This is a genomic window from Pantoea sp. Seng (assembly GCF_009829935.1).
In the GTDB taxonomy this organism is placed as follows: Bacteria; Pseudomonadota; Gammaproteobacteria; order Enterobacterales; family Enterobacteriaceae; genus Pantoea; species Pantoea communis.
Window position 1 is genome coordinate 1 of sequence record NZ_SZZV01000024.1, and the last position, 57671, is coordinate 57671.

50 protein-coding genes and 1 pseudogene are annotated in these 57671 nt (G+C 54.6%); 24 read left to right on the forward strand and 27 right to left on the reverse strand.

Features of this window, described 5'->3' with window-relative positions; translation table 11 throughout:
• A pseudogene (locus tag FD737_RS23980) lies at positions 1-284 on the forward strand (IS4 family transposase); the annotation flags it as partial.
• Between the two features lie 159 nt (positions 285-443).
• Here the strand turns inward: FD737_RS23980 and FD737_RS20575 are convergent.
• Together FD737_RS20575 and FD737_RS20580 are read right to left on the reverse strand one after the other, a co-directional pair.
• Entirely contained in the window at positions 444-2198 is a 1755-nt protein-coding gene (locus FD737_RS20575; RefSeq protein ID WP_160834441.1) for a sulfite reductase subunit alpha, read from the reverse strand.
• 66 nt (positions 2199-2264) lie between these two features.
• Positions 2265-7796, reverse strand: coding sequence for a glutamate synthase-related protein (locus tag FD737_RS20580; RefSeq protein WP_160834442.1), 5532 nt, complete (start codon positions 7794-7796; stop codon positions 2265-2267).
• An 885-nt stretch (positions 7797-8681) separates the two neighbouring features.
• On the opposite strand from FD737_RS20580, the gene arcB reads away from it, so the two are divergent.
• Both arcB and mtgA read left to right on the forward strand, forming a co-directional pair.
• Positions 8682-11036, forward strand: a complete 2355-nt coding sequence (gene arcB, locus FD737_RS20585; RefSeq protein ID WP_058962133.1) for an aerobic respiration two-component sensor histidine kinase ArcB — start codon at positions 8682-8684, stop codon at positions 11034-11036.
• A gap of 878 nt (positions 11037-11914) precedes the next feature.
• Positions 11915-12637 carry a monofunctional biosynthetic peptidoglycan transglycosylase gene (mtgA, locus tag FD737_RS20590; protein WP_058962132.1) on the forward strand — a complete coding sequence of 241 codons (723 nt, stop codon included), beginning with the start codon at positions 11915-11917 and terminating at the stop codon, positions 12635-12637.
• Positions 12638-12643: 6 nt separating this feature from the next.
• Here the strand turns inward: mtgA and npr are convergent, their stop codons facing one another.
• The 11 genes from npr to FD737_RS20645 all read right to left on the reverse strand — a co-directional run bounded on the left by npr (position 12644) and on the right by FD737_RS20645 (position 20642).
• Positions 12644-12916 (reverse strand): PTS phosphocarrier protein NPr, encoded by a 273-nt coding sequence (gene npr / locus FD737_RS20595; protein WP_034826632.1) that lies wholly within the window; start codon positions 12914-12916, stop codon positions 12644-12646.
• Positions 12913-13767: an RNase adapter RapZ gene (gene rapZ, locus FD737_RS20600; protein ID WP_038649498.1), complete on the reverse strand. Its 855-nt coding sequence runs from the start codon at positions 13765-13767 to the stop codon at positions 12913-12915. The genes npr and rapZ overlap by 4 nt, the downstream gene beginning before the upstream one ends.
• Positions 13768-13819: 52 nt before the next feature.
• Entirely contained in the window at positions 13820-14302 is a 483-nt protein-coding gene (gene ptsN / locus FD737_RS20605) for a PTS IIA-like nitrogen regulatory protein PtsN (protein WP_176505766.1), read from the reverse strand.
• Between the two features lie 162 nt (positions 14303-14464).
• Complete coding sequence (hpf, locus tag FD737_RS20610; protein ID WP_034826627.1) at positions 14465-14752, reverse strand: ribosome hibernation promoting factor; 288 nt, start codon at positions 14750-14752, stop codon at positions 14465-14467.
• Between the two features lie 21 nt (positions 14753-14773).
• Complete coding sequence (rpoN, locus tag FD737_RS20615) at positions 14774-16207, reverse strand: RNA polymerase factor sigma-54 (protein ID WP_034826625.1); 1434 nt, start codon at positions 16205-16207, stop codon at positions 14774-14776.
• Positions 16208-16255: 48 nt separating this feature from the next.
• On the reverse strand, positions 16256-16981 hold the full coding sequence (gene lptB / locus FD737_RS20620) for an LPS export ABC transporter ATP-binding protein (protein WP_034826621.1): 726 nt from the start codon (positions 16979-16981) through the stop codon (positions 16256-16258).
• 5 nt (positions 16982-16986) lie between these two features.
• The gene (gene lptA / locus FD737_RS20625; protein ID WP_034826619.1) at positions 16987-17541 is read right to left on the reverse strand and encodes a lipopolysaccharide ABC transporter substrate-binding protein LptA; all 555 of its coding nucleotides are present in this window, start codon (positions 17539-17541) and stop codon (positions 16987-16989) included.
• The gene (gene lptC, locus FD737_RS20630) at positions 17510-18088 is read right to left on the reverse strand and encodes an LPS export ABC transporter periplasmic protein LptC (protein WP_034826617.1); all 579 of its coding nucleotides are present in this window, start codon (positions 18086-18088) and stop codon (positions 17510-17512) included. Before lptC ends, lptA begins: the two co-directional genes overlap by 32 nt.
• Positions 18085-18651: a 3-deoxy-manno-octulosonate-8-phosphatase KdsC gene (kdsC, locus tag FD737_RS20635; RefSeq protein WP_058962130.1), complete on the reverse strand. Its 567-nt coding sequence runs from the start codon at positions 18649-18651 to the stop codon at positions 18085-18087. Before kdsC ends, lptC begins: the two co-directional genes overlap by 4 nt.
• Positions 18652-18664: 13 nt before the next feature.
• Positions 18665-19645, reverse strand: a complete 981-nt coding sequence (gene kdsD / locus FD737_RS20640; protein WP_034826612.1) for an arabinose-5-phosphate isomerase KdsD — start codon at positions 19643-19645, stop codon at positions 18665-18667.
• A gap of 13 nt (positions 19646-19658) precedes the next feature.
• Positions 19659-20642: a calcium/sodium antiporter gene (locus tag FD737_RS20645; protein ID WP_034826610.1), complete on the reverse strand. Its 984-nt coding sequence runs from the start codon at positions 20640-20642 to the stop codon at positions 19659-19661.
• A gap of 227 nt (positions 20643-20869) precedes the next feature.
• On the opposite strand from FD737_RS20645, the gene mlaF reads away from it, so the two are divergent.
• The 7 genes from mlaF to murA all read left to right on the forward strand — a co-directional run bounded on the left by mlaF (position 20870) and on the right by murA (position 25647).
• A complete protein-coding gene (mlaF, locus tag FD737_RS20650) occupies positions 20870-21685 on the forward strand; it encodes a phospholipid ABC transporter ATP-binding protein MlaF (protein ID WP_034826608.1) in 816 nt (271 codons plus the stop codon).
• Between the two features lie 4 nt (positions 21686-21689).
• Positions 21690-22472, forward strand: a complete 783-nt coding sequence (gene mlaE, locus FD737_RS20655; protein WP_034826606.1) for a lipid asymmetry maintenance ABC transporter permease subunit MlaE — start codon at positions 21690-21692, stop codon at positions 22470-22472.
• Between the two features lie 4 nt (positions 22473-22476).
• Positions 22477-23019 (forward strand): outer membrane lipid asymmetry maintenance protein MlaD, encoded by a 543-nt coding sequence (mlaD, locus tag FD737_RS20660; protein WP_034826604.1) that lies wholly within the window; start codon positions 22477-22479, stop codon positions 23017-23019.
• 14 nt (positions 23020-23033) lie between these two features.
• Positions 23034-23663 (forward strand): phospholipid-binding protein MlaC, encoded by a 630-nt coding sequence (gene mlaC, locus FD737_RS20665; protein WP_097118192.1) that lies wholly within the window; start codon positions 23034-23036, stop codon positions 23661-23663.
• 2 nt (positions 23664-23665) lie between these two features.
• Positions 23666-23971, forward strand: a complete 306-nt coding sequence (gene mlaB / locus FD737_RS20670; RefSeq protein ID WP_034826600.1) for a lipid asymmetry maintenance protein MlaB — start codon at positions 23666-23668, stop codon at positions 23969-23971.
• A gap of 114 nt (positions 23972-24085) precedes the next feature.
• A complete protein-coding gene (ibaG, locus tag FD737_RS20675) occupies positions 24086-24343 on the forward strand; it encodes a BolA family iron metabolism protein IbaG (protein WP_034826599.1) in 258 nt (85 codons plus the stop codon).
• Positions 24344-24387: 44 nt separating this feature from the next.
• Positions 24388-25647 carry a UDP-N-acetylglucosamine 1-carboxyvinyltransferase gene (murA, locus tag FD737_RS20680; protein WP_058962128.1) on the forward strand — a complete coding sequence of 420 codons (1260 nt, stop codon included), beginning with the start codon at positions 24388-24390 and terminating at the stop codon, positions 25645-25647.
• A 65-nt stretch (positions 25648-25712) separates the two neighbouring features.
• Here murA and FD737_RS20685 read toward each other — a convergent pair whose 3' ends face one another.
• Positions 25713-25994, reverse strand: a complete 282-nt coding sequence (locus FD737_RS20685) for a helix-turn-helix transcriptional regulator (protein ID WP_097118193.1) — start codon at positions 25992-25994, stop codon at positions 25713-25715.
• Between the two features lie 271 nt (positions 25995-26265).
• Complete coding sequence (gene ispB / locus FD737_RS20690) at positions 26266-27237, reverse strand: octaprenyl diphosphate synthase (RefSeq protein ID WP_160834443.1); 972 nt, start codon at positions 27235-27237, stop codon at positions 26266-26268.
• A gap of 254 nt (positions 27238-27491) precedes the next feature.
• Here ispB and rplU point away from each other — a divergent pair, with 254 nt between their 5' ends.
• The 3 genes from rplU to cgtA all read left to right on the forward strand — a co-directional run bounded on the left by rplU (position 27492) and on the right by cgtA (position 29501).
• On the forward strand, positions 27492-27803 hold the full coding sequence (gene rplU, locus FD737_RS20695) for a 50S ribosomal protein L21 (protein WP_034826596.1): 312 nt from the start codon (positions 27492-27494) through the stop codon (positions 27801-27803).
• Between the two features lie 15 nt (positions 27804-27818).
• A complete protein-coding gene (rpmA, locus tag FD737_RS20700; RefSeq protein ID WP_003851093.1) occupies positions 27819-28076 on the forward strand; it encodes a 50S ribosomal protein L27 in 258 nt (85 codons plus the stop codon).
• A 249-nt stretch (positions 28077-28325) separates the two neighbouring features.
• The gene (gene cgtA, locus FD737_RS20705; protein ID WP_160834444.1) at positions 28326-29501 is read left to right on the forward strand and encodes an Obg family GTPase CgtA; all 1176 of its coding nucleotides are present in this window, start codon (positions 28326-28328) and stop codon (positions 29499-29501) included.
• A 146-nt stretch (positions 29502-29647) separates the two neighbouring features.
• On the opposite strand, the gene FD737_RS20710 is transcribed toward cgtA, so the two are convergent.
• From FD737_RS20710 to FD737_RS20730, 5 genes are read right to left on the reverse strand one after another with little or no spacing between them, the layout of a single operon-like run.
• A complete protein-coding gene (locus tag FD737_RS20710) occupies positions 29648-30064 on the reverse strand; it encodes a hotdog fold thioesterase (protein WP_058962126.1) in 417 nt (138 codons plus the stop codon).
• Position 30065: 1 nt separating this feature from the next.
• Positions 30066-30824, reverse strand: coding sequence for a 2,3-dihydro-2,3-dihydroxybenzoate dehydrogenase (dhbA, locus tag FD737_RS20715; RefSeq protein WP_160834445.1), 759 nt, complete (start codon positions 30822-30824; stop codon positions 30066-30068).
• Complete coding sequence (locus tag FD737_RS20720) at positions 30821-31675, reverse strand: isochorismatase family protein (protein ID WP_097118195.1); 855 nt, start codon at positions 31673-31675, stop codon at positions 30821-30823. Before FD737_RS20720 ends, dhbA begins: the two co-directional genes overlap by 4 nt.
• A 19-nt stretch (positions 31676-31694) precedes the next feature.
• The gene (locus FD737_RS20725; RefSeq protein WP_160834446.1) at positions 31695-33311 is read right to left on the reverse strand and encodes a (2,3-dihydroxybenzoyl)adenylate synthase; all 1617 of its coding nucleotides are present in this window, start codon (positions 33309-33311) and stop codon (positions 31695-31697) included.
• 10 nt (positions 33312-33321) lie between these two features.
• A complete protein-coding gene (locus FD737_RS20730) occupies positions 33322-34503 on the reverse strand; it encodes an isochorismate synthase (protein ID WP_045833015.1) in 1182 nt (393 codons plus the stop codon).
• A gap of 176 nt (positions 34504-34679) precedes the next feature.
• On the opposite strand from FD737_RS20730, the gene fepB reads away from it, so the two are divergent.
• Entirely contained in the window at positions 34680-35645 is a 966-nt protein-coding gene (gene fepB, locus FD737_RS20735) for a Fe2+-enterobactin ABC transporter substrate-binding protein (RefSeq protein ID WP_160834447.1), read from the forward strand.
• Here fepB and entS read toward each other — a convergent pair.
• Positions 35640-36890 carry an enterobactin transporter EntS gene (gene entS / locus FD737_RS20740; protein WP_160834448.1) on the reverse strand — a complete coding sequence of 417 codons (1251 nt, stop codon included), beginning with the start codon at positions 36888-36890 and terminating at the stop codon, positions 35640-35642. The two genes, fepB and entS, sit on opposite strands and share 6 nt — an antisense overlap.
• A gap of 139 nt (positions 36891-37029) precedes the next feature.
• Here entS and fepD point away from each other — a divergent pair, with 139 nt between their 5' ends.
• From fepD to FD737_RS20755, 3 genes are read left to right on the forward strand one after another with little or no spacing between them, the layout of a single operon-like run.
• Complete coding sequence (gene fepD / locus FD737_RS20745; RefSeq protein ID WP_160834449.1) at positions 37030-38019, forward strand: Fe(3+)-siderophore ABC transporter permease; 990 nt, start codon at positions 37030-37032, stop codon at positions 38017-38019.
• A complete protein-coding gene (gene fepG, locus FD737_RS20750) occupies positions 38016-38999 on the forward strand; it encodes an iron-enterobactin ABC transporter permease (protein ID WP_160834450.1) in 984 nt (327 codons plus the stop codon). The genes fepD and fepG overlap by 4 nt, the downstream gene beginning before the upstream one ends.
• Positions 38996-39793 (forward strand): ATP-binding cassette domain-containing protein, encoded by a 798-nt coding sequence (locus tag FD737_RS20755; RefSeq protein ID WP_058959455.1) that lies wholly within the window; start codon positions 38996-38998, stop codon positions 39791-39793. The genes fepG and FD737_RS20755 overlap by 4 nt, the downstream gene beginning before the upstream one ends.
• Before the next feature lie 206 nt (positions 39794-39999).
• Here FD737_RS20755 and FD737_RS20760 read toward each other — a convergent pair whose 3' ends face one another.
• Positions 40000-43914, reverse strand: a complete 3915-nt coding sequence (locus FD737_RS20760; protein WP_160834451.1) for an enterobactin synthase subunit F — start codon at positions 43912-43914, stop codon at positions 40000-40002.
• Positions 43915-43946: 32 nt separating this feature from the next.
• Positions 43947-45158 (reverse strand): enterochelin esterase, encoded by a 1212-nt coding sequence (fes, locus tag FD737_RS20765; protein ID WP_160834452.1) that lies wholly within the window; start codon positions 45156-45158, stop codon positions 43947-43949.
• Positions 45159-45419: 261 nt separating this feature from the next.
• Between fes and FD737_RS20770 the strand changes: the two genes are divergently transcribed.
• Positions 45420-47693 carry a TonB-dependent siderophore receptor gene (locus FD737_RS20770; protein ID WP_160834453.1) on the forward strand — a complete coding sequence of 758 codons (2274 nt, stop codon included), beginning with the start codon at positions 45420-45422 and terminating at the stop codon, positions 47691-47693.
• Here FD737_RS20770 and pmrB read toward each other — a convergent pair.
• From pmrB to dacB, 3 genes are read right to left on the reverse strand one after another with little or no spacing between them, the layout of a single operon-like run.
• Positions 47690-48748: a two-component system sensor histidine kinase PmrB gene (gene pmrB / locus FD737_RS20775; RefSeq protein WP_160834454.1), complete on the reverse strand. Its 1059-nt coding sequence runs from the start codon at positions 48746-48748 to the stop codon at positions 47690-47692. The two genes, FD737_RS20770 and pmrB, sit on opposite strands and share 4 nt — an antisense overlap.
• Positions 48745-49407, reverse strand: coding sequence for a two-component system response regulator PmrA (gene pmrA, locus FD737_RS20780; protein WP_034826547.1), 663 nt, complete (start codon positions 49405-49407; stop codon positions 48745-48747). Before pmrA ends, pmrB begins: the two co-directional genes overlap by 4 nt.
• On the reverse strand, positions 49407-50840 hold the full coding sequence (gene dacB / locus FD737_RS20785) for a serine-type D-Ala-D-Ala carboxypeptidase (RefSeq protein ID WP_160834455.1): 1434 nt from the start codon (positions 50838-50840) through the stop codon (positions 49407-49409). The genes pmrA and dacB overlap by 1 nt, the downstream gene beginning before the upstream one ends.
• Before the next feature lie 246 nt (positions 50841-51086).
• Here dacB and greA point away from each other — a divergent pair, with 246 nt between their 5' ends.
• On the forward strand, positions 51087-51563 hold the full coding sequence (gene greA, locus FD737_RS20790) for a transcription elongation factor GreA (RefSeq protein ID WP_160834456.1): 477 nt from the start codon (positions 51087-51089) through the stop codon (positions 51561-51563).
• Positions 51564-51690: 127 nt separating this feature from the next.
• Here the strand turns inward: greA and yhbY are convergent, their stop codons facing one another.
• Positions 51691-51984: a ribosome assembly RNA-binding protein YhbY gene (gene yhbY / locus FD737_RS20795; protein WP_034826542.1), complete on the reverse strand. Its 294-nt coding sequence runs from the start codon at positions 51982-51984 to the stop codon at positions 51691-51693.
• 126 nt (positions 51985-52110) lie between these two features.
• Between yhbY and rlmE the strand changes: the two genes are divergently transcribed.
• The 5 genes from rlmE (at position 52111) to secG (ending at position 57655) form a co-directional block, all read left to right on the forward strand.
• The gene (gene rlmE / locus FD737_RS20800; RefSeq protein ID WP_034826540.1) at positions 52111-52740 is read left to right on the forward strand and encodes a 23S rRNA (uridine(2552)-2'-O)-methyltransferase RlmE; all 630 of its coding nucleotides are present in this window, start codon (positions 52111-52113) and stop codon (positions 52738-52740) included.
• Between the two features lie 173 nt (positions 52741-52913).
• Entirely contained in the window at positions 52914-54845 is a 1932-nt protein-coding gene (gene ftsH, locus FD737_RS20805) for an ATP-dependent zinc metalloprotease FtsH (protein WP_160834457.1), read from the forward strand.
• An 85-nt stretch (positions 54846-54930) separates the two neighbouring features.
• Positions 54931-55764 carry a dihydropteroate synthase gene (gene folP / locus FD737_RS20810; RefSeq protein WP_160834458.1) on the forward strand — a complete coding sequence of 278 codons (834 nt, stop codon included), beginning with the start codon at positions 54931-54933 and terminating at the stop codon, positions 55762-55764.
• Positions 55765-55767: 3 nt separating this feature from the next.
• Complete coding sequence (gene glmM / locus FD737_RS20815; protein ID WP_160834459.1) at positions 55768-57102, forward strand: phosphoglucosamine mutase; 1335 nt, start codon at positions 55768-55770, stop codon at positions 57100-57102.
• Positions 57103-57319: 217 nt separating this feature from the next.
• On the forward strand, positions 57320-57655 hold the full coding sequence (gene secG, locus FD737_RS20820; RefSeq protein WP_034826531.1) for a preprotein translocase subunit SecG: 336 nt from the start codon (positions 57320-57322) through the stop codon (positions 57653-57655).
• Positions 57656-57671: the final 16 nt, after the last annotated feature.

A 57671-nucleotide genomic window follows, 5' to 3' on the forward strand; every position in this document is an offset into this window, starting at 1 on the left:
CCTACAATCTGGTGAGATATCAGATGATAAGAATGGCCTCAACGCTGAAGGGATACTGGCCTAACCAGCTCAGCTTCAGGGAATCGACAGCGTGGGTGATGAAACTGCTCTGGACACTTGAAGGCGCTTCGCCTGGGCGTATCCCGGAACTGGTAAAGGACGTAAGTTCGATAGCAGAGATGGTCAGACTACCGGGACGACGGGAGCGCTCGTTCCCAAGGGTGGTGAAAGAGAGACCCTATAAATATCCGACAGCCAGAAGAAAAAATGCCAGTCAGGCTTAACTGATCGGCATTAGGCCAATTGGCCCGTTTTTTTATGGAAGCATTTCTCAATAACGGCGCGATTGATCGCGCATCTGAACCGCGTTTACATGGTGCGATTCATCGTGCCGCGACAGCAGATGTAAAAAAGGAAGCTCATTAGCTTCCTTTTTTTGGGCCTTAGTAGACGTCACGCAGATAGCGCTTATCTTTCTTCAACTGGTCAATGTAAGCCGCTGCACGTTCGCTAGAGAGTCCACCAAACTGGCGCACCACTTCATACAGCGCTGCATCCACATCTTTCGCCATGCGCGAAGCATCGCCACAAACATAGAAGTACGCGCCATCCTGCAGCCAGGCATACAGCTCAGCGCCTTTTTCAAGCATACGATTCTGCACGTAGATCTTCTCTTCCTGATCGCGTGAGAATGCCAGGTCGAGATGTGTTAACAGACCGCTTTGCTGCCAGCCATTAAGCTCATCTTCATAAATGTAGTCGTGTTCCTGATGCTGATCGCCGAAAAACAGCCAGTTCTTACCTTCAGCGCCGGTTGACTGGCGTTCCTGCAGGAAGGCACGGAACGGGGCAATACCGGTGCCAGGGCCAACCATAATCAGCGGAGCATTGCCGTTAGCCGGCACGCGGAACGCTTTGTTTGGCGAAATAAAGATCGCTGGCTTCTCGCCACGGCGCACGCGCTCAGCCAGGTAGGTTGAACATACGCCTTTACGCTCACGGCCACCGCTGTGATAGCGCACGGAAGCAATCGTCAGGTGCACCTGATTCGGATGCGTTTTGGAGCTGGAAGAGATGGAGTACGCACGGTGCTGCAACGGACGCAGCATCGCCACGAACTCTGGTACAGACAGAGTGCGCTTCAGCTCAAGCTGCAGCAGATCCAGTGTGTCTTTGCCCCACAGCCAGTTAGCCAGAGTGTCTTTATCGTCGTGCTGCAATACGTGCAGCAGTTCCTGGTTGGCAGTGTGCTGGCCTACCCACTCAATCAGCTTGCGCGATGGCTCGGAGATCTCAAACTGATAGGTCAGCAGATCGCCGAGGTTACGATCAAAGCTTGGCACCGGAGTTTCATAGTCCGCTTTCAGTTCGCTCAACAGCAGGCTAACCAACTCAGCATCGTTCACTGGGATAACACCCAGCGCATCACCGGCTTCATACTTCAGACCGCTGTCGGTCAAATCGAATTCGAAGTGACGAATATCTTTCGCCGAAGATTCACCTGACAGACGTTTATTGGTTGCCAACGCCGCTGCGTAAGGGTTTTGCTTGTTGCTGCCAGGGATGACAGGGGCTTCTGGCGCGCTCTCTAATACCGTGCCACTGCTGCCCGCACTGGCGGCAAATTGTGGCATTGCATCGCCAATCCATGCACTCGACGGCTCTTCGAAGTCGATATCGCAGTCGATGCGGTCAAAGACGCGTTTTGCACCCAGCTGTTCCAGACGCATATCGAAGAATTTACCTGCTTGGCAGAAGCCATCGTAACCGGTATCACCAATCGCCAGGATGGCAAAGTGCATCTGCTCCAGGCGTGGCGCGGTGCTGGCAGAGAGTGCCTGCCAGAACAGCTGTGCGTTGTCCGGCATTTCGCCTTCACCGTAGGTGGAGGTGACAATCAGCACATGGCGCATGGTGGCGAACACATCCAGGTCCACTTCGCCCAATGCCTGCACCACCGGCACCAGACCTTTGGCACGCGCGGCTTTTGCGGCAGTTTGCGCCAGCGCTTCAGCATTGCCGGTCTGTGAACCGAACAGAATGTGCAGCTGAGTATTGGTGGCGCCACCGGCCGCAGGTGCCGTCTGCTTATCTTCTAATACCAACAGACGCGAGTGGAGACCGGCGAGAAAACCCGCCAGCCAGTATTTCTGTTCGCCGTTAAACGGCGCATCTTCAGGAATGTAAGGAATCTTCATGGATATCTGTACTCAAACCCGTCTCGTGATGTTCAGTCAATATACACACATTCATTGGTGCTGCTATCAGGAAAGTTTCCCGACAGCAGCGGCGATTTCTGGCAGCGCGGCGCGTGCAAACAGCTCTTCGAAATCAGGCAGATGGCCAAGCACCTCACGGTTGCGGGCATCCTGATAAATTATCCAGCCATAAGTCGCCAGGCTGTCCATGGAGCGAATGTTGCGTTGCGTTAATGCTGCTTTGTAATCGGACATACGTTTTGCTGCAATCAGACTCGCCAATTCGTCATCGCTGTAGCTTTCAATCGCTGAACGAGCATGACGTTGCAGTTTGCTCACCAGCGCGAAGTCTTCCGTCATCAGCAAATTGCGTACCGCTTTTTCAACCGCAGGGTCTTCAACGGCGGTGCCTTTTGGCAGTTTGCCGAGTGCAAGTTGCTGCGCAAAGCTCAGTACGGTGTAGTTGTTGAGCAACACGAACATTTCCGCTGTATCCGTCGCACCGTAAGCCGGTACGGCGCCATCCGCAATGGTTTTACCCGTGCGCCAGGCCGCTTTGAATTTGGCAACCTGATGTGCAGCCAGTGAGGTTGACAGCTCTTCCAACAGATCCTTACGTGATTTCGCTTTTAGGATCTCGCCACCATCTTGATACAGCAGCAGTGAACGCGGCATCACGTAGACAAAGTGGTGGCACTCGGTTTCCCAATTCTCCAGCAGCCAGGCTGCGCGCGGCGAGTTAGTGGCTTCCAGGTGCCAGTTCAGCATGGTCAGCACGGCTTGCTTGTGAACCTGCGCCAATTCATCTTCGTCAGCGATTGAACCGAAAAGCACGGAATCACCCGCTGCGTGTCCTGCCAGTGCGCCGTATGGATCGTACTGGTAAGCAAAGCCACCGCTCATGCCGTTGCCGAAACCTTTACCAAAGGTGCCGAGGTTCAGAATTGCGCCATTGGTCATGTATTCGCAGCAGAAATCGCCGACACCTTCGACGACTGCGGTTGCACCGGAGTTACGAACCGCGAAACGGTCGCCCGCCTGGCCTTGTACGAACAAACGGCCGCCGGTCGCACCAAACAGCGCGAAGTTACCGATCAGCACGTTGCCGTCGCTGTCTTGAGCGCCGCCACCCGGTGACATCACCACCAGCTCGCCACCGCACTGACCTTTACCTACGCCATCGTTACAGGTGCCGTAGTGCTTCATCTGCATACCATCGTTGCAGAAGGCACCGAATGACTGACCGGCAGAACCGCTGGTGTGGATATTCACCGTGCGCGGTGCCAGATAATGACGGCCGCGATCGTCTTTGAACACCGCTGGCAGTGCAGCACGTTGTTCAGCAGACAGTTCGTGGTTGAGCATGCGCTCGATGTCGATGGCCAACTGGCCGCCCACGCTCTTGTTACGGTTGTTCAGGGTAATGCCTGCGCCGAGCGCGATATCGCGGCTCGCCTGGTCGATCAGCTGTGTTTTCAGCTCTTCAACCCAGCCATCATCCAGCTCAAAATCTTTTTCCAGATAGACCGGCTTCGCGATTTTCTGCTCTGGCACCACGGTCAACATCGCACGCAGATCCAGCTTGCCGACTTCCAGTGGATGATCCATCAGGTGCAGCAGGTCAGAACGGCCACGTGCTTCGCGCAGTGAACGCAGGCCGAGGCGTGCGAGAAATTCACGCACTTCTTGCGCTACATTAACGAAGTACTGTGCCAGTTGACGCGGATCGCCATCAAAGGCTTCGGCGTTGGTGGTTAAACCGGCCGGGCATTTAACGTTACAGTTTTTCGCCATTACGCATTTCAGCATCATCAGCGCAGTGGTGCCGAACTCGAAGCTGTCGCCACCGAGCAGGGCAGATTTGATCACATCGCTACCGGTTTGTTGTGCACCGGAGCAACGCAGCTGCACTTTGTCACGCAGGCCATTCGCGCACAGCGCCTGATGCACTTCCGCGATACCGATTTCGGCAACGCGTCCAGTGTATTTCAGGCTGGTGACCGAGGCCGCACCAGTACCACCGGTGTTACCTGCCACGTTAATGACGTCTGCGCCAGCTTTTGCCACGCCCACAGCGATAGTACCGATGCCTTCTGAAGACACCAGTTTTACGATAACGCGCACGCGCGCTGCCTTACAGTCGTGGATCAGCTGCGCCAAATCCTCGATGGAGTAGGTATCGTGGTGCGGTGGGGGTGAAACCAACTCAACACCCGGCGTACCGCCACGCGCGGCGGCGATCTCCACGGTCACTTTCGGTGCAGGCAGCTGTCCGCCTTCACCTGGTTTCGCGCCCTGACCGATTTTGATCTCCAGCTCTTCCAGCATCGGATCGGCCAGATAAGCCGCCCACACGCCGAATCTGCCTGACGCCAGCTGCTTAATGCGTGACGCGCGGATGGTGCCGTGACGGGAATAGTGCTCGCCACCTTCACCACAGTTACTCATGCCGCCGACCATGTTAGTGCCGTGCGCTACCGCTTCATGTGCAGGTGCCACCAACGCACCGTGGCTCATCGCACCTGAGGCGAAAGTACGGGTAATTTCGTGTGCCGGTTGAATCTCTTCCAGCGGCAGCGAAGGCAGTGCGGTAAAGATCAGTGACAGATAATCTGCCGCTTTACCGTAAGCGGTGATGTGCAATACACCGCCGGCCACGCTGCTGCTTTCGATGTCGTCGCTAAAGCGGGTTTTCAGTGCACGTGCCAGCGCTTCCAGACGTTCATCTTCTGGCTTCAGGCCCGCGATGGAATCAATCAGGCGCAGCTCGAACTGGTTCAGGCTGCCTTCCACCGCTTCACACTTCAATCCACGGGTAGCAAAACCGTTGTTGACCAGTGAGTAACGGCCGAGTTTACGACCAAACTCCGCTTCGCTATCAACGTGGGTCAAATCACACGGCAGCGCGAGGATGTCACGCAGCGCAGCAGGACGACGTTTACGCTCGGCGTGCATCAGGCTAGAGAATTGACGGTAATCCGGCGTGATCGCCAGTGAGTCAATGACCTCGTTCGGGATGCGTTCGAAGCTACTGTCTTTGAATGCGTCAGCTTTAATGCTGAAGGCATTGTCCAGTTTGGCCAGCGTCATCAGACGGATGAAATTGTCCTCTTCGCGTGCTTTGTCCGCGAAGCGAATCGGCTGTTCCGTCATATCAATAAAGGTACGCACGGCGATGGTGCCGTAAGAGTGACCTGCACCTTCCGCACGCTCTTTGAACAAGCCGAGCAGTGGCACTTCTGCCTCGCCCTGGATTTTCAGCGCACTCTGATGCCAGTCAACCGCCATCTGAGCGATTGCCGGGAAGCCCGCGCCACCCACAGGGGTTTTGATATTCGGGAAGTACTTCTTCAGAACCGGATCGTCGGTATTCAGGAAGTTAGGTTCAAAGAATTCACCACAGCTGTAGCTCTCAACGGTACAGAGACCCACTTTACCCATGGTCTTCATCAAGGCTTTTTCGGCGGCTTTGGCATAGCGTTTGAAGGCTTTGTTACCTTCTTCGCCTTCGCCATATTTCTCTTCCGCGCGCATCTGTACGCCCAGCGGGTAAACCGCTGACGCACCAAAGCCTAAAGTGGCTGCAATGTGGTGAGAGGAGATACTCTGGCCGCTTTCTACCACCAGAGAAACATCCAGACGCAGACCTTCCTGCACCAAACGCTGGTTGATGGCAGAGACCATCAGCAGCATAGGAATCGCCGCGTGAGTTGAAGAGATGTGGCGGTCGGTGATTACCGCAATGCCGCCCTGCTGGCGTGCGAAATCCACGACCTGCTGTGCAAGATTATCAATGGCGTTTTCCAGCGCTTTGGCGTTGGCGGCACGGCTGACGATATCTTTGCCGATGACCGGCTCATACAGCATCTCGAAACGCGCATAAGGTGCGACGGTTTGCTCACGCAGACGCAGCATATCGAGGTGTGTCAGGATCGGCGTTGGCACGATAACCTGCTGACCTTTGCTGCGGCCAAGGTGCGGTTTTGCACCCAGTGCCACGCGCAGCGTCATGCCGTCCGCTTCGCGGATAGAATCCAGCGGCGGGTTGGTGACCTGAGCAAAGCGTTGTGAGAAGTAGTGCGCCATGCCGCCTTCGTGGTCGGACAGGCCATTGATGGCGTTGCCGTAACCCATCGCCGAGATCTTCTCAGCGCCGGTTTGCAGCATCGGGTCCATCATGAATTTGAAGCTTTCCTGGTTGTAGTAGTACGCCACAAAACGCTGATAGGTTTTGAGGTCGCCACGATAGCGAAGCGGTGAGCCCAGCTGCTCTGCCTGAATCTCCGGCAGATCGTGCAGGTCCACGCGAGCCGCGCTCAGCAGTGAAAGGTAATCTTTCTCTGCTGCCAGTTTTTCCAGCGCTTCCACCGTGGTGTAAGAGCGTTTTTCTTTGTGATCGTAATAGAGCATGCCGCCCGCTTCGATACGGCCACGACGCAGTACGCTTTCCGGTGGGAAGGCAATCTGACCCGCTTCTGACATCGCACCGATGTATTCAGCGGTTTCGACAGAACGCAATGGGCGCAGACCCAGGCGGTCAAGGCGTGCCCCGATCACTTCGCCATTACCGAAGATCAACGCTGCCGGGCCATCGTTCTTCTCTTCATACAGAGAGAAGTACTCCAGCATGGCGCGCACTTCATTTGACAGTGAGGTGTCGTTTTCCCACGCTGGTGGCATCATTGAGACGACGGCGTTGATCAGGTCGAGGTTATCTTCCATCAAACGGCTATGAATGCTTTGGTCCAGACGCGAGCTGTCGGACTGGCCTTTCGGACGCACGATTTTCTTACCGCGCGCCAGCATCAGCGCCGCTTCAGCGATACGGTTCTTACGGTCGGTGTTCAATTCACCATTGTGCGCCATCAGACGGAACGGCTGTGCCATGGTGGTGTGCGGATCGGTGTTGGTCGAGAAGCGGGTATGGAAGAACAGCCCGCGCACCTGATGATCGGCATCGGTCAAATCTTTGAAGTACGGAATCACTTCATTAGAGTTCAGGCGTGCTTTAAATACCTGAGTGCGTGAAGAGAGCGACAGCGGATAGAGACCGCCGAATTCGCTTTCAGTAAAGGCACGCGCTTCGATGTCCAGCAGCGCACGATAGATGTGGCGCTCGAACTCGAGTTGTTCGGTGACTTCCTGCGGAGCCGCAAAGATCCACTGCACAATCGGCAGCTGGAATTGCAGAGCGGCTGGACGCGTCACGCTGCCGTCCAGCGGCATATCACGCTTCATCAGCACAGGGAAGTTATGGGCAGCGAGGGTTTCTTCCACCAGACGCTCAGCGTTCGCGCGAAGCTCGGCATCTTTTGGCACGAAGAAGTTACCGACGCCAAAGCGACCGGCTTCCAGCGGTTGGCCGGTGACTTTACGGAAGAAGTTCAGAGAAAGGTCGACGTTGACACCTGCGCCATCGCCCACGCCCTCAGCAGACATGCCGCCACGGTGCGGTACCGTGCACAGTGCGCTATGGGCCATCTGCAGGATCTCATGGGTCTGCTCGCCGTCCTTACGGGTAATAAACCCAACACCACAGCTATCACTACCGGCTGAGGGATCATACAAACCATAGGGATGAGGTTTTTGAGTGGACATTGAGGGTCTCCTTAAACTGCTTTTGACATTACCTGCATTATTTCAAGCACAGAGCACCGCTGCGTGCTGTATCAAATTCGTTTTCGCCGCTTAAACGCGGACGTCGCAATACCGAGCAAAGGCTCTCAAGAGAGTATGGTCTCGTCCTTGATGAGCTGCTCTTACTTCCGGTCTCTTACGGGAGATAACTTGCATCCAGAGGGAGTTTCTTGCTGCATAGATATGCCGAGACACAGTCCCGACTGGAAAGCATCCAGCGGAATTCCAACTTATCGGGAAAGCGAACTCAGGTCAAATAGCCAGCTTTGTTGCGGTTAATCGGCTGTTTTACCAATTAACACTATGATTATGAACAATTTATTACGTAAATAACTGTCAATCTGACGATTCTGATTCCCCTATGAAGTGTGAGCCGTCTCACTGTGAGGTACGCCTCAGATATCTAATCAATGCTGAATAACTGCATTCCATCAGCATAAAATTCTGTTGGGGCGGTTTCACGCACAGCATGTATCTGTTTTTCTTATGGCGTCATATTTGAATCAAAATAGGGCTGTCATTAGTAAAATTAATCAAGCTGATTGTGAGTAAAATGGCGCTAAAGTTGAATGAATATGCAATAACAAGACGCAACCATCAGATGAAATGGCTGCCGGGAGGCGGAATAGCACGGGATGTGACAAAAGGGTCGCAAAAGCGCGGCCCTCCAGATTATTCAGTTGGCAGATTTAGTCAAGCGCTTTACGCATAACGACGCGAACATCGGCGAAAAGGCGCTGCGATGCACCATAATGAGGCAAAGTCAGCAGGCAATGACACGCTGAGTCGGCGCAGTGCCGCGATAATTACGCTATCATGAGCCAGATTTCGTTCAGGGAGCTCGTGATGAAACAGATTCGTCTTTTAGCGCAGTACTACGTTGATTTGATGGTCAAGCTTGGGCTGGTGCGTTTCTCACTACTGTTAGCTTCAGCACTGGTGGTGCTGGCGATGGTGGTGCAGATGGCGGTCACCATGGTACTGCGTGGCCATGTTGAGAGTATCGATGTGGTGCGATCGGTATTCTTTGGTCTCTTAATCACGCCCTGGGCCGTCTATTTTCTCTCGGTGGTGGTTGATCAGCTGGAAGAGTCTCGCCAGCGCCTGACAAAGCTGGTCGATAAGCTGGAAGAGATGCGCACACGCGATCTTGAACTTAATCAGCAAATGAAAGAGACCATCGCTCAGCTGAATCAGGAAATTAACGATCGTATCAAAGCGGAGCAGGCCCGCGAGCAGGTGATGGATAAACTGCGCGAAGAGATGGCGCGTCGTGAACAGGCGCAAATCGAGCTGGAACAGCAATCCTCTTTCTTACGCTCCTTCCTCGATGCCTCACCGGACTTGGTATTCTATCGCAACATCGACAAGCAGTTCTCGGGCTGTAACCGTGCGATGGAGTTGCTAACCGGCATGAGCGAGAAGCAACTGATTGGCCTGACGCCGCGCGACATTTACGATGAAGATGCCGCCTCCAAGGTGCTGGAGACGGATGAAAAGGTATTCCGCCATAACGTCTCCCTGACGTACGAACAGTGGCTGCAATATCCTGATGGGCGCAAAGCCTGCTTCGAAATCCGCAAAGTGCCGTATTACGATCGCGTCGGTAAACGCAGCGGCCTGATGGGCTTTGGTCGCGATATTACTGAGCGTAAGCGTTATCAGGACGCGCTGGAGAATGCCAGCCGTGAGAAGACCACCTTTATTTCAACCATCAGCCATGAACTGCGTACGCCGCTGAATGGCATTGTCGGCTTGAGCCGCATTCTGCTGGACACCGATCTCAATCAGGAACAACTGAAGTACCTGAAAACCATCCATGTCTCGGCCATCACGCTTGGCAACATCTTTAATGACGTGATTGAAGTGGACAAAATTGAGCGCCGCAAAGTGCAGCTGGATAATCAGCCACTCGACTTCACCGGTTTCCTGGCCGATCTGGAAAACCTCTCCGGGTTACTGGCGCAGCCGAAAGGACTGAAGTTCGTGATGGCGCCAGAGCTGCCATTGCCGCACATCATCTCTGCTGACGGCACGCGCCTGCGTCAAATTTTATGGAACCTGATCGGTAACGCGGTGAAATTCACCCAGCAGGGTGAGATTGTGGTGCGGGTCGCCTATCACCAGGACGAAACGCTGCGCTTTGAAGTGCAGGATTCTGGCATGGGAATTCCGCAGGAAGAGCAGGACAAGATCTTCGCCATGTATTACCAGGTAAAAGATCAGCACGGCGGAAAACCCGCCACCGGTACCGGTATTGGTTTGGCGGTTTCTCGGCGTCTGGCACAGGCGATGGGCGGCGATATTAGCGTGAGTAGTGCGCCGGGGCAGGGCTCATGCTTTGTGGTCGAGATAAATGCACCTCGTGTGGCCGATGAGGTGGAAGACGAAGATCTCGACGACAGCATGCCACTGCCGGCGCTGCACGTATTACTGGTTGAAGATATTGAACTGAACGTCATTGTGGCGCGCTCGGTACTGGAGAAACTGGGATGCAGTGTGGAAGTGGCGATGACCGGCACTGAAGCGCTGGCGATGTTTGATCCGCAGGAATTTGATCTGGTGTTGCTGGATATTCAACTGCCGGATATGACCGGACTGGATGTGTCGCGCGCTATTCACCAACGCCATGCTGGCATGGCGCTGCCGCCGCTGGTGGCACTGACCGCCAACGTGCTGAAAGATAAAAAAGAGTATCTCGACGCCGGTATGGATGATGTGCTGAGTAAACCGCTGGCGGTGCCGGCCTTAACGGCGATGATTAAAAAGTTCTGGGATTACCAGGGCGAACCGGAAGAAGAGATTCAGACGTCCTCAGACGTACACTCGCGCATGCTGCTCGATGTGGAGATGCTGGAACAGTATATCGAATTGGTCGGCCCAGGATTGATTACACAAAGCCTGACGATGTTTGAACAGATGATGCCGGGCTATCTCGACGTGCTGGATTCCAACATGATGGCGCGCGATCAAAAAGGGATTGCGGAAGAAGGGCATAAAATTAAGGGTGCTGCGGGCTCAGTAGGACTGTTGCATCTGCAGAAACTGGCGAAACAGATACAGTCACCGGAACTGCCAGCATGGTGGGACAACGTGCAGGAGTGGATCGACGAATTAAAACATGAGTGGCTGCATGACGTTAACGTGTTACGCGAGTGGGTAGCTGAAAGGGAAAAATCTTCGGACGCCAGAAAAAAATGACCCCAGTCGAAACTGGGGTGCGCGAATACTGCGCCAACACCAGGGAAATGGGTACTGCTGCTATCGTTAGAAGTCGAATAGATCAGCAACAGTATGGTATTGGTTAACGCTTCGAAATCACCTTAACAAATTCGCCAACGCTTGTGACAAGATTCATTAAATTGTGTGAAGTTGAGCAGCGATTAAATACAGAAAACATTAAATTGCTGACACAGTCAAGCAAGGAATTAATTTCTTTGCCGTATTGCACTATTTTTGACCAATTGTTCTGCTTTTTGCCTGAATTTCCTTCAGCCTGAAGCAGGAAAAGCCTGACAGCTGCACTGAAATTCCTAATCAGTCGAAAAATCAGAGTTGATTGAACTTAACATGCTGATATTAGGTAACAAATAAGGTAGTTCTGGTGGGTTATCCAAAACGTTTTGGAAACCCTCTGCTGAAAGTTCCAGTTTAAGGTTTTGCGGTGCAATGTAAACCAAACGGAAGGCTAAATCCTTTACCATTGTCAGGGCTAATCATGATGATGTTGACGCGATTTCAGCCACGTTTATTGAAACGGCTGCGCTCATCAGTGCGCTTATTCAAACGCTTTGAAATTTTATTGTTAAGTATTGTGAAAGTTTAAACGTGATCTTTATCACTTTGTATGAAGTATCCGATTGTAAGGGTTTAGCTGGGTTTTTCACCATGGAACCGATTCCCTCATAATGGAAGTGCTTGATGTGATTGGCTCTAATAGAGGAACGATGATGACGCAGGTAATAACTTCATCTCTAACTTTCACGGGATAAGCGGTAAAGTTTTGCCCAGGATTACAGGTAATCAAAATTGTGACCGGGGTGATTGATTAATGCAGGGAACAGGTAAGAGAAAATTGCATGAGTAAGAGTAAAGGGAAAATGGGGCAACGCCTTAAAGTGCTGATTGCTAAAGTGCTGCTTGCGTGGTTGGGAATTTGGCTGGCAGGCATCGTGATCTTTGCCTTTTTACCAGTGCCGTTTTCTGCGGTGATGGTGGAGCGTCAACTGGGCGCCTGGTTCAGTGGTCGGTTCGACTATGTGGCGCACTCCGATTGGGTCAGCATGGATGAGATTTCTCCGTGGATGGCGCTGGCCGTGATCGCTTCTGAAGATCAAAAATTTCCGGAGCACTGGGGCTTTGATGTCGATGCGATACAAAAAGTATTGGATAACGATGGCTCAGAACAGATGCGTGGTGCCTCAACGCTGTCGCAGCAGACCGCAAAAAACCTGTTCTTATGGGATGGCCGCAGCTGGGTGCGAAAAGGGCTGGAAGCCGGTTTAACCGTTGGACTCGAAACCGTGTGGACCAAACGCCGCATTCTGACGGTATATTTGAATATTGCGGAGTTTGGCAACGGCGTGTTTGGTGTGGAAGAGGCTTCACAGCGCTACTTCCACAAACCAGCCAGTCGTCTGACGATTTCTGAAGCGGCGCTGCTGGCGGCGGTACTACCAAACCCGATTCGCTTCCGCGCTGATGCACCTTCCGGGTATATACGAATGCGCCAGCAGTGGATAATACGCCAGATGCGTCAGTTAGGTGGGGAAGGTTTCCTCGCGCGTTACAAATTGCATTAACAGCAATTAGTCTTCGTCAAACCCGGCTTCAAACAGCTCAATCACCGCAGCCAGCGCCTCGACTTCCTGCGGACCGCTGGCTTCAATCTCGATATGGCCGCCTTTCGCGGAGTCGAGCATCAACAGCGCAATCACGCTGCTGGCTTCGGCTTCCGTACCGGCTTCATTGCGCAGTAGTACCTCTGCGTCAAAACTCTGCACCAACTCGAACAGTTTCATTGCCGGGCGCGCATGCATGCCCAGCTTATTGCGAATCTCAACGACTTGCTTCACGGTCATGATTTACGTTTTTCCAGAGTGCGATGACGAGACTGCACATTTTTGCCGCGTGAACGGAAGTAATCTGCCAGCTGTTCGGCGATGTAAACCGAACGGTGTTTACCCCCGGTACAGCCAATCGCGACCGTTAGATAGCTGCGGTTGTTGGTTTCCAGCATCGGCAACCACAGCTCCAGATAGCTGCGCGTCTGGTAAATGAAGTTATGTACTTCAGTGTGGCGGTCGAGGAAAGCCGCAACAGGACGATCAAGCCCGGTCATCGGACGCAGCTTGGGATCCCAGTGCGGGTTTGGCAGGAAACGCACATCGAAGACGTAATCGGCATCAATGGGAATGCCGTGTTTGAAGCCGAAGGACTCAAACACCATGGTCAGCTCACGCTCACGTTTTCCTGACAGGCGCGTACGCAGCATTTCAGCCAACTCATGGACCGACATTTCGGAAGTATCAATGATCAGGTCTGCCCGCGAACGCAAAGGCTCAAGCAGGTCACTCTCTTCATCAATCGCGCTTTCCAGTGACAGGTTTTTACTGGAGAGCGGATGGATGCGGCGAGTATCGCTGTAACGCCGTATCAGCGTGTTGCGATCGGCGTCCAGGAACAGTAACTGTGGTGAAAACGAATCCGGCAGATTGTTGAGCGCCGTTTCAAACACCTCCGGCGATTCAGGCATGTTGCGCACATCAATGCTGACGGCCGCCGAAATATTGCGCTCTGTTAGGGTGTTCGCTAATTCCGGTAGCAGCACCACGGGTAGATTATCGACACAGTAAAATCCCATGTCTTCCAGGGCACGCAGTGCGACCGATTTTCCTGAGCCTGACCGACCGCTAACGATCATCAGCACCATCACATTTCTCCCGTTTTAAACCGACGAATAGGCCGGTAAATGTGTCTGTCGCTTAAGAGTGTTCTTCCTGAGCTTCTGTGATAATGGCATAGAGTTCTTCATCACTCTGTGCCGCACGCAAACGGCGGCAGACGGTTTTGTCTGCCAGACGTTTAGCGACCAGCGACAGCGTATGCAAATGGGTTTTGCACTGGTCTGCAGGCACCAGCAGAGCAAACAGCAGATCAACCGGCTGATTGTCCACGGCGTCAAAGGCGATCGGTTGGTCGAGGCTGATAAATACGCCAACGGCGCGCAGCGTATCCTCCTCCAGCTTGCCATGCGGAATGGCGATACCGTTGCCAATGCCAGTACTGCCCATACGTTCGCGAGTCAGAATGGCTTCAAATAGTGTCTGGTGCGGCAGATTGAGCTGCTTCGCTGCCAGCTCGCTGATAATTTCCAGCGCGCGTTTTTTACTCTGGCAGTGTACGCCGCTACGGGTACAGTCCAGTGAGAGGACCGAGCTCAATTCCAGTGTCAGATCGTTGTTCATCATCGTTTCACTTGCGAGTTCACATAGCCGCAAGGTTAACGCCATTCATAGCACAATGGCGAGTCTCCCGTTGGCGCTTGCGCAGATGACAAAACGGGGCGGTTAACCCGCCCCATTTGCGCTCTGAGTGCCGAATCGGTCAGCACTCTGCAAGCATGAAGGTTAGTGTTTTTTCAGTTTGTCTTTGTGTTTGGTCAGCTGACGGGAAAGCTTGTCGATTAACCCGTCGATGGCCGCGTACATGTCTTCCGCTTCCCCTGTGGCGTGCAGCTCTCCGCCGTTGACGTGCAGTGTTGCTTCCGCAATCTGCGTCACCTTCTCCACTTTCAGAACAATATAAACCTGATTGATACGATCAAAGTAGTGTTCCAGTTTGGCAAATTTGCTATTTACAAATTCGCGCAGCGGTTCAGTGATTTCAACATTCAGTCCGGTCAGGTTTAGCTGCATAGGTCTTCCTTCTTCGTTCGGTCAAACCAACTGCTTACGCTGGTTTGATGGCGGTATAGATAAAGACTCGCGATATTTAGCAACCGTACGTCGCGCCACCATGATGCCCTGATCGGATAACATGGAGGTGAGTTTGCTGTCGCTCAAGGGTTTTGCGGGGTTCTCCGCGGAGATCAATTTCTTCACCAGGGCACGGATAGCCGTGGAAGAGGCTTCGCCACCGCCTTCGGTATTCACATGGCTGGAGAAAAAATATTTTAATTCAAAGATGCCACGCGGGCTGTGCAGGTACTTTTGCGTGGTCACACGGGAAATGGTGGATTCATGCATGTCCACGGCCTGGGCGATATCTGCCAGCACCATCGGCCGCATGTATTCCTCGCCCTGTTCAAAGAACGCCTGCTGCTGCTCGACAATACAACGCGTCACTTTGAGCAGTGTGTCGTTGCGGCTTTCGAGGCTTTTAATCAGCCATTTGGCTTCCTGCAAATTACTGCGAATGAATTGGCTGTCGCTGTCGTTACGTGCGGAACCGCCCATCGCGGCGTAATGTTGATTGATCTTCAGGCGCGGCAAGCTGTCTGAATTCAATTCAACGGTCCAGCGCTTACTGGTTTTACGCACCAGTACATCAGGAATCACATACTCGGGTTCGCTGGTGTTGATCGATTGGCCGGGACGGGGATCGAGTGACTGAATCAGCAGCATCGCGTCTTTCAGCACTTCTTCCTTGAGGCGTGTTACACGCATCAGGCTGCGAAAATCGTGGTTGGCCAGCAGATCCAGATGTTCACTGACGATCAACCGCGCTTCTGCCAGCATTGGCGCATCGGCAGCGTATTGTGAAAGTTGCACCAGCAAGCAGTCACGTAGATCACGTGCACCGACACCGACAGGATCAAAGCGCTGAACACGCTTCAGCACCGCTTCAACCTCTTCCAGCGTCAGCTCTTCATCACCAATGCTGTCGCAGATGTCCTGGACGGAAACGGTGAGATAGCCCGTGTCATCAATGGCGTCGACAATTGAAGTGGCAATCGCGCGGTCGGTATCCGTAAACGGCGTGAGCTCCACTTGCCACATCAGGTAGTCCTGCAGTGACTGGGTGGTTTCACCTTGATAAACCGGCAGCTCATCATCCTGGTAATCGGTACCCGTGCCAGAAGGCGTTCCCGCGGTGTAGATTTCATCCCAGGTGGCGTCGAGTGGAAGCTCCTCGGGCATCTCTTTCTGTTCGAGGGCTTCACGTGTGTCTAACGAGTCGCTCTCCTGATGCTCACGTGAATCGACTTCTTCATGCAGATCGGTTTGCTCAAGCAGCGGATTGCTTTCCAGCGCCAGTTGCAGTTCCTGCTGGAGTTCAAGCGTAGAGAGTTGCAGCAGACGAATGGCCTGCTGCAACTGTGGGGTCATCGCCAGCTGTTGGCTGAGCCTGAGTTGCAAACCTTGCTTCATAATTCTGCTTGAATTTCCTAAGCAAATGTCGTGAATAACGACACCTTATCAGAGTCTGAACTCTTCGCCCAAATAAACCCGTTTAACCTGCTCATCTGCAAGAATTTCATCCGGCGTGCCATGCGCGATCAGATGTCCCTGGCTCACGATGTAAGCACGTTCGCACACCGCAAGCGTTTCACGCACGTTGTGATCGGTGATCAACACGCCAAGGCCGCTATCGCGTAGGTGTTCGATGATTTTTTTGATATCGATGACTGAGATCGGGTCAACACCGGCAAATGGTTCATCCAGCAGGATAAATTTGGGGTTGGCTGCCAGAGCGCGAGCGATTTCAACACGGCGGCGTTCACCACCGGAAAGCGCCTGCCCCATGCTGTCACGCAGATGCTCAATGTGGAACTCTTCCATCAACTCATTGGCACGATCCTGACGCTGCTCTTCCGTTAAATCATCGCGGATTTGCAACACCGCCATCAGATTGTCGAACACGCTTAGACGGCGGAAGATTGACGCTTCCTGCGGCAGATAGCCAATGCCCCGGCGCGCTCGCGCATGCAGCGGCAGAATACTGATATCTTCGTCATCGATCACGATGCGGCCTGCATCACGCGGCACAATCCCGACAACCATATAGAATGTGGTGGTCTTGCCGGCACCGTTTGGACCCAGCAGGCCGACAATCTCGCCAGATTTTACCTGCAGGCTGACATCTTCCACCACGCGGCGGCCTTTATAGGCTTTCGCCAGGTTTTCAGCGACTAATGTGGCCATAGCGATCAGTTACTCTTTTTAGGGCTCGTGGACGAGCCGTTTTTGTCCTGCAACTGCGACGGCACCAGTACGGTGGTGACGCGTTTGCTTTCGCCCTGGCTAAAGGCCTGCATTTTCTGCTCTTTCACCAGGTAAGTGATGCGATCGCCTTTGATGTTGCTGTCCAGCTGCTGAATGAAGGCATTGCCCGTCAGTTCAACGAAATCGTTCGCCAGCTCATAATGCAGTTTTGAGGCGTGGCCCTGCACGGGTTTGCCGTTATCCTGCATCTGGTAGAAAGTGGCGGGAGCGCCGTAGGCATCCACGATAGTTTTTTTACTGTCGCCACCTGGACGTGTGACCACCACTTTGTCAGCGGTGATTTTGATTGAACCCTGGGTCACAATGACATTGCCGGTAAAGGTCGCTACGTTGCCTTGCAGATCCAGCGCCTGATTCACCGAATCAATATTAACGGGTTTGTCAGAGTCTCCCGTCAGGGCCAGCGCGGGCAGGCTGGTCGCCAGTAAGGCGCTTACCAACAACAACTTAAGGCTGTTTTTGTTCATTTTGGATTTCATAGGAAGTTTTGACCTTTTCAAGCAGCTGGGCATTCTTGGTTCGTAAATTGCCGCGCATCTTCATGCCAGTGGAATTAAAACTGCGGCCAAATAGGGTGACTTGATCGTCAGATGTCACATCCTGGGTGACCAGATTAACCTGAGCCGTATCGGTAATAATGCGCTCAAGTTGAGAATCCTGGGTCAGGGTATTCACTTCGACGTGACCATATAGATACAGCATACGATCTTTGGTCAGCTTTGCCTTATCGGCACGTATAGTCCAGGTGGGCACTTTATTTTCATCATACGTGGTTGCAACCGGATTATCGAACCAGCTCACCTCATCTGCCGCAAAGTAAGTCACTTTATCCGAGATCAGTTTGTACGCCAGCGCGCCCGTGGGGTTGTACACCACAGAATGGGACTTCTCGCTGGTATAGGTTGGCTCCTGGCTATTGGTCGCCACCGGCGCTTCGCTATCGTCCTGGTTGGTGAGATTCCAGCCGATCAGCACCAGGGCGATCAAGGCCAAAATCAGCGTTATCCAACGCCTGCTCTTACTCATACTGATTGCCCTTTGGCATCCTCAAATTTGTTCTGCGCCATCAAAATCAGATCGCAGAGTTCACGTACCGCACCACGGCCACCGGCAATACGGGTGACGTAGTGTGCACGAGGTAATAACACGGGGTGGGCATCGGCGACGGCCACACTCAAACCGGCCTCCGCCATCACAGGCCAGTCGATCAAATCATCGCCGATGTAAGCCACTTGTTCAGCAGATAATGACAGTTTATCCAGGAGTTCACGCCACGCCAAAAGCTTATCTGATTGTCCCTGATAAAGATGCGTAATGCCGAGCGTCTGGCAACGATCTTCCAGCAGCTTCGCTTTGCGGCCAGTAATAATAGCCACTTCGATATCAGAGGTCAGCAGGCAGCGAATACCATAGCCATCACGGACGTTAAAGGCTTTCAATTCTTCGCCGTTGTTGCCCATGTAAATCACGCCGTCAGACATCACACCGTCGACATCGCAAATCAGCAGGCGAATCCGCGCCGCCCGCGCCATTACCTCGGCACTCACCGGGCCATAGCAGGTATCGATCATCGTGGTTTCAACACTCATTATTTGTTCCTGTTCAAACTACGCCAGCGCGCAGCATGTCATGCATATGTACCACACCGAGCAGACGATCGTCATCGGCGACCAGCACCGCAGTGATGTTTTTGTTTTGCATCAGATTCAGTGCGTCGACAGCCAGCATATTCGGGCGCACGCGAATCCCGCCGCGCGTCATCACATCCTGAATGCTGGCTGACTGGAAATCGATACCCATATCGAAGATGCGGCGTAAGTCGCCATCAGTGAAAATGCCTTCGATTTTCATCAGGTCGTCAACAATCACCGTCAGGCCGAGGTTTTTGCGCGTGATTTCCAGCAATGCATCCCGCAGCGACGCATCGCGGCTGACGTGTGGGATCTCGTCACCACTGTGCATGATATCGCTCACGTGTAGCAGCAGTTTGCGGCCCAGTGCGCCACCGGGATGCGAGAGCGCAAAGTCTTCCTGAGTAAAGCCGCGTGCTTCCAGCAGGGCAACTGCCAGTGCATCGCCCATCACCAGCGTGGCGGTAGTACTGGAGGTCGGTGCCAGACCAAGCGGGCACGCTTCCTGTGGAACCTTCACGCATAAATGCACGTCAGCGGCACGCCCCATGGCACTCTCCGGACGGCTGGTGAGGCAAATCAACGGCACTTTCTGTCGCTTGAGGACCGGGATGAGCGCCAGAATTTCGTTCGATTCGCCACTATTAGAGATAGCGATCACCACGTCGTTAGCTGTCACCATGCCGAGGTCACCATGGCTCGCTTCGCCAGGGTGAACAAAGAACGAAGACGTGCCGGTACTGGCAAAAGTCGCTGCCATTTTTGCACCAATATGACCGGATTTGCCCATGCCCATCACCACCACTTTTCCACGGCAGGCAATGATCATTTCGCAGGCGCGGCTAAAGTCGGCATTAATATACTGATCGAGCTGCTCCAGCCCTTCGCGTTCGATGCGCAGTACCGCTTTACCTGCCTGTTGGTAATCAAAAACCGGTTGCTGATGTGACATGGTCAGTCCGTCCTTAATAACTTGTGATGAGCGCAGGGCTGAGCCACAGCCACAGAACCCACGCAATAAATCCCGATAACAAAAGAGAGCCCGCTACGCGGCCAATCCGGCGTTTGCGTAACAGGCAAAGTAGGGCGAACAGCACGCTGACACCTAGCATCACCCAGTAATCTCGTGCGAAAGCGTGTGCATCAACGCTGCCGGGGTGCACCAGCGCGGGCAGGCCCAGCACAATGGCCAGATTAAAGATATTAGCGCCAATCAGGTTACCGATAGCGATATCGTCTTCACCTTTCAATGCACCCGCCAATACGGTAGCCAGTTCAGGCAGGCTGGTGCCGACGGCAATCAACGTCAGACCCATGACCAGCTCGCTGACACCAAAATAGTCGGCAAACACGGTGGCATTATCGATCACCATCCGCGTTGACATCGGCAGAATAATCAGCGCCACCGCCAGCCACAGAAAGGCCACGGTATTGCCAGCTTCATCGCGCGGCAGTTCAGCCAATTGTTCGCGCGTTAACGTATCGTTGTTATCCCGCTCTGCGCGGCGGGCGATGCGAATGGCGATCAGCAGATAACCTAAAGCAATCAGCAGCAGCGCGATGCCATCAAGTCGACTAAGGTGATTATCAAACAACATGATGCCACTCAGCAGTGAGACCAGCAGCATCAGGGGGAGTTCGCGCCGAATCAGATTGGAGTGCACTGTCAATGGATGCAAAAGTGCGGCACCGCCGAGGATCAGCAGAATATTGGTAATGTTTGAGCCCAGCGCCGTCCCTACAGCTAAATCCATTTGCCCATGCTGCGCCGCAGAAAAAGAAACGATCAGTTCGGGTAACGATGTGCCAATGCTTACCACTGTCATACCGATGATCAGCGGAGGAATGCCGAAGGATCGACACAGGATCGCGGCACTGAAAACCAGACGGTCAGCACCGTAAGCCAGTAAAATCAATCCAATAAACAGCAGGGCAGTGGCTACGAACATGAAAAATCCTTGATGGATAGGTGTGTCGGCAAACCTTGTCCGACAGGTAAATACATTGCGCGCGCGGAAACAGGCGCTGATTTTGACTGTCTGAGAGGCAAAAGTAAATTTTAAGGCCGTTTTCGCCACACCTGACGGGTAAGTTTCTGTAAAACTATCGTGCATTGTGGTCTACCAGGCTACCATCCACGACTTTGATTACGCCCGATCCGCATAAAGAGGTAACGATGATCCAGCAAAAAACGAATCTGGTTGAGGTTCGTGGCGTCAGCTTCACTCGCGGAGACCGCGTCATCTTTGATGACATTTCGCTTACCGTGCCAGCGGGTAAAGTGACTGCTATTATGGGGCCATCCGGGATTGGAAAAACCACGCTGCTGCGCCTGATTGGTGGTCAGTTGCAACCGGATAAAGGGGAAATTTGGTTCCGTGACCAGAATATCCCAGCGCTTTCCCGCACTAAATTGTATGAAGTGCGAAAAAAAATGAGCATGTTGTTCCAGTCGGGTGCACTTTTTACCGATCTTAACGTCTTTGATAACGTTGCCTGGCCGTTGCGTGAGCACACACAATTACCGCCGGAATTGCTGCACAGCACGGTGATGATGAAGCTGGAAGCAGTCGGCCTGCGCGGTGCAGCTAAACTGATGCCGGCCGAGCTTTCTGGTGGCATGGCGCGCCGTGCCGCACTGGCGCGCGCGATTGCGCTGGAGCCGGACCTGATCATGTTCGATGAGCCCTTTGTCGGCCAGGATCCGATTACCATGGGCGTGCTGGTGAAATTGATCGATGAATTGAACCACTCGTTAGGTGTGACCTGCATTGTGGTTTCACACGATGTGCCAGAGGTCTTGAGCATTGCTGACCATGCCTATATTGTTGCCGGTCAAAAGATTATTGCCCAGGGCAGTGCGCCGGAGTTGCGGGAAAATCCCGATCCGCGCGTGCGCCAGTTTATTGAGGGTCATGCGGACGGTCCAGTGCCATTCCGCTTCGCTGCCGGGGATTACCTCAGCGATTTGACTCGTGCAGGGAGAACGTAAACTGATGTTGCTAAAGGCGCTGGCGTCACTTGGACGTCAGGGAATTAATACTTGCGCGGCGTTTGGCCGTGCAGGCCTGATGCTGTTTCATGCGCTGGTGGGTAAACCTGCCTTCCGCCGCCACGCGCCACTGCTGGTAAAACAGCTGTACAGCGTGGGTGTGCTGTCGCTGCTGATCATTGTGGTCTCGGGTTTATTCATTGGTATGGTGCTGGGCCTGCAGGGTTATCTGGTGCTGACGACCTACAGCGCTGAAACCAGTCTCGGCATGCTGGTGGCCTTGTCGCTGCTGCGCGAACTGGGTCCCGTGGTCACGGCATTGCTGTTTGCAGGACGCGCGGGTTCAGCCCTGACGGCAGAAATTGGTTTGATGAAAGCCACCGAACAGCTCTCCAGCATGGAAATGATGGCCGTTGATCCGCTGCGTCGCGTGGTTTCGCCGCGCTTCTGGGCAGGGTTTATCAGCATGCCGCTGCTAGCCTTGATCTTTACGGCAGTCGGTATTGCCGGTGGGGCGTTGGTGGGCGTGGGCTGGAAAGGCATCGATCCGGGCTTCTTCTGGTCAGCGATGCAAAATGCCGTGGATTTTCGCACCGATGTCATCAACTGCATCATTAAAAGCGCAGTCTTTGCCGTGACGGTAACCTGGATTGCGCTGTTCAATGGCTATGATGCCATCCCGACCTCGGAAGGGATTAGTCGGGCGACAACGCGTACCGTAGTGCATGCTTCACTGGCGGTACTCGGTTTGGACTTTGTGCTGACAGCACTGATGTTTGGGAATTGATGCAATGCAAAGCAAGAAAAACGAAATCTGGGTTGGCGTCTTCATGCTGGCAGCACTGTTGGCACTGTTATTCCTCAGCCTGCGCGTGGCCGATCTCAAGTCACTTGGCACCGAACCGACATGGAAGCTGTATGCCACTTTCGATAATATTGGCGGCCTAAAAGTCAGCTCACCGGTGAAAATTGGTGGTGTGGTGATTGGTCGAGTAACGGATATTTCGCTGGATGATAAAACGCTGTCACCGCGTGTCACCATGGACATCAGCGATCAGTATGCTGACAAAATCCCGGACACCAGCTCGCTGGCCATTCGCACGCAAGGTCTGCTGGGTGAACAGTTCCTCGCACTGAATTTAGGCTTTGACGATCCAGAACTGGGTTCGGCAATGCTGAAAGATGGCGGCACGTTGCGTGACACCAAATCCGCGATGGTGCTGGAAGATTTGATCGGCCAGTTCCTCTACAAGAGCGGCGATAACAAAAACGATAATCAAAAGCAGGGCACCGAGAGTGCGCCTGCTCCGGCAGCACCTGCTACAACGGAATAGAGAGGTAAAACACGATGTTCAAACGTTTCCTGATGATTGCCATGCTGGCGATTGTGCCGCTGGCGGCCAATGCAGCGGATCAGAGCGATCCTTATAAATTAATGAATGAAGCGGCGGCGAAGACCTTCACCCGCCTGAAAAACGAGCAACCTAAAATCAAGCAGGATCCTAACTATCTGCGTGAGGTGGTGCGTCAGGAGTTGCTGCCGTATGTACAGATCAAGTACGCGGGTGCGCTGGTGCTGGGCCGCTATTATCGTGAGGCTACTCCGGCACAGCGTGACGCTTACTTTGCGGCATTTGGCGATTATCTGGCTCAGGCCTATGGCCAGGCGCTGGCGTTGTACCACGGCCAAACCTACCAGATTCAGCAATCGCAGCCGATTGGCGATGCTAACATCGTGGCGATTCGCGTGACTATTTTGGATCCGAACGGCCGTCCGCCTGTGCGCCTTGATTTCCAATGGCGCAAGAACAGCCAGACCGGCAACTGGCAGGCCTATGATATGGTGGCTGAAGGCATCAGCATGATCACGACCAAACAAAATGAGTGGAGTGATTTGCTGCGTACTAAGGGCATTGATGGTCTGACCGCGCAGTTGAAAACTTACGCAGCGCAGCCTATCACTCTGGATAAACAGTAAGCATGAGCGAACCGTTACGCTGGCAGCGCAATGCCAGCACGCTATCTTTAAGCGGCATGTTGGATCGCGATACCCTGCTGTCATTGTGGCATGAACGTGAAACCGCCATGGTGGATATCGCGACCATTGATGTCGCGGCGCTGGAGCGCGTGGATTCAGCGGGACTGGCTTTGTTAGTCCACCTGCGCGAGATCGCGCGGGCACAAGGTAGCACGCCACTTTTCACCGGTATCAACGACAAACTCCAGTCATTAATTGCGCTGTATAACCTGCAGCAGATTATTGTTTCTGCGGAAAAAATCGCCTGATAACGTAGTCATCGCCAAAAGCCCCTGATTTATTCAGGGGCTTTTGCGTATTTAAGAGTCAGGCGCTTTCCTCTAAGATATCCGCCTTATTATTATTAAGTGAAGCAAAGAGCGATGGAAAATAGTGAAGTTCAGGCCGTGCTGATGCAGGCGCTGCCATTAGATGAAGTACATGTTCTCAGCAACGACGGCAGTCATTTTCAGGTGATCGCGGTGGGTGAGATGTTCGGTGAACTGAGTCGTGTGAAAAAACAGCAGGCTGTTTATGCGCCGCTGATGGAATACATTGCGGATAACCGTATTCATGCGGTTTCCATCAAAACTTATACCCCAACCGAGTGGGCGCGCGACCGTAAACTCAACGGTTTCTAAGCGCCTCACAGGTTGTTTTGTTGATAGATAATTGAGAGCCGTTAATGGACAAATTTCGTGTGCAAGGCCCCACCCGTTTAAGTGGTGAAGTGACCATTTCCGGGGCGAAGAATGCTGCGCTGCCAATTCTGTTTGCTGCGCTGCTGGCAGAAGAGCCGGTAGAGATTCAGAACGTGCCGAAGCTGCGTGATATCGATACCACCATGAAGCTGCTAAATTTGCTGGGTGCGCGCGTTGAGCGTAATGGTTCGGTTCACGTTGATGCTCGCGAAGTTAATGTCTTCAGCGCACCGTATGATCTGGTGAAAACCATGCGTGCCTCGATTTGGGCACTGGGTCCGCTGGTGGCGCGTTTTGGTCAGGGTCAGGTTTCATTGCCAGGCGGCTGTGCTATTGGTGCACGTCCGGTTGATCTGCACATCACTGGCCTTGAGCAACTGGGTGCGGAAATTAAACTGGAAGAAGGTTACGTCAAAGCTTCCGTTAATGGCCGCCTGAAAGGCGCGCATATCGTCATGGACAAAGTCAGCGTTGGCGCGACCGTGACCATCATGAGTGCGGCAACGCTTGCCACTGGCACGACCATTATTGAAAACGCCGCGCGTGAGCCGGAAATTGTCGATACGGCAAACTTCCTCAACACGCTGGGCGCAAAAATCAGCGGTGCAGGCACAGATAAAATTACCATCGAAGGCGTAGAACGTCTGGGTGGCGGTGTGTATCGCGTTCTGCCGGATCGTATCGAAACCGGTACCTTCCTTGTCGCTGCTGCGATTTCCCGCGGTAAAGTGGTGTGCCATAAAGCCCAGCCCGATACGCTGGATGCGGTACTCGCAAAACTGCGTGATGCGGGTGCCGAGATTGAAACCGGTGAAGACTGGATCAGCCTCGATATGCACGGTAAGCGCCCTAAGGCAGTTAACGTCCGTACTGCACCACACCCAGGTTTTCCAACCGACATGCAGGCACAGTTCACCTTGCTGAACATGGTGGCGGAAGGCACAGGCGTGATCACCGAAACCATCTTCGAAAACCGTTTCATGCACATCCCTGAGCTGATTCGTATGGGCGGTCACGCGGAAATCGAAAGCAACACTGCGATTTGCCACGGTGTTGAGACGCTGTCAGGTGCACAAGTGATGGCAACCGACCTGCGCGCCTCTGCGAGCCTGGTACTGGCCGGTTGCATCGCGGAAGGCACCACCATTGTGGACCGTATTTATCATATCGACCGTGGCTATGAGCACATCGAAGATAAACTGAAGGCCATGGGTGCCAATATCGAGCGCGTCAGCGGCGAATAACGCTGACTCAACGTTTGATGATAACCAGTCACGATAACGTGGCTGGTTTTTTTATGTCCTGGATCTCAGGTCTCCTGCCGAACCCTGGGGGATCGAATACGTTTTTTGCGATCCAGCAAGCGCGATGTAATGGGATCATAATAGCGAGTTGGCCAGATCTCGGCGGGATGTACACCGATCGCGTCAGCGATCAACCACTCTCCTTTGGGCCAGGGGCGGGAAAGTGCGTTGGAGAGTGTGGACGAGTTCAGCCCCGAATTGCGTGACAATTCAGCCATTGATGTGCCTTTTTTACGCAGTGCTGCAATCACATCTGCGGGATGCCAATCCTGTTTCCTTGCTTTCATAACGTCCTGCTCCTTGTCCATGTTATTGCGTTGTCTCTGCCGCAACGGGCGTATCCAATACAGAGATATTAGGAAAAAACAAAAACCTTATAGCAAATAATTTCCATAAGCTTCCAGTAATTGTTTTGGCCTCGCATTAAACTGAGCTCTCTTTCGCAAAAGCAATGCAAGGAATGTAATGGGCAGTCAGGTGAAGCGCTGGGAAGTAAAGCAGGGGAGAATACGGGTGAGGCAGGAAAGAAAACGGGGCTATGCCGCCCCGTAATAGCAATCAGAAATCACGCTGCACTGACATGTGGGCCAATGCTTCGAGTGCACTACGCCACGGCGTTTCTGGCAGGGCCTGCAGAGCAGCAATGGCTTTATCCGCCTCTTCTTCAGCGCGTTTGCGCGTCCATTCCAGCGAGCCAGTTTGTTGCATGGCATCCAGTACCGGTTCCAGCAGATGGCGACCGTTGCCTTCTTCGATTGCTATGCGGATCATCTGAGCTTGCTCTGGTGTACCGTTGTGCATGGCATGGAGCAGCGGCAGTGTCGGCTTGCCTTCGCTCAGGTCATCACCGGTATTTTTACCCAGGGTTTCGCCATCCGCACTGTAATCCAGCAAATCGTCAATTAACTGGAAAGCGGTACCCAGATAGCGACCATAATCCTGCAGCGCTTTTTCCTGCGCCGGCGTGGCTTCAGCCAGAATCGCGGAGGCTTGAGAAGCCGCTTCAAACAGGCGCGCGGTCTTACTGTAGATGACGCGCATGTAGCTCTCTTCCGTGATATCGGGATCGTTGCAGTTCATCAGCTGCAGCACTTCACCTTCCGCAATCACGTTCACTGCTTCAGACATCAGCGCGAGGATCTTTAAGGATCCCATGCTGGTCATCATCTGAAACGCGCGGGTGTAGATGAAGTCCCCCACCAGCACACTGGCAGCATTACCGAACGCGGCATTGGCAGTGGCTTTGCCACGGCGCATATCGGATTCATCCACCACATCATCGTGCAGCAGAGTCGCCGTGTGGATAAATTCGATCAGCGCCGCATTGGTGACATGTAGCGATCCCTGGTAGTTCAGCGCACGTGCCGAGAGCACCGCGATCATGGGCCGGATACGTTTGCCTCCGCCGCTGATGATGTAGTAACCCAACTGATTAATCAGTGAGACATCTGAATTCAGCTGGTCGAGGATGGTCTGGTTGACGGCCGCCATGTCCTGCGCGGTTAATTCATTAATCTGTTCTAAGTTCATTCGTCTGTTCAGCTTTGACTCGTATTTTGCATGGTAAGCGCTTTTACCCAGCGTGAGTTCAGGTAATCTGTTACTGATTGTACTTGAAAAATCGGGCTGAGAAACGTTTGCATTCGTCCTGCGCTTTTTTTCTGCAAGAGAGTGCAAAGTGCACTTGTCTTCTGCTGGAGATTTGCGTAGAATTCGCGCCCTATTGTGAATATTTATCGCGCCGCCTGATGAATAGAAAGGCATGCGCAGAAGCGGAGTTTTATATGTACGCGGTTTTCCAAAGTGGTGGTAAACAACACCGAGTAAGCGAAGGTCAGACCGTTCGCTTGGAAAAGCTGGACATCGCAACCGGCGAAACCATTGAGTTCGACCAGGTTCTGATGATTGCAAATGGCGAAGACGTGCAAATCGGCGCGCCACTGGTATCAGGCGGTGTGATCAAGGCAGAAGTTGTTGCTCACGGTCGTGGCGAGAAAGTTAAGATTGTTAAGTTTCGTCGTCGTAAACACTACCGTAAGCAAGCTGGTCACCGTCAGTGGTTCACTGATGTGAAAATCACTGTGATCGGCGCGTAAGAGGAGATCTGACAAATGGCACATAAAAAGGCTGGTGGCTCGACTCGTAACGGTCGCGACTCCAATGCAAAACGTCTGGGTGTTAAGCGTTTCGGTGGTGAATCTGTTCTGGCAGGTAGCATCATCGTTCGTCAGCGTGGCACCAAATTCCACGCAGGTACCAATGTAGGTTGTGGTCGTGACCACACCCTGTTTGCTACCGCAGACGGTAAAGTACAATTCGAAGTTAAAGGTCCTAACAACCGTAAGTACATCAGCATCGTTGCTGAGTAAGGTTATTGTGACGCAGACGGTTAACGTCTGAACACACGAATTGAAGGCCCCGCAGCTTTGCGGGGCTTTTTACATTCTGCCGCAGGTTGCGGGATTCCCTCTGACCAAAACGCGCAGTTTGCTGTACAATTTATGTACTCCTGGCTTTGCCAGTCTTGTATTATCCGCCGCCGGTCAGCGCAGAAGACCCTGGCGGACCCGTTTGCTGTGCTTTAGTCGCCGCGAACGATAGCGTGACGGAGAAATAAAATGAAGTTTGTAGATGAAGCGACGATCCTTGCGGTTGCAGGCGATGGCGGTAATGGTTGCGTCAGCTTCCGCCGCGAAAAATACATTCCACGCGGTGGCCCGGACGGCGGCGACGGCGGTGACGGCGGTGATGTTTACCTGCTGGCGGATGAAAACCTGAATACCCTGATCGACTATCGCTTCGAGAAATCTTTCCGCGCCGAACGTGGTCAAAATGGCCAGAGCCGTGATTGCACCGGTAAACGCGGCAAAGACATCATTATCAAGGTGCCTGTCGGTACCCGCGTGATTGACCAGGGTACTGGCGAAACGCTGGGTGACATGACGCGCCACGAGCAGAAGCTGATGGTCGCGAAAGGCGGCTGGCACGGCTTGGGTAATACGCGTTTTAAATCCTCGGTTAACCGTTCCCCACGTCAGAAGACCATGGGTACGCCGGGCGAGAAGCGTGACCTGCAGCTGGAGCTGATGCTGCTGGCTGATGTCGGTATGCTTGGTCTGCCGAATGCCGGTAAATCGACCTTTATTCGCTCCGTGTCTGCGGCTAAACCAAAAGTGGCGGATTATCCGTTTACTACTTTGGTGCCAAGCCTTGGTGTAGTGCGCATGGACAACGAAAAGAGCTTCGTCGTCGCCGATATCCCGGGCCTGATTGAAGGCGCAGCGGATGGTGCCGGTCTGGGGATTCGCTTCCTGAAGCACCTTGAGCGTTGCCGTGTACTGTTGCACCTGATCGACCTTGCGCCGATCGATGAATCCGATCCGGTCGAAAACGCCCGCATCATCCTGGGTGAGCTGGAAAAATATAGCGAGAAGCTGTTCCAGAAGCCACGCTGGCTGGTGTTTAACAAATGTGACCTGCTGGAACGTGAAGAAGCGGAAAGCCGCGCTAAAGCGGTTGTGGAAGCTTTGGGCTGGGAAGACAAATACTACCTGATTTCTGCGGCCAGCCATGACGGCGTGAAAGATCTCTGCTGGGACGTGATGACCTTCATCATCGAGAACCCGAAAGAAGCGGAAGAAGAAGCGAAAGAGCCGGAGAAAGTGGCCTTCATGTGGGATGATTATCACCGCGAAGCCATGGAAACCGCTCAGGAAGTGGAAGAAGACGACGATTGGGATGACGACTGGGACGAGGAAGACGACGAAGGCGTCGAAATCATTTACCAGCGTTAATCGCAAAACAGAAAGCGGCCAATTGGCCGCTTTTTTTATGGCTGCTGAGTGCCATTTTCATCTCCCGATGAAAGGGCATCGTGTGCAGCAATCCGGCGCGATGATTCTGCCCCCTGGAATAAGGAGGTGAGGGCCGTCGCGGAAAATTACCCCAGCACCGCCACCGTCAATCGCGATGTGCAGCACAGTTGATCGCGTCCATTGCGAATCTCAATTTCCCAGCTCTGGTTGCGTGCGCCAAGGTGCAAAGGACGGCAGATGCCGCGCACTTCACCGCTGCTCACCGCGCGATGATGGCTGGCACTGACCTCAATCCCCACCACACTTTTTCCCTCTTCCACACTCAGATAACCGGCAATCGATCCCATCGATTCCGCCAGCACCACTGACGCACCGCCGTGCAGCAGGCCAAACGGCTGCTGCGTGCGGGTATCCACTGGCATAGTTGCCTCAAGGTAATCGTCGCCAATCACCGTGAACACGATGCCGACGTGCGACACCAGCGAGTTATCCCCCAGGGTATTTAAGGTTGCCAGATCAACCGATCGTTTCCAGATTGCCATATCAGGATCCCAGTGTTGCGCCACCGTCGACCACAATATCCTGCAGCACCACGTGGCTGGCAAGATCTGAGGCCAGGAACAGGACGTTGTTCACGATCTCTTGCGGTTTCGCGATCTTACGCAGTGGGATCCCCAACTTGTACTGATCCGGGAAGCCGTTGATCATCTCCTGCTCTGCTTCCGGCGTATGCCACAGGCTACGTTGCATATCGGTATCGGTTGAACCCGGTGAAACGATGTTGCAGCGCACGCCAAACGGTGCCATTTCCAGACCGACGGTGAGGCACAGGCTACGTAGTGCGGCTTTGGAAGCGCCATAAGCGGACATGCCGAGACGTGGCGCGTGAGCCGCGTTAGAAGCGATGGTAACAATCGCCCCCGCGCGCTGCTGGCGGAATACCGGCAGCGTTTGCTGGAACATATTGAAGGCGCCACCGGCATTCACCGCCAGACACGCCTGCCAGTCTTCGAATGCGAGTGCTTCGGTGCTGCCGACGCGCAAGATCCCGGCACCGTTGATCAGCACATCCAGACGCGGCTGATCTGCCAGCAGACGCTGGCACACGGCTTTCACCTCCGCCGCATTCGCTACATCCAGAACCTGAGTGGCAAACGGGTAGTCGGGCTGCTCAAAACGCAGATCGAAGCCGATCACCAGTGCGCCGGCCTGATGGAATGCCAGCGCCGTGTGGTAACCAATGCCTTTACCCGCGCCGGTTACCCAGACGATTTTTCCGTTAAAGTCGAAAGAGGCACTCATTTGGCAGGCGTCCGTGACAGTAGTGCCCACCAGCCATCAATGCTCGGATTTTTTGCCAGGCTAACGAAATCGATGTCGTTGTGCACCTGGCGCCAGCGCGCCGCCAGCGCCATCACGCGTACGGAATCCAGGCCGTAGTCGATCAGGTTTTCATCATCTTCTGGCACATCGTCATCTTCCAGCAGCGGCAGAATCAGCGCACGCAGATCGTCTTTGCTCAGCGGCAGCGGCATCAAATCGGCGGTCATCACCACTTTGCCACTGCGGCCAGCGGTATAGGTCAGTGCCATCATGTGCTCTTCACGGCTGAAGTCGGCCAGCGCATCCGCCACCATAAACGGCTGGATGTTACGCATAAAGGCGTCAGTGGCGGTGGTCAGGCAGCCGATGTGGGCGTAAACGCCGGTAATGATCAGCTGATCGCGGCCCATCTCCTGCAGGATCGATTCCAGCGGCGAGCGGACAAAGGCGCTGTAACGCCATTTGGTTAACACCTGATCGTCCTGATCTGGCGCCAGTGTATCTACGATCTTCTGTTGATCCGGATGCTTATTCAGGCCTGGTCCCCACATGTCGTTGAGCAGTGCGCGATCGGCATCGCTCTGCTCGTTGGGCTGCGCGGTGTAGAACACCGGAATACCTTGCGCTTTGCAGTAGGCGCGCAGGCGGGCAATGTTCTCCACAACCTGATCGATCAGCGGACTGTTCTCGCCCCAGAAATTCAGGAAATAAGCCTGCATATCATGGATCAGCAGGGCAGCACGCTGTGGCTCAACGGTCCATTTCACCTTGTTGGTCGGCAGTTCAGTGGCGGCAGGCAGCGCGTAAGAATTCAGTTTTGGAATAGCCATTACAATCTCCGGAATAGGTTCAGGCTTGCGCTTGTTGGTCAGCAAGCTGTTGGCGTAAACGTTTTTTATCCACCTTGCCAACCGGGGTCAGTGGCAGGGCATCTACGCAGGTAATACGATCGGGCAATTTAAACTCGGCGACACCGAGATCGCGCAGATGACGGCGCAGCGCCACCGCTTTGATCGGCTGGCTGGCAACTATAAAGGCGCAGCTTTTTTCACCCATCAGTTCATCAGTCATCGACACCAGCGCGGCATGAATCACATCCGGATGGCGCTGCAGCAAATTCTCGATCTCTTCTGCGGCGATCTTCTCGCCGCCACGGTTGATCTGATCCTTCTCGCGGCCCTGCACGGTGATGTAACCCTGCGGGTTGATCTCAATCAGATCGCCGGAGCAGTAAAAGCCGTTAGCATCAAAGCTGGCGGCATTGTGTTCCGGGCTTTTATAGTAGCCACGGAAGGTGTACGGACCGCGTGTCATCAGGCGACCCACCGTGCCGTGCGGCAGCGCATTACCGTGTTCATCCGCCACCCAGACTTCGTCATCTTCAGAAATCGGTCGGCCCTGAGTGGTCAGCACGATTTTCTCGTCATCGCCAAAGCGGGTGTAGTTCACCAGACCTTCGGCCATGCCAAACACCTGCTGTAATTGGCAGCCAATTTCGCTCTGGATGCGTGCCGCCAGGGTTTCGCCGAGCTTCGCGCCGCCGACCTGAATGCGCTGCAGCGTAGCCAGCTGCTTGTTGCTACCCCATTCCTGAATCGCCTGCAGCCACAGGCTCACTGCGGGTGGCACCAGACCGGTATCGGTAACCTGATGCTTCTCGATCAGCGGGAAGCACAGCGTAGCGCTGGGATCTGCGGCGAGGATCACCTGGCCACCAGCATAAAACACGCCGAGTGAACCCGGTGAGCTCATGGCGAAGTTATGCGGTGCGGGCAGGGCGATCAGATAACGCGTGTCAGCCGTGACTTCGCAGATCTCATCACTGGCGCGAATACTGTAATAGTAATCGTTGTGCGTGCGTGGGATCAGCTTCGGCGTACCGGTGCTGCCGCCGGAGAGCTGGAAAAACGCCACTTCATCAGCGGCGCTCGGCGTGGGCTGATAATCGCCCGCCGCTTCCGCCATCAAAGCTTCTAGAGTGTTTTCTTTATCACCGTCATTACGCAGGATGATCTGCTGCAGTGACGGTTGAGCGGCACAAAGCGCACCAATAAAGGTGTCATCGCCAAACAGCGCGTGACTGCGATCGGCAATTAGCAGTTTAGGCTCAATCTGCGCGGCATAGGCGGTCAGCTCGGTGCGCTGATGGCTATACAGCGCGAAGACGGATGCTACGCCCAGTTTAAACAGCGCAAAGACCGTGACGTAAAACTCCGCCACGTTGCCTAGCTGCACTAACGCAGTATCACCCTGTTGCAGGCCACGGCGCTGCAGGGCTGCCGCGAGGTTATCGGTTAGCTGATTCAGCTCGCGATAGCAGATTTGACGATCGCCGTCGATGACCGCGATTGCATCATTCTCTTGATGACGCGCCAGGATATCGGTCATTGGCACATCGAGCCAATAGCCTTTTTCGCGATAGCGCGCAGCCAAATCTTCAGGCCAGCGGGTATAGGGAATGCTCATGCTCTTTCCTTTATTGCAGTCCAAAAGCGCGCAACATGGTATCCAGCTTCACGCCGGTTTCGCGCCATTCTGATTCAGGTTGGGAATCGGCAACGATGCCTGCGCCCGCAAACAGTCGCACGCGTGCACCGTGCACGGTGCCACAACGAATTGTCACCACCCATTCGCCGTTGCCTTCACTGTCACACCATCCCACAATGCCGCCAAACAGCTGACGATCAAAAGGCTCTAATTGCTGAATCAGCTGCTGAGCACGCTGGTGTGGGAAGCCGCTTAATGCGGGGGTCGGATGAAGCAGGCAGGCCAGCGACAAGGCGTTCTCACGATCATCCTGTACCTCACCATCGATTTGCGTCGCGAGGTGCCATAAGGTCGCGGTGGTGATCAATGACGGTACCGTCGGCACGGACAGCAGGCGACTGCGCGGTTGCAGCGTATCGCGCATCGCATCTGTGACCAACTGGTGTTCATGACGATCTTTGCTGGAGTCCATCAGCGTATTGCCCGCTGCCTGATCCTGTTGGCTATCGTGGTGATCACGACGTGCTGAGCCCGCCAGCGGGCATGAGCTAAAATCGCGGCCCTGCTTACGCAGCATCAGCTCCGGGCTGGCCCCCACCAGTGCACCGCCTTGTGGCAGCGGCAGATGGAAGTGATAGCTATTCGGATTCTGCGCAATGACGCGTTGCATCAGTGCCGCGGTATCCACTGGCTGTTCGGTGACAATATCCATCAGGCGCGACAGCACCACTTTATCGAGGTCACCGCGTTGCGTTGCTGTCACCGCATCGGCCACCATTTGGGTAAAGACATCGTGATCCGGCACCGCCACGCGACGACGTACCTGCGGCAGCTCACTGGCAGCCGCAGGCAGCGCATTCTGTAGGTCGGCACGATGAAAAGTTTGATACGTTTCAGGAATAAACAGGGCCGCAGGCTGACTCACGTCAAACGGAATCGCACCCACCAGGATCGGATTCTCAATGCCTTGTTGTTTTGCCGCCGCAAAATGTTGATGCAGCTGAAGTTGAAAATCACCCTGCAATGATGCAGCGTCTGCCACAGAGGTGGTTATCGTGGTATAGCAGCCTTGAGTCGCGAGGCTTCGCCACGGCGAGGTAAAGAGGAACCCACGACATAACGCAGAAAAATCCTCTAATAAGGCATTTTCAAACATGGATGATTCCACCATAATTTTCACCTATAAATGATAAGATTATTAAGAATGATTATCATTTTTATTATGGGCCTGTAACCTACGTCGATTGGACAAAAGAGTCAATCCATTCGCGGGATTTCCCGCATGATTAGGCGTAATCGGAAGGTGACGTCGAGCCGTGCAATAAGCTAAAAGGTGGACCAAAACTTATGAATAAATGCGGTTTATTGGGACTGACAGCCCTGTTGTTTATTTTCCAGACTTTCACAGGGCTCGCACAGGCAGAACAGGGATGGCCGCGCACGGTGCAGGGGGCAAAGGGTTCAATTACCTTAAACAAAGCTCCGCAGCGTATTGTTTCAACCAGCGTCACCTTAACTGGATCATTACTGGCAATTGATGCACCGGTGGTGGCCTCCGGTGCGACCGCTCCGAACAGCCGTCTGGCCGACGATCAGGGTTTTTTCCGTCAATGGGGTGAGGTGGCAAAACAGCGCCATGTAAAACGTCTCTATATTGGCGAGCCGAGTGCCGAAGCGGTGGCCGCAGAAGCACCAGACCTGATTCTGGTGAGCGCCACAGGTAATGATTCTGCGATTAAACTCGCCAGCCAGCTTTCCGCCATCGCACCGACGCTGGTGGTGAATTACGACGACAAGAGCTGGCAGGATGTGGTGACGCTGCTAGGCCAGGCAACCGGTCACGAAGCGCAGGCTGCACAGCGGGTGAAGGCTTTTGACGATCGTGAAGCAGCGTTGAAAAAAGCCATCACCTTACCGCCGCAGCCCGTGTCTGCCTTGGTGTGGAACGGCGATGGGCGTGCCGTCAACGTGTGGACCACGGAGTCAGCGCAGGGCAAACTGCTGGAGCAACTTGGCTTTACCCTCGCCGTTCCACCCGCCAGCGTGCAGCAAGGCCACAGCATGGGCCAGCGTAAAGACATCATTCAGCTGTCGGGTGAGAATGTGGGAAGCGGTTTGACGGGCAAAACCTTCCTGCTGTTTGCGGCTGATGACAAAACCGCACAGTCAGTGATCGGCAATCCGTTCCTCGCGCAAAACGCGGCGGTTAAGGATAAGCAGGTATTCCCGCTTGGCGTCGATTCGTTCCGTCTGGATTACTACAGCGCCAGCAATCTGCTGGCGCGTCTGGAGAAACTGTTCGTTAAATCATGATGCCTGCTCCGCCAGCTCAGGGGCTGGCGGCGCATAACGACGTAAACGGCCCATTACACACCACATTACAATCCCCAACAGCGCTGCCGCAAAACCAAACGTGGCGGCAGCCTGTGGCGGCAATAACCACGATCCCATGGCCCCAATCATCGCCGCACCGATCGCATCTCCGGTGACATTTTGCGCGGTCCACAAGCCGTTAATGCGGCCCAGCAGATGGTCTGGCGTCAGCAGTTGAATCATCGCGTACTGCACCAGACTGTTGATGGCACTGAAATAACCAAACGCCACCAGACACAGCAGCGCCAGCGGCAGATTGGGCATCAGACTGAATAATCCCAGCGCGATAAATCCGGCCACCGCACTGCCCAGCACCAGCTGTCCCGGTCGGGCTGCATGTTTCAGTTTACCGCTGGTGAACGCGCCGATGGCGGCACCCAGAGGCACGGCTGCGTAGAGCATGCCAAGCTGGTTAGTACTCACTGACCAATGTGGTGCGAGAGCGGGGTAGAGCACGCGAATTGCGCTGGCCAGAGTGACCAGAGCACCGATCAGCGCCACCATACCGACAATCGGGCTGGCAAACAGGAATTGCACCCCGGCGGCCAGCGACTTCAGCGGATGTTCGCGCGGCTGAGGCGGTGGCGGGAGTTGCGGTAATTTCAGCAGCGTCAGTACGGTAATCAGTGTGCCAAACGCGGTTAAGCCGTAGTTCCACACCACGCCGCCGTGTGCAATGACCAGTCCGGCAATGGCTGGCGAGAGGATGGAGCCAAAACGCACCGTCAGCATGGTGATGGCGCCGGCCTGCATAATGTTTTCGCGCCCCACCAGCGCCGGTGTGGCCGCCAGCAGCGCCGTGACGCCAATCGCGCCAAAGAAGCCATCCCAGAATCCCAGCAGATACACCGCAATCAGTGAAGGCTGCGGCAGCGCAGCGTTAATCGCCAGCGCGATAAAGCCCAAGCCGCAGGTGGATCGGGCAAGCAAAATCAGTTTCTTACGCTCGTAGCGATCGGCTAACACCCCGCCGGTTAGCAGACCAATAAACATACCGGATGCGGCGAGGGTGACGGCCAATCCCACCAAAAGCGGGGAGTGCGTCATCTGCTGAATCTGCACCGGCACCGCCACGGCGAGCATGCCTAATGCGACAATCGAGATGAATCGGGCAATAAATACTGCGCGAAATGCCGCATGGGTTTTCAGCAGGGAGAGATCGATAAAGTGGGAAGATTTGTTCATTTGTTCGCCTTTTTGCACCAATTTTCCTCATCGTCCGCGAGGCGAGTCATGGTAACATAGGCAAACGCGAGTAATAACGATAACCATTATCAAATTGCGTTGCGCATGCGACGACGTTGAACAGTGAAGGTTTAGAACGATGCGCCAGATCCGTGCATTAGCAGGCTCAGGGATTCTGCTCTTGCTCCTCATCGCGCTCAGCTTGATGCTGGGGGCAAAATCGATACCCATTTCCGATGTTTATCATTCTCTTACCTCAGGCTGTGACAACGCTGAGTGCGTGATTGTGCGTGATGCACGCTTGCCTCGTACGCTGGCCGGATTGCTGGCGGGTGTCGCCCTTGGATTAGCAGGCGCACTAATGCAAAGCCTGACGCGCAATCCACTGGCCGATCCGGGCATTCTCGGCGTTAACGCAGGTGCCGGGTTTGCGGTGGTGATCGGCATTGCGCTGTTTGGCGCGGATTCTCCCCTCGATTGGCTCGGCTTCGCGTTTGCCGGTGCACTGCTGGCGTCATTGCTGGTGGCGATGACGGGGGCGATTGGCGGCGGGCGAGTCAATCCGGTACGCCTGACGTTAGCCGGCGTAGCGCTGGGCGCGGTGCTGGATGGACTGACGTCTGGTCTGTCACTGCTCAATCCCGATATTTATGATCATCTGCGTTTCTGGCACAGCGGCTCGCTGGATATCCGCAATTTCACTGTATTGCGTACGCTGTTCCCGGCCGTGCTAATCGGCAGCGGAGTGGCACTCTATTTGTCGCAGGCGTTGAACAGTTTAAGCATGGGCGGCGATATGGCGACCGCGCTGGGCACGCGGGTGGTGCGCACGCAACTGCTTGGTTTAGTGGCGATTGCGTTGTTGTGTGGTGCGGCGACAGCGGCAGTGGGGCCGATTGCTTTTATCGGACTGATGACGCCGCATTTTGCACGCTGGATGGTCGGCAACGATCACCGCTGGATGCTGCCCGCCACGGCGATCATTACCCCGATTCTGTTGCTGGCAGCGGATATTCTGGGACGACTGCTGGTGGCGGGCGAACTGCGCGTCTCCATCGTCACGGCGATGTTGGGTGCACCGGTGTTGATTGTGCTGGTGCGCCGTAAACTCGGGCGAGGTGCGTTATGACGCGTCGGGTTAGATTACATACCACGTGGTTGTTGCTCGGATGCGCACTGCTGGCGTATCTGGCGATGACGCGAGGCGCATTGCCGATTGGTGCTGAGCAATTCTGGCAAGTGCTGGCGGGACACGGTGCCAGCAACGTCAAGCTGATCGTTTTAGAGTGGCGACTGCCGCGTGTGCTAATGGCGCTGCTGATTGGCGCGGCACTGGGCGTCAGCGGCGCGATTTTCCAGTCACTGCTGCGCAACCCGCTCGGCAGCCCGGATATTCTCGGTTTCAACACCGGTGCCTACAGCGGCGTGCTGGTGGCACTGGTGCTGTTCAATCAGGGCATCGCCGCCATGACCGGTGCAGCGTTGGTTGGTGGTATCGGTACGGCGGCATTGGTGTATCTGTTTGCCTGGCGCAACGGGGTAGAAACCTTCCGCCTGATTATTGTTGGTATCAGCGTGCGCGCGTTGCTGATGGCACTGAATGCCTGGCTGATTATCAGTGCTTCGCTAGAGTCCGCGCTCAGTGCCGGATTGTGGAGTGCCGGTTCACTTAACGGCATCACCTGGGCGAAAACGCCGCCGGTGATTGGCGTGTTGCTGCTGTCGCTGCTGCTGATGGCGATGCTAACACGACGGATGCGTTTGCTGGAGATGGGCGATGATACCGCCAGTGCGCTCGGCGTGCCGGTGGAGCGCAGTCGGCTACTGCTGATGCTGATTGGCGTAGTGTTGACGGCGGCGTCCACTGCGCTGGTGGGGCCGATCTCCTTTATTGCGCTGCTGGCACCACAAATCGCGCGTCGACTCGGCGGCGGCGAGAAAGGCGCGCTGCTGCTGGCGGCGCTGTGTGGCGCACTGTTGCTGATTGCGGCTGATTTTGCTGCGCAGCATTTGTTCTTGCCTTATCAATTACCGGTTGGCGTGATTACCGTCAGCCTCGGTGGACTTTATCTGATTGCGTTACTGGTGCGGGAGGCGCGACGCCAATGATCGATATCCCTTCACGGCTGTATGGCGAAGGCCTGACGCTCGGCTACGACAAGAAAGTGGTGGCAGAAAACCTGTCGGTGGCGATCCCGGAAGGTGAGCTGACAGTGATTATCGGCCCCAACGCCTGCGGTAAATCCACTTTGCTGCGCACCCTGAGCCGCCTTAATACTCCGCTGAAAGGCGAGGTGTATCTGGATGGTGAGGCGATAGCGCGTTATCCGACCAAAGAGGTGGCGCGTCGACTTGGGCTGCTGCCGCAGAGTTCCAACGCACCGGCTGGCATCAGCGTTACCGAACTGGTGGCACGTGGGCGTTACCCGCATCAAGCGCTGTTTGGCCGCTGGCGCAGTGAAGATGAAGAGGCGGTGCAAAGCGCGATGCGGGCAACCGGCGTGGCGGATTTGGCGCAGCAGCCAGTGGATACCTTGTCCGGCGGGCAGCGTCAGCGCGTATGGATTGCCATGGTGCTGGCGCAGCAAACCCCGCTGCTGTTGCTGGATGAGCCAACTACCTGGCTGGATATCACCCATCAGATTGAACTGCTGGAACTGATGCAGGAGTTGAATCAGCAGCATGGCCGCACGCTGGTGGTGGTGTTGCACGATCTTAATCACGCCTGCCGTTATGCCACCCATTTGATCGCCATGCGTCACGGCAAGATTTTGGCCGAAGGCAAGCCCGCAGAGATCGTAACACCCGCGTTGATTGAACAGGTGTACGGTTTACGCTGCGTGATTGTGGAAGATCCGGTGGCGCACACGCCAATGATCGTGCCGCTGGGAAGAGGAAAGTAAGCGGTCTGGCTGCATAAAGCATGTTATCGCGGGAATCTAAATGCTGTGACCGGCACACCACAGTGGAGCATCGTGTCGGGAGGTCTTAACGCAGCGCCCTGCACAGGGCAGGCAGGTTGATCGCAGTGAGGCTTCATCCCAGCCCCTGTACAAGGCAGATCAGTTATCGCCGGGAGGCCCCTCGACCTCCCGGAAATCGGCTGACGTTAGCCTAATATCCGTTGCAACAGCGGGCCAATCTGCTCAAACATCTGCGGGGAAATAATCTCCACGTGTGCACAATCCATCGGCCAAACCTCTAACTCACCGACATATGGTGCCCAGGCGCGACGCGCATCCTGGCCGGGCTGCTGCGTCTGCTCGGCGAGGAACAGTGTGGCGCGACCGTTGAAACGCGCACTGCGCGCGGTGGCCAACAGACGCACCGAACTGGCGTAGTTGGCTTCGATGGTATCGAACATCGCGCGCATCTCTTCGCCCGCCTGATGGCGCTGGGCGGCGATAAACTGTTCGCGCTCGCGATTCACCTCTTCCAGCACCGCCGGATCCAGCACATTCTCGCCACGCTTCTCATCCCAGTTTTGCGTTTCCGGTGGCCAGGTATCGAGCAGGCCGAGGAAGGCTACCTCTTCACCTGCCGCTTCCAGTCGTGCCGCAATACCTTGCGCCAGCGTGCCGCCCAGCGAATAACCGAGGAAGAAGTACGGCCCGTGCGGCTGCACTTCACGTAAGGTTTGCAGATGCGCATCACACACCTCGTCGAGATGCGCGCTTTGGTTCAGCGGGCTCTGGGGATTCGGCGACTGAATCCCCACCAGCGACCAGCGCTGATCGAGATAGCGCTGCAGAATACTGAACTGCCAGGCAAAACCCGACGCCGGATGGAAGCAGAACAGTGTCGGACCGTTGCCCTGACGCAGCGGCAGAACGGCTTCAAAACCTGCCTGCTGATGCGATTGAGTATCGCTCAGCAACCGGGCGAGTTTTTCCACCGTTGAAGCCACCATAATCTGCCCTACCGAAACCGGCTGTTGCAGTTCGCGGCGCAGTTGGGCAGCTAAGCGCATCGCCAGCAACGAGTGGCCACCGAGGGCGAAGAAATCATCCTGGGCGATGATGGTGTCACGCGCCAGCAACTGGCAGAAAGCCTGCGCCAATTGGGTTTCCAGACCGGGATGCGGTTCACGGCCCACGCTGTCAGCTGCATTTTTTGGCAGCGGTAAAGCTTTGCGATCCAATTTACCGTTGCTGCTCAGCGGGAAGGCATCGAGCTGTACAATTGCCACCGGCACCATATGTGCAGGCAGCCGTTGCGCCAGTGCATCACGCAGCGCGTCGCCATCGACAACGTGCTCTGCGACGACGTAACCCACCAGCTGACGCGCGTCACCGCCTTGTGCAGCGGCACCGCCGAGTACCACTGCGTGCGTGACTGCCTGCTCAATACCGGGCTGTGCGCTCATCACATGATCGATTTCGTTAAGTTCTATACGCTGGCCACGGATCTTCAGCTGATCGTCGCTGCGTCCGAGGTATTCCACCGCGCCGTTATCCAGCCAGCGCGCCACGTCACCGGTTAGGTACATGCGTTCGCCAGCGGCAAAAGGATCGGCGATAAAGCGGCTGGCGGTCAGATCCGGGCGGCCAAGATAGCCGTGTGCCAGTTGTAAGCCGGTTAAGTAAAGATCGCCCGCCACACCCGGCGGCACCGGCTGCATACGCGCATCAAGGATGCGTAATCCGGTATTCCACACCGGGAAACCAATCGGCACGCTGGCCCCTTCAACGGCTGCCAACGCTTCGCCAAACGCCGGATACCAGCTGACATCTACCGCCGCTTCGGTCGGGCCGTAAAGATTGTGCAGCGGCACCTGCGTCAGTTTTTCCCATTCACGCGACAGATCGGTCGGCAGCGCTTCACCGCTACAGAAGACGTTACGTAAGCTGCCACAGCAGGCAATCGCTGGCGCACTGTCCAGCGCCGCGACAAAGGCGGCCAGCATCGAAGGGACAAAGTGCGTGGTAGTCACTTTGTAACGCGCAAACAACTGCTGAAGGGCTTCCGGATCGCGGTGCGCTTCCGGCGGTGCCATCACCAGTTGCGCGCCTACCAGCAGCGGCCAGAAGAATTCCCATACGGATACATCGAAACTGCTTGGGGTTTTCTGCAATACCACATCGTCGGCTTGCAGCGGATAGCGATCCTGCATCCACAACAGGCGGTTGACGATCGCTTCATGACCGACCAATACGCCTTTCGGACGCCCGGTAGATCCTGAGGTGTAGATGATGTAAGCGCCATCCTGTGGTGTCGGCGCGCTGGCAGGTGGTGGCGCGTCTGGCGCGGTATAGAGCGCATCAAAGTGCAGCTGCTTAACAGAATCGATAGCGCTAAAGCGGGCGCTCAATTCCACTGAGGTGATCAGCGTTTTGGGGGCGGCATCTTCCAGCATTAGCTGCAAACGTTCGTCGGGGTAGCCGGTATCGAGCGGCAGATAGGCCGCGCCGAGCGACACTATCGCCTGCAGTGCCAGTGAGAGCTGCACTGAACGCGGCAATGCCACTGCGACGATATCGCCGCGCTGGACGCCCGCTGCACTAAGATCCGCTGCCAGAGCATACAACTGCTGCTGCATCTCACGGTAGCTTAACTGGTGCGTCGCATCAGCCAGCGCCGGGGCATCAGGCGTACGCGCGGCCTGTTGCGCCAACAGTGAGGCCAGCGTTTCTGCAGGAACAGGGTGCGCGGTCTGATTGATACCGGCAATTTGTACGTGCTCTTCTGTGGTTAGCAGATCCAGTTCACCCAACGCACGCTGTGGTTGCTCCGCCAGCTGATCCAGCAGCAAAGCAAAACGGCTGGCGTGGCGAATCAGCGTCGATTCGCTATAGCGCTCCGCATTCGCCAGCAACTCCAGCGTTAGTTCACCCTGTTCGCTAATGTAGATAGCGATTTCCAGATCGCGCACCGGGCCTGATGCCAGCTGATGGGTTATGCCTTCAACGCCAGCAAAATCGAGTTGATAGTCAAACATCTTCAGGTTGATCACCGGACCGTACAGCGGGTCACCATCGCCCAAACGTCCAAGATCGCGCTGCACCTGTTCCGCGTCATAACGCTGGTGGCGGCGCATTCTCTTCACTTCACCTGCCAGCTGGGCAGCCAGCGCACTCAGCGGCTGGGTGGGATCGTAATGCACGGCCATCGGCAGCACGTTGATCACCGGACCGGTGGCACACAGCGCGGCGGATCCGATGCGGCGCATAAAGATGAATCCAGCGGCGAAATCATTTTGTCCGCTGAGTCGCGCCAGCCACAGCGCCACCAGCGCAAAGGCCAGGTCAGCAGCGCTGGATTGTGGATGCTGATTCACCAGGGTTTGGAAGGTGCTGCGATCGAGCGTCACGCTGTGGCGCAGCAGATCGGTGGTCGCGCTTTGTCCAGCCAGCGGCAGCGGTGATAGCGAAGCCGGTGAGGGCAGCGCTGCGCCTTTCTCGCGCCAGAAATCACCATCGCGCGTGAATGAAGAGGATTCCTGATAACGCTGGTACTCTTCGACGACTTCGCTAAACGGGATGAACGGGGTTGGCTCGGCCTCTTGCTGCTGCACGGCGGCAGTGTAAAGGTTAGCAATACGGCGAGTGATGGCGGTAAAGCTGAAACCATCCACCACTAAGTGGTGATAACGCTGATACCAGAACCAGTGCTGATCGCCAATGCGATACAGCGTGTGATGCCATAAAGGTGCACCGCTCAGTACGCGTAGATCACCGTTCATGTCTTCACGCATTAACGCGCGGGCTTTGGTGGCCGCATCGGGTTCAGCGCGCAAATCAACGATTTTTGGCGCACTGAACGTCTGCGGTTGCAGCCACTGCAGTGCTTCGCCCTCGACTTCGGCAAACGCCATATTCAGCGTATCGGCTTCCTGCATGCCAGCCACGATGGCCTGCGCGAGCAGGTCTGTGTCGATGGCGCCGGACAATTCGACAAAGTGCGCTACTGCATATGCATTGTGGTGCTGGGTCAGCTGGTCGGCAATCCAGATGCCGGGCTGGGCTGCCACTAAGGGCAAGGTGTGTAGGTCGGTCATGGTTTTGTTCATCAGAGATTCAGACATCTGTGCTCCGGTTTGCGTCCTGCGTGATGAAGTTAAGTCGGATTGCGCCACAGGGCTTGCAGACCGTCGAGCAGACCACCGCGCCAGCATAGCGCGTCATGGCCGCCCTCCACCGGCAGGTAATTTACCTGATAGCCGGCAGCGGTAAGTTTTTGTTCTAATTGTTGATTGGCTTGCAGAATCAGGCCTTCACGTTTACCTGCCTCCAGCCAGAAACGCAGCGGCTGTTTCGGTGCCAGGCCGCTATCCAGCGCCTGCAACAGCCAGCCGTATGGGTTGCCACGTTCGGGCCACCAGAATGATCCGGAGAGGCTCAGTGCATTGCCAAACGTCTCCGGGAAATGCAGCGCGGCAAACACCGATGCCAGCCCGCCGAAACTTTGTCCAGCCACCAGCGTGCTATCTGCCTGCTGGCGATAGGGTGCCCATTGCGCCACCTGCGGCAGTAACTCCTGCTGCACGGCTTGCCAGAACTGCGGATTACAGGGCAGTTCACGACTACGGTGTTCACGATCGATGATGTCAATAAACAGATAAACGGCAGGTGGGAGTTTCCCTGCGTCAGTAAGTTGCTGCAATGGCCCGGCAATCGGCATTTGATTCGCCCAGAACTGGCCATCCAGCAGAATGGCCAGTGGACGTTGCGCGTTATCGGATTCGCCGGTGGCATAAATCCACACTTTGCGACTGTTATTTAGTAACGCGCTATCCCACTGATATTGTTGCAAAGAAACAGCCGATGCGCTGCCATCATCCACGGCTTGCCAGATTTGCTGGTCAGGGGCCTGCGGGAGATGCAGCGGCGAAACGCCCATGCCACGCCCACCGGCCCAGCCGCGCAGTGTATTCAGGGGATCGGCCTTCGCCGTGGGGAATTTGTCACGCCACCAGTTTCGCAAGGCATACATGTCCGCTTCACCGCTAAAGTCGGTTGCCTGCTCATCGGGCATCAGGCAGTAGCTGCCGCGCCAGTTTGATGGCAGCGCAGTTTGCCAGTACCACACATCGGTACCCGTTACGCGCACCAATGACTGCGGTGGACGTTTCTGGTGGTGATCGGTCACGCCAGTGATGTTGATCCATACACGCTGAGTCGCTGACGTTTTTTCGCTGCCTTGGGGATCGCGCCAGAAGAAGGTCACCAGACAGGTGCCATCCTGTTGAGGGTCAATTCGCGGAATACCCTGAGTTTGTTGCTCCTGCCACCAGGCTTCACTACCGGTTACATCATTTCGCCAGGTCATAGGGGCTGCCAGTCACTGTGTAGGGAAAGATTTACATAAGATTAATAATTAATACTATTGATAACTATTTGCATTTGCAATAGGGTGTTTCCGCTCAAAAGAGCACGCTCGTTCCGCCTGACTCTTTCCTTCCTGGAAGGTTACGCAACGGATGGCACTGCCAGGTCTGGAACTGGGCGCGATAAGGACAGGGATATTCTCACCGGCTCGCCAGTTAAGAATCCAACGGCATTTTTACTGGCCATCCAGGAATGAAAAACAATGACGCGTTACTCACGATTATCATTAGCTATTTTGATTGAACTGGGGCTGAGCGCCTCACTGCTCTCCGGCAGCGCCTGGGCCGCAGACACTTCCAGCAAGACGACCAGCAGCCAATCCACTACCGACGCCGAATCGATGAACGGCGGCACGTTGATGGTGACCGCACAGCAGCAAAACCTGCAGGCACCCGGCGTTTCAACTATCACCGCAGATGAAATTAAAAAGCATCCACCGGCGCGTGATGTGTCAGAAATTATTCGTACCATGCCAGGCGTCAACCTGACCGGTAACTCCACCAGCGGCCAACGCGGTAACAATCGTCAGATTGATATTCGTGGCATGGGCCCGGAAAACACCCTGATTATGGTGGATGGTATGCCGATCACCAGCCGCAACTCAGTACGTCTGGGCTGGCGTGGTGAGCGTGATACGCGCGGTGATACCAACTGGGTGCCGCCAGAAATGATCGAACGCATTGATGTGATTCGTGGCCCGGCCGCGGTGCGTTACGGTAACGGCGCAGCAGGCGGCGTGGTGAATATTATCACCAAGAAATATACCGATCAGCAGTGGCACGGTTCGTGGAATACCTACTTCAATGCGCCGGAACACAAATCGGAAGGTGCGACCAAACGCACCAACTTCAGCCTCGAAGGGCCGCTGGGTGATGACTTCAACTTCCGCCTATACGGTGGCTTAGCGAAAACTCAGGCTGACGCTTACGACATCAACGAAGGCCATGCCGCAGCACGTACCGGTACTTACGCGGGCAGCTATCCTTCGGGCCGTGAAGGTTCGGTCAATAAAGATATCAATGCCTTACTGAGTTGGGCGTTCGCTCCAATGCAAACCCTGGAGCTGCAGGCAGGTTATAGCCGTCAGGGCAACCTGTATGCCGGTGATACCCAGAACACCAACACCAGTGCGCTGGTGAAGAGCCTGTATGGCGATGAAACCAACCGTCTGTATCGTCAGAACATCTCACTGAAATGGACTGGCACCTGGGACAACGGTGTCAGCACCAATACCTACGCGCGTTACGAGAAAACCCGTAACAGCCGTATCAACGAAGGTTTGGCGGGTGGTACGGAAGGCATCTTCTCTAACGATGGTTTCAATACCATTCAGTTAGACGACATTTTGCTGCACAGCGAAGTGAGCATTCCGTTTGAGTGGCTGATTAATCAGACGGCAACGCTGGGTACCGAATGGAACCAGCAGAGCATGAAGGATCCCTCTTCAACCACCCAGGCGGCTAACTACGGTTCTGTACCAGGCGTGTCGAATACCGGTCGTAGCCCGTATTCACAAGCAGAAATCTTCTCGCTGTTCGCCGAAGACAACATGGAGCTGACCGACAGCACCATGCTGACGCCAAGCCTGCGATTCGATCATCACTCGATTGTGGGCAACAACTGGAGCCCGTCGCTGAACCTGTCGCAAGGTTTGGGTGATGACTTCACGCTGAAGATGGGCGCTGGCCTCGCTTACAAAGCACCAAGCCTGTATCAGACCAACCCGAACTACCTGCTGTACAGCAACGGTCAGGGCTGTGCTGCTAGCACCGGCGCCTGTTATCTGCAGGGTAATCCAGATCTGAAAGCCGAGAACAGTTTCAACAAAGAGATTGGACTGGAGTGGAAGCATGAAGGCTATCAGGCGGGTCTGACCTGGTTCCGTAACGATTACCGCAACAAGATTGAAGCGGGTTACGCGGCCGTCGGTAAAGCCTCTAATGGCACCACGGATATCTACAAGTGGGAAAACGTACCGAAAGCGGTGGTGGAAGGGCTGGAAGGTACGGTGAATGTGCCGTTCTCGGATAGCGTGAGCTGGAACAACAACTTCACCTACATGCTGCAGAGTAAGAACAAGGAAACCGGCGATCGTCTGTCGATCATCCCGGAATACACCCTGAACTCAACGCTGAGCTGGCAGGCAACGCAGGATCTGTCATTGCAGACCACGTTGACCTGGTACGGCACGCAGACACCGAAAAAGTATGACTACAAAGGTCAACCGGTGACGGGTAGCGCGGCTGATAAAGTGAGTCCTTACTCCATCATTGGCCTGAGCGGGACTTACGATGTGAATAAGTACGCCAGCGTGACCCTGGGTATCGACAACCTGTTTGATAAGCGTCACTTCCGCGAGGGTAATGCGCAAACCACCGGTAACGCCACAACAGGTGCCTACCTGTACGGTGCGGGTGCCAATACTTATAACGAGTCAGGCCGTACTTACTACATGAGCCTCAACACTCACTTCTAAAGCAGTTGATGCGGTAAATAGCAGCGGGCAATTAGCCCGCTGCTATCTTTACGGTTAACCAGCTCCAGCCTGCCACGGTGCATTTGCACAATGCGCAGCACAATGTTCAGACCCAATCCGCTGCCACCGTAACGCTGATCGCGACGGCGGAAGGCTTGCGTCAGTTCTTCTGCCGCATCGGCCTCAATGCCCGGCCCTTGATCCCACACCTCGATAATCACCTGCTGCTTGTCCTGCTGCATTTTCACCTTCACTTCACTGCCTTCCGGGCTGTAGCGTGAGGCATTTTCCAGCAGATTACGCAGCATCAGGCGCAGCAATACGGCTTCACCCTGTTGCGGAATATCTTTGCCGTTCGGCCAGTGCAGTGTTTGCTGACGCTGCTCATACAGCTCGGCCATTTCTGGCTGCAGCGGCTGCATGATGTCTTTTTGCCACTGCAGCTGTTGATAGTGGCCACCCGCCAGCGCCTGGCCGGCACGCGACAGCATCAGCAGTTGCTCCACGGTGTGCATCAGCTGGTCGATACGTTCAATCAGCATTTCACTCTGCGGCACGTTCTGCTGGTGCAGTAGCTCAAGGTGCAAACGTAAACCGGCCAAAGGGGTACGCAACTCGTGCGCGGCATCGGCGGTGAAGAGGCGTTCCTGTTGTAGCGTGTGGTCGAGCCGCGAAAATAGCTGATTGATGGAGGAGGTGACGGCGACGATCTCATCCATCTCGGAATAAACCGGCAGCGGGGTGAGGTTATCGGCGGAACGATGCGCCAGGCTGTCCTGCAAGGATCGTAATGGACGAATGATCCAGTTGATCGCCCAGAATGAGAGCAGCAGCGTTAAAGCGATCATTACCAGTGAAGGCAACAGCAATGAAGCTATCGCTTCGCGGATCTCATTCTCGACGCGGTCGTTACGCGCCTGAGCCGAGAGGGTTTCATTCACCAGGAAACTGATTTGCTCCCGGCTTTCATGCCACAGCCAGATGGCGCTCATCACCTGACAGGTGAGGAGAATCAGCGCCAGCATAATCAGTAACCGCTGACGCATGCTATTCATTCGCGCACTTCCAGACGGTAGCCCACGCCGCGCACGGTTTTAATGCGATCTTTCCCGAGCTTGCGGCGCAGATTGTGGATATGAACTTCTAAGGTGTTAGAGCCGGGATCGTCATTCCAGCTGTAGAGATCCTGCTGCAGAGTTTCGCGGTGCACATTCTGTCCGACACGCATTAACAGGCGCGTCAGCAGCGCGAACTCTTTCGGGGTGATCTCCAGCGGACGCTCTTCCAGCAACACTTGCTGCGAGCTAAGGTTGAGGGTGAGATCACCTTGTTGCAGCAGATTGTCGCTGTGGCCCTGAAAGCGGCGAATCAGAGCACGGACACGCGCCTGCAGTTCCACCAGCGCGAAGGGTTTAACCAGATAATCATCGGCACCGGCGTCCAGGCCATCTACACGATCCTCCAGCGCATCACGCGCCGTCAGGATCAACACCGGCACATTGATGCCGTCGCGGCGCCACTGGCGCAGCAGCGTGGCACCATCACGATCCGGTAAACCGAGATCCAGTACGATCAGGCTGTATTGCCCGCTGCGCAAAAAGGCGTTGCTCTCTGCAGCGGTACTGGCGCAGTCAACGGCATAACCTTGCGCGCTCAGGGCCTGAGCCAGGCCCGATTGCAATAGCGCATCATCTTCAACGATCAGCAATTTCATTAGTTGTTTTTGTTGATATCCGAGTAGAGGCGGCTTTCAAAGCGTACCAGAGGAATACGCCGCGTTTTTTGATCTTCAGGCGGCACCGCATAACCAGAAAGATACTGCACAAAGGCGACACGTGCACCGCTGGAAGTGGTAATAAATCCAGCCAGATTATAGACGCCCTGCAGTGAACCGGTTTTCGCCGATACTTTGCCATCCAGTCCGGCTTCATGCAGACCGCCGCGATATTGCAATGTACCGTCATAGCCGGCCAGCGGCAGCATCGAAATATAGTTCAGCGTTGAGTCGTTTTTCGCGATGTATTGCAGTACCTGCATCATGGTATCTGGCGCGATCAAGTCGTGGCGCGATAAGCCTGAACCATCGACCTGAATGCTGTTACCGAGATCGACGCCTGCTTTCTCACGCAGTATACGGCGCACCGCATCGGAACCGGCGCGGAAGGTGCCGGGTACGTTGAAATAGTGATGGCCGATGGTGCGGAACACGGTGTCCGCAATCATGTTGTCCGATTTCTTCAGCATAGTGTGCAGCAGATTGTGCAGCGGCGCGGATTGCGTTGAGGCCAATACGGTACCCGGCGGTGTAACCTGTGTCTGACGCACTAAATGACCGCTGTAATCGATATCCGCGGCACGCAGTTCGGCCTTGAGAATTTCGCCCGCCCATGCAGCACCATCTTGCACCGCAAACGCCAATGGCAATGGTTCGGCGCGTTGGCGCATGCAACCGGTCAGCGTGTAGCGGTTCAGCTCGCCTGGCACCACATCCAGTTCGCAATATTGCCCATCACCACTGTTACGGCCAACAGTGCGCACCTGGCTGAACATATGTGCCGGATAATAGGACGCAATGCGCACAAAGGCGTTTTCGCCCGGCGTGTTAGCGCTGTACAGCGACACTGAGAAGCAGTTTTTATCGACAATCGCTGCGCCTGGTGGGGCACTGAAGCACTGCGTCAGATCGTTCCATGGCCAGCCAGGGGCCATATCGTGGCTGGCGAACACGGACGTGTCGATCACCAGATTGCCTTTGATATGTGTGATGCCCTGCTTTTTCAGCGCGGCCACCATGTTGCGCAGATCCTGACGACTCAGCGTCGGATCGCCACCAAAGCGCGCCACTAAATCACCATTGAGCGTGCCATCGCTGACCGCGCCTTTGGTTTCCATCGTGGTCTGAAAACGGAAGTCCGGACCGAGTTCCAGCAGGGCCGCCAGCGCGGTAATCACCTTCATGGTACTGGCCGGCAATGCCATCTGTTTGCCGTGATAGTCGATTATCGGGGTTGATGCGCCCACTTTTTGTACCATCAGCGCCAGGTTTGCGCCGTCTGGCAAATACTGCATGTATTCTTCAACGGGGGCTGCTTGTGCCTGCAGCATAAACGCACAGGTTAATCCGGTAACAAGTCGTGAAAATCGCATAATCTCGCGGTAACTGACGGGTGAAGGCGTCAATACTACGTCCCGAGGTGGTGCAAAGTAAACGATGACCCACAGGGAACTCTGGGGTAAAATACGTATCAAAATGCAAAACCGAACCTGACCCGGAAAGCTTTCCGGGTCAGGCTTCTTTTGCTTGTGAAAAGAGGTAACGCGCCGCAGAAGCTGTTTTCTGCTGTCACCGGTCAGGATGACGCCGTTAACCAGGATAGATGACGAGGAGCCAAAATGAATCAGATTCCGATGACGTTGAAAGGCGCTGAGAGCCTGCGTGAAGAGCTGAACGAACTGAAAACCGTGAAGCGTCCGCGCATCATCGCCTCTATCGCCGAAGCTCGCGAGCACGGCGATCTGAAAGAGAATGCCGAATACCATGCAGCCCGCGAAGAGCAGGGTTTCTGTGAGGGTCGTATTCAGGAGATTGAAGCCAAGCTCTCCAACGCCCAGGTGATTGATATCACATCAATGCCAAAAACCGGACGCGTGATTTTTGGTGCTACCGTGACCATTTTGAATGTGGATACGGACGAAGAATTCACTTACCGCATCGTGGGTGATGATGAAGCTGACTTCAAACAAAACCTGATTTCAGTGAACTCGCCGATGGCGCGCGGACTGGTGGGGAAATCGGCTGACGATGTGGCCATCGTGAAAACCCCCGGTGGTGATGTCGAATATGAAGTGTTAAAGGTGGAATACCTTTAAGATATTGCTACGCTTTGAAATGTGTAGCCGCACATTGTAAAGAAAGGAAAAAGGCCGCATAGCGGCCTTTTATCCCATGCAGGAGCATGGCACTTTCTCTGCCCGTCGTGGCAGCCTTTAAGGCTGATTAACGTGGCAGAGTAATTTTGCGCTCTTTTGCAGGGCGATACAGCACCAGCGTGTTGCCGATGACCTGTACGTTACAAGCTTTTGTTTCACGTACGATAGCGTCAACGATCAGCTGCTTGGTTTCACGATCTTCAGAGGCAATTTTCACCTTGATCAATTCGTGATGCTCGAGCGCCAGTTCGATTTCGGCGAGCACGCCTTCGGTCAAGCCATTACCGCCCAGCATAACAACGGGCTTAAGTGGATGGGCAAGGCCTTTCAGGTGCTGTTTTTGTTTGGTACTCAGATTCATCGTATTTTTTACTTACTCAGGGATTGAAAACGGTTCATTCTACCGCCATCTCGGGTATATCGCCAAATCAACGCGACCCATTGCGTACTGATTTATCGCTACGATGAAGATTTAATTGGAAAAATTATGACGGGTAAAAAGCGTTCGGCCAGTTCCAGTCGCTGGCTTCAGGAACACTTTAGCGATAAATATGTGCTGCAGGCACAGAAAAAGGGGTTGCGTTCGCGCGCCTGGTTTAAACTGGACGAAATTCAGCAGGGTGACAAGCTTTTCAAACCCGGCATGACAGTGGTAGATCTGGGTGCTGCACCCGGTGGTTGGTCGCAATATGCGGTACAACAGATTGGATCGAATGGTCGTATTATTGCCTGTGATTTGCTCCCGATGGACCCAATTGTTGGTGTCGATTTTTTGCAGGGCGACTTTCGTGAAGAGGCAGTGCTGAACGCATTGCTGGAGCGAGTAGGTGACCAAAAGGTGCAAGTTGTCATGTCTGACATGGCGCCGAACATGAGCGGTACACCTGCGGTTGATATTCCACGATCAATGTATTTGGTAGAGTTGGCGCTGGAAATGTGTCGGGATATCCTGGCACCTGGCGGCAGTTTTGTAGTGAAAGTGTTTCAGGGAGATGGCTTCGAGGAATACCTGCGGGAAATTCGCTCCCTATTTACGAAAGTGAAAATTCGTAAGCCAGACGCTTCTCGTTTACGTTCACGTGAAGTGTATATTGTGGCGACAGGGCGCAAACTATAGCCCTCAGTACCGGAATCAAAGCAAGGCGAACTGCGTTTACTCTGATGTGTAATTCCGAGTTTCAGTGGAAAGCAGCAAAATCATCAGCGCCGCGATTCCAGGTCTGAAGGATATATAGTACCCTACGCTGTCTGTTAACACCGTTGTAATATGAGGTTAATCCCTTGAGTGACATGGCGAAAAACCTGATTCTCTGGTTAGTCATCGCGGTCGTGCTGATGTCTGTCTTCCAGAGCTTTGGGCCCAGCGAGTCGAATGGCCGTAGGGTTGATTACTCAACCTTCCTGTCAGAAGTGAACCAGGATCAGGTCCGCGAGGCACGTATTAACGGGCGTGAGATTAACGTTGTCAAAAAAGACAGTAATAAATATACGACTTACATTCCTGTCAACGACCCTAAGCTGCTTGATAACCTCTTGACTAAAAACGTCAAAGTGGTTGGCGAACCACCAGAAGAACCAAGCCTGTTGGCTTCCATCTTCATCTCCTGGTTCCCAATGCTGCTGTTGATTGGCGTTTGGATCTTCTTTATGCGTCAGATGCAGGGCGGCGGTGGCAAAGGCGCGATGTCCTTTGGCAAAAGCAAAGCCCGTATGCTGACCGAAGACCAGATCAAGACCACGTTTGCTGACGTCGCAGGCTGCGATGAAGCGAAAGAAGAAGTGGGTGAACTGGTTGAATATTTGCGCGAGCCAAGCCGCTTCCAGAAACTGGGTGGTAAGATCCCGAAAGGCGTCCTGATGGTCGGCCCTCCGGGTACCGGTAAAACCTTGCTGGCTAAAGCGATTGCTGGCGAAGCAAAAGTACCGTTCTTCACTATCTCCGGTTCTGACTTTGTTGAAATGTTCGTGGGTGTCGGTGCATCTCGTGTGCGTGACATGTTCGAGCAGGCGAAGAAAGCCGCGCCGTGCATCATCTTTATCGATGAAATCGATGCTGTAGGCCGTCAACGTGGCGCCGGTTTAGGTGGTGGTCACGATGAACGTGAGCAGACGCTGAACCAGATGCTGGTTGAGATGGATGGCTTCGAAGGTAATGAAGGCATCATCGTTATCGCCGCAACCAACCGTCCAGACGTACTTGACCCCGCGCTGCTGCGTCCAGGCCGTTTTGACCGCCAGGTTGTAGTAGGTCTGCCAGACGTTCGCGGTCGTGAACAGATTCTGAAAGTGCATATGCGTCGTGTGCCGCTGGCCACTGACATTGACGCAGCGATCATCGCACGTGGTACGCCAGGCTTCTCGGGTGCTGACCTCGCTAACCTGGTCAACGAAGCGGCACTGTTTGCTGCACGTGGCAACAAGCGTGTGGTCTCGATGGTTGAGTTCGAGAAAGCGAAAGACAAAATCATGATGGGCGCAGAACGTCGCTCCATGGTGATGACGGAAGCGCAGAAAGAATCGACTGCTTACCATGAAGCAGGCCATGCGATTATTGGTCGTCTGGTACCGGAACACGATCCGGTACATAAAGTGACGATTATTCCTCGCGGCCGTGCGCTCGGTGTGACTTTCTTCCTGCCTGAAGGCGACGCAATTAGCGCCAGCCGTCAGAAGCTGGAGAGCCAGATCTCGACCCTGTACGGTGGTCGTCTGGCAGAAGAGATCATCTACGGTGCGGAACACGTTTCCACCGGTGCATCTAACGACATTAAAGTGGCCACTAACCTGGCACGCAACATGGTGACTCAGTGGGGCTTCAACGAGAAGTTAGGTCCGTTGCTGTATGCTGAAGAAGAAGGCGAAGTGTTCCTCGGCCGTTCTGTGGCAAAGGCGAAACACATGTCTGATGAAACAGCACGCATCATCGACCAGGAAGTTAAACACCTGATCGACAGCAACTACCAGCGTGCTCGCGTTCTGCTGGGTGAGAACATGGACATCCTTCACGCGATGAAAGATGCGCTGATGAAGTATGAAACCATTGATGCACCACAGATTGATGATCTGATGGCTCGCCGTGAAGTTCGCCCGCCAGCGGGTTGGGATGATTCAGGCAACAGCAGCTCATCTGATAACAATGGCACGCCAAAGGCGCCACGTCCGGTTGATGAACCGCGTACGCCGAATCCTGGCAACACCATGTCAGAACAGCTCGACAAATAAGAGGCCTCAAACCTCAGCAAAAACCCCGGCCGGTCCGGGGTTTTTTACATTCAGTGATACCGTGATTCCCAAGGAGATTCCCGCCATGAAGTTGTACGCCCGTGATTCCCATCTCGATCTGTCGTTTCCCCATGTGATGGGTATTTTGAATGTCACGCCGGACTCCTTCTCTGATGGTGGAACTCACAACACGCTGGTCGAGGCGCTGACCCATACCAATGAGATGGTGAATGCGGGTGCCACCATCATCGATGTGGGCGGAGAATCAACACGGCCAGGTGCTGATGAAGTCAGCGTGGATGAAGAGTTAGCGCGCGTGATTCCGGTGGTGGAAGCCATCGCTCAGCGTTTTGAGGTGTGGATTTCCGTGGATACCTCAAAGCCAGAGGTGATCCGTGAATCGGCGCGAGTGGGCGCTCACATCATTAATGACATTCGCTCACTGTCAGAACCGGGTGCATTGGAAGCAGCAGCGGAAACCGGCTTGCCTGTGTGTCTGATGCACATGCAGGGCGAACCGCGCACCATGCAGCAAGCACCCGAATATCAAAATATTGTGAGCGAAGTGGACGCTTACTTCCTCGCGCAGATTGCACGCTGCGAAGCGGCAGGCATCAAAAAAGAGCATCTGCTGCTCGACCCTGGCTTCGGTTTCGGTAAGAATCTCAACCACAATTATCAGCTGCTGGCTGAACTCAGCCATTTCCACCATTTTGGCTTACCGCTACTGGTTGGAATGTCGCGTAAATCGATGATTGGCCAGCTGTTAAATGTCGGTCCGACGCAGCGCCTGACCGGCAGCCTGGGCTGTGCGGTGATTGCCGCCATGCAAGGGGCACAAATTATTCGCGTGCATGATGTGAAAGAGACTGTCGAAGCGATGCGTATTGTCGAAGCGACACGGAGAGCAAAAGGATAAAGCATGAGTAATCGTAAATATTTCGGTACAGATGGTATTCGTGGCAAGGTCGGTGAAGCACCGATTACCCCTGATTTTGTCCTGAAGCTGGGTTTTGCTGCGGGTAAGGTCCTGGCGCGTTCGGGATCACGTAAGGTATTAATTGGTAAAGATACGCGTATATCTGGCTACATGCTGGAATCGGCACTGGAAGCGGGCCTGGCTGCTGCTGGTTTGTCGGCGGCCTTTACCGGGCCTATGCCGACCCCTGCGATTGCCTATCTAACGCGTACCTTCCGTGCAGAAGCCGGTATCGTGATCTCTGCATCGCATAACCCCTTCGACGATAACGGCATCAAATTCTTCTCTGCGGAAGGCACTAAATTGCCGGATGAAGTGGAAGAGGCCATTGAGCTTGAGTTAGAGAAGCCACTGACTTGCGTTGAGTCCGCTGAGTTGGGGCGCGCCAGCCGTATCGTTGATGCAGCTGGTCGCTATATCGAGTTCTGTAAAGGCACATTCCCGAGCGAGTTAAGTCTCAATGGTCTGAAAATCGTAGTGGATTGCGCCAACGGTGCGACCTATCACATTGCCCCTAATGTGCTGCGTGAATTAGGTGCCAAAGTGATTGCGATTGGCGTGCAGCCCGATGGCATGAACATCAACAAAGAGTGCGGTGCAACCGATCTTCGCATGCTGCAGCAGCGCGTGCTGGATGAGAAGGCAGATTTGGGCCTTGCATACGATGGCGATGGCGACCGCATCATGATGGTGGATCATCTGGGCATGAAGGTTGATGGTGACCAGATCCTCTACATCATTGCACGTGAAGCCTTGCGTCAGGGGCAACTGCGCGGCGGCGTGGTAGGCACTCTGATGAGTAACATGGGGCTGGAACTGGCGTTGAAACAGCTGGGCATTCCTTTCACTCGTGCCAAAGTGGGTGACCGCTACGTGCTGGAAAAAATGCAGGAGAAGGGCTGGCGCATGGGTGCTGAAAACTCCGGGCATGTCATTCTGCTGGACAAAATCAGCACTGGCGACGGTATCGTGGCAAGTTTGCAAGTACTTACTGCTATCGTGCGTAATCACATGAGTCTGCATGATTTGTGCAGTGGTATGAAAATGCTGCCGCAGATTCTGGTGAATGTGCGCTTCAGCGGCAGTCATGATCCTCTTGAATCCGAGAGCGTGAAGGCTGTCAGCGCTGAAGTGGGGAAAACGTTAGCAGGGCGCGGTCGTGTGCTGTTGCGTAAATCGGGCACTGAACCGCTGATTCGCGTGATGGTCGAGGGTGAAGATGAAGCGTTAGTCACCGAGCTGGCGCATAAAATTGCTGATGCGGTGAAAGCGGTCTAAGCGTGTTAACAGGCGGCGAGATTTCGACTTTCCGCCTGTTAAATCACCACCCTGGCGCTTTTTTCCGCAATCAATAAAGTTCATGAAAATTGCGCTTGCAGAGGTATGTCCCATTGGTTAGTATTCACACCCGCTTCTGATGGGTGATGACGATACTCCCCGTCAATATTGGTGAAGCTTTAACTGTGCGGATAACGCGCAAGGAAACAGGTTGATTATGTACGAAGCTCTGTTAGTTGTTTTCCTTATTGTTGCGATTGGCCTCGTGGGTCTGATCATGCTTCAGCAAGGCAAAGGCGCTGATATGGGAGCCTCATTCGGTGCAGGCGCCTCTGGTACACTGTTCGGTTCAAACGGGTCTGGTAACTTCATGACACGTATGACTGCGGTACTGGCGACCCTGTTCTTCATTATCAGCTTGATTCTGGGCAATCTGAACACGAATAAGTCTTCTAAAGGAAGCGAGTGGGAAAACCTCACTGCGCCAGCTCAGTCTGAACAGCAGACTCAGCCAGCTAAACCGGCAACCCCGGGCAATGATATCCCGCAGTAACATCGTCAATGCTTTA

Excerpts from the sequence above, each read along its gene's own strand:
- FD737_RS20685 (WP_097118193.1), bottom strand. The coding sequence starts at position 25,994 with ATGAAAGCAAGGAAACAGGATTGGCATCCCGCAGATGTGATTGCAGCA.
- murA (WP_058962128.1), top strand. The coding sequence starts at position 24,388 with ATGGACAAATTTCGTGTGCAAGGCCCCACCCGTTTAAGTGGTGAAGTG.
- rpmA (WP_003851093.1), top strand. The coding sequence starts at position 27,819 with ATGGCACATAAAAAGGCTGGTGGCTCGACTCGTAACGGTCGCGACTCC.
- FD737_RS20755 (WP_058959455.1), top strand. The coding sequence starts at position 38,996 with ATGATCGATATCCCTTCACGGCTGTATGGCGAAGGCCTGACGCTCGGC.
- dhbA (WP_160834445.1), bottom strand. The coding sequence starts at position 30,824 with ATGAGTGCCTCTTTCGACTTTAACGGAAAAATCGTCTGGGTAACCGGC.
- fes (WP_160834452.1), bottom strand. The coding sequence starts at position 45,158 with ATGACCTGGCGAAATGATGTAACCGGTAGTGAAGCCTGGTGGCAGGAG.
- FD737_RS20760 (WP_160834451.1), bottom strand. The coding sequence starts at position 43,914 with ATGTCTGAATCTCTGATGAACAAAACCATGACCGACCTACACACCTTG.
- npr (WP_034826632.1), bottom strand. The coding sequence starts at position 12,916 with ATGACCGTGAAGCAAGTCGTTGAGATTCGCAATAAGCTGGGCATGCAT.
- kdsD (WP_034826612.1), bottom strand. The coding sequence starts at position 19,645 with ATGTCACATCAGCAACCGGTTTTTGATTACCAACAGGCAGGTAAAGCG.
- mlaB (WP_034826600.1), top strand. The coding sequence starts at position 23,666 with ATGAGCGAACCGTTACGCTGGCAGCGCAATGCCAGCACGCTATCTTTA.
- lptB (WP_034826621.1), bottom strand. The coding sequence starts at position 16,981 with ATGGCCACATTAGTCGCTGAAAACCTGGCGAAAGCCTATAAAGGCCGC.
- FD737_RS20770 (WP_160834453.1), top strand. The coding sequence starts at position 45,420 with ATGACGCGTTACTCACGATTATCATTAGCTATTTTGATTGAACTGGGG.
- arcB (WP_058962133.1), top strand. The coding sequence starts at position 8,682 with ATGAAACAGATTCGTCTTTTAGCGCAGTACTACGTTGATTTGATGGTC.
- lptC (WP_034826617.1), bottom strand. The coding sequence starts at position 18,088 with ATGAGTAAGAGCAGGCGTTGGATAACGCTGATTTTGGCCTTGATCGCC.
- ibaG (WP_034826599.1), top strand. The coding sequence starts at position 24,086 with ATGGAAAATAGTGAAGTTCAGGCCGTGCTGATGCAGGCGCTGCCATTA.
- kdsC (WP_058962130.1), bottom strand. The coding sequence starts at position 18,651 with ATGAGTGTTGAAACCACGATGATCGATACCTGCTATGGCCCGGTGAGT.
- lptA (WP_034826619.1), bottom strand. The coding sequence starts at position 17,541 with ATGAAATCCAAAATGAACAAAAACAGCCTTAAGTTGTTGTTGGTAAGC.
- folP (WP_160834458.1), top strand. The coding sequence starts at position 54,931 with ATGAAGTTGTACGCCCGTGATTCCCATCTCGATCTGTCGTTTCCCCAT.
- dacB (WP_160834455.1), bottom strand. The coding sequence starts at position 50,840 with ATGCGATTTTCACGACTTGTTACCGGATTAACCTGTGCGTTTATGCTG.
- rpoN (WP_034826625.1), bottom strand. The coding sequence starts at position 16,207 with ATGAAGCAAGGTTTGCAACTCAGGCTCAGCCAACAGCTGGCGATGACC.
- cgtA (WP_160834444.1), top strand. The coding sequence starts at position 28,326 with ATGAAGTTTGTAGATGAAGCGACGATCCTTGCGGTTGCAGGCGATGGC.
- ptsN (WP_176505766.1), bottom strand. The coding sequence starts at position 14,302 with ATGAACAACGATCTGACACTGGAATTGAGCTCGGTCCTCTCACTGGAC.
- hpf (WP_034826627.1), bottom strand. The coding sequence starts at position 14,752 with ATGCAGCTAAACCTGACCGGACTGAATGTTGAAATCACTGAACCGCTG.
- FD737_RS20730 (WP_045833015.1), bottom strand. The coding sequence starts at position 34,503 with ATGGTGGAATCATCCATGTTTGAAAATGCCTTATTAGAGGATTTTTCT.
- FD737_RS20575 (WP_160834441.1), bottom strand. The coding sequence starts at position 2,198 with ATGAAGATTCCTTACATTCCTGAAGATGCGCCGTTTAACGGCGAACAG.
- fepB (WP_160834447.1), top strand. The coding sequence starts at position 34,680 with ATGAATAAATGCGGTTTATTGGGACTGACAGCCCTGTTGTTTATTTTC.
- pmrB (WP_160834454.1), bottom strand. The coding sequence starts at position 48,748 with ATGAATAGCATGCGTCAGCGGTTACTGATTATGCTGGCGCTGATTCTC.
- ispB (WP_160834443.1), bottom strand. The coding sequence starts at position 27,237 with ATGAACTTAGAACAGATTAATGAATTAACCGCGCAGGACATGGCGGCC.
- rplU (WP_034826596.1), top strand. The coding sequence starts at position 27,492 with ATGTACGCGGTTTTCCAAAGTGGTGGTAAACAACACCGAGTAAGCGAA.
- rlmE (WP_034826540.1), top strand. The coding sequence starts at position 52,111 with ATGACGGGTAAAAAGCGTTCGGCCAGTTCCAGTCGCTGGCTTCAGGAA.
- yhbY (WP_034826542.1), bottom strand. The coding sequence starts at position 51,984 with ATGAATCTGAGTACCAAACAAAAACAGCACCTGAAAGGCCTTGCCCAT.
- mtgA (WP_058962132.1), top strand. The coding sequence starts at position 11,915 with ATGAGTAAGAGTAAAGGGAAAATGGGGCAACGCCTTAAAGTGCTGATT.
- fepD (WP_160834449.1), top strand. The coding sequence starts at position 37,030 with ATGCGCCAGATCCGTGCATTAGCAGGCTCAGGGATTCTGCTCTTGCTC.
- FD737_RS20720 (WP_097118195.1), bottom strand. The coding sequence starts at position 31,675 with ATGGCTATTCCAAAACTGAATTCTTACGCGCTGCCTGCCGCCACTGAA.
- glmM (WP_160834459.1), top strand. The coding sequence starts at position 55,768 with ATGAGTAATCGTAAATATTTCGGTACAGATGGTATTCGTGGCAAGGTC.
- FD737_RS20710 (WP_058962126.1), bottom strand. The coding sequence starts at position 30,064 with ATGGCAATCTGGAAACGATCGGTTGATCTGGCAACCTTAAATACCCTG.
- mlaD (WP_034826604.1), top strand. The coding sequence starts at position 22,477 with ATGCAAAGCAAGAAAAACGAAATCTGGGTTGGCGTCTTCATGCTGGCA.
- FD737_RS20725 (WP_160834446.1), bottom strand. The coding sequence starts at position 33,311 with ATGAGCATTCCCTATACCCGCTGGCCTGAAGATTTGGCTGCGCGCTAT.
- pmrA (WP_034826547.1), bottom strand. The coding sequence starts at position 49,407 with ATGAAATTGCTGATCGTTGAAGATGATGCGCTATTGCAATCGGGCCTG.
- secG (WP_034826531.1), top strand. The coding sequence starts at position 57,320 with ATGTACGAAGCTCTGTTAGTTGTTTTCCTTATTGTTGCGATTGGCCTC.
- entS (WP_160834448.1), bottom strand. The coding sequence starts at position 36,890 with ATGAACAAATCTTCCCACTTTATCGATCTCTCCCTGCTGAAAACCCAT.
- mlaF (WP_034826608.1), top strand. The coding sequence starts at position 20,870 with ATGATCCAGCAAAAAACGAATCTGGTTGAGGTTCGTGGCGTCAGCTTC.
- fepG (WP_160834450.1), top strand. The coding sequence starts at position 38,016 with ATGACGCGTCGGGTTAGATTACATACCACGTGGTTGTTGCTCGGATGC.
- FD737_RS20580 (WP_160834442.1), bottom strand. The coding sequence starts at position 7,796 with ATGTCCACTCAAAAACCTCATCCCTATGGTTTGTATGATCCCTCAGCC.
- greA (WP_160834456.1), top strand. The coding sequence starts at position 51,087 with ATGAATCAGATTCCGATGACGTTGAAAGGCGCTGAGAGCCTGCGTGAA.
- ftsH (WP_160834457.1), top strand. The coding sequence starts at position 52,914 with ATGGCGAAAAACCTGATTCTCTGGTTAGTCATCGCGGTCGTGCTGATG.
- mlaC (WP_097118192.1), top strand. The coding sequence starts at position 23,034 with ATGTTCAAACGTTTCCTGATGATTGCCATGCTGGCGATTGTGCCGCTG.
- mlaE (WP_034826606.1), top strand. The coding sequence starts at position 21,690 with ATGTTGCTAAAGGCGCTGGCGTCACTTGGACGTCAGGGAATTAATACT.
- FD737_RS20645 (WP_034826610.1), bottom strand. The coding sequence starts at position 20,642 with ATGTTCGTAGCCACTGCCCTGCTGTTTATTGGATTGATTTTACTGGCT.
- rapZ (WP_038649498.1), bottom strand. The coding sequence starts at position 13,767 with ATGGTGCTGATGATCGTTAGCGGTCGGTCAGGCTCAGGAAAATCGGTC.